Source organism: Gloeocapsa sp. DLM2.Bin57, from assembly GCA_007693955.1.
Lineage (GTDB): Bacteria > Cyanobacteriota > Cyanobacteriia > Cyanobacteriales > Gloeocapsaceae > Gloeocapsa.
In genome coordinates this window covers 1-56737 of the sequence record RECR01000078.1, presented here as the reverse complement: position 1 = coordinate 56737, position 56737 = coordinate 1, and the positions used below count along the sequence as shown (strand labels likewise).

General features: G+C 38.1%; 53 protein-coding genes, 1 tRNA gene and 3 pseudogenes. 29 read left to right on the top strand and 28 right to left on the bottom strand.

Going from position 1 to position 56737, the window contains the following annotated elements:
* Positions 1-44: 44 nt before the first annotated feature.
* Complete coding sequence (locus EA365_10210; protein ID TVQ44483.1) at positions 45-392, bottom strand: hypothetical protein; 348 nt, start codon at positions 390-392, stop codon at positions 45-47.
* A gap of 83 nt (positions 393-475) precedes the next feature.
* Between EA365_10210 and EA365_10205 the strand changes: the two genes are divergently transcribed.
* From EA365_10205 to EA365_10190, 4 genes and pseudogenes are all read left to right on the top strand, one after another.
* Positions 476-793: a DUF2605 domain-containing protein gene (locus EA365_10205; GenBank protein TVQ44482.1), complete on the top strand. Its 318-nt coding sequence runs from the start codon at positions 476-478 to the stop codon at positions 791-793.
* Between the two features lie 25 nt (positions 794-818).
* Entirely contained in the window at positions 819-1109 is a 291-nt protein-coding gene (locus tag EA365_10200; GenBank protein TVQ44481.1) for a DUF2973 domain-containing protein, read from the top strand.
* A gap of 6 nt (positions 1110-1115) precedes the next feature.
* The gene (locus EA365_10195) at positions 1116-1619 is read left to right on the top strand and encodes a DUF2062 domain-containing protein (protein ID TVQ44480.1); all 504 of its coding nucleotides are present in this window, start codon (positions 1116-1118) and stop codon (positions 1617-1619) included.
* Between the two features lie 525 nt (positions 1620-2144).
* Positions 2145-3322, top strand: a pseudogene (locus tag EA365_10190) (transposase).
* 11 nt (positions 3323-3333) lie between these two features.
* On the opposite strand, the gene EA365_10185 reads toward EA365_10190, so the two are convergent.
* Both EA365_10185 and EA365_10180 read right to left on the bottom strand, forming a co-directional pair.
* Positions 3334-5094 (bottom strand): hypothetical protein, encoded by a 1761-nt coding sequence (locus tag EA365_10185; GenBank protein ID TVQ44479.1) that lies wholly within the window; start codon positions 5092-5094, stop codon positions 3334-3336.
* Positions 5091-7367, bottom strand: coding sequence for a DUF3488 domain-containing protein (locus EA365_10180; GenBank protein ID TVQ44478.1), 2277 nt, complete (start codon positions 7365-7367; stop codon positions 5091-5093). Before EA365_10180 ends, EA365_10185 begins: the two co-directional genes overlap by 4 nt.
* Before the next feature lie 181 nt (positions 7368-7548).
* On the opposite strand from EA365_10180, the gene EA365_10175 reads away from it, so the two are divergent.
* From EA365_10175 to EA365_10150, 6 genes are all read left to right on the top strand, one after another.
* Complete coding sequence (locus EA365_10175) at positions 7549-7749, top strand: hypothetical protein (GenBank protein ID TVQ44477.1); 201 nt, start codon at positions 7549-7551, stop codon at positions 7747-7749.
* Positions 7750-7779: 30 nt separating this feature from the next.
* Entirely contained in the window at positions 7780-7980 is a 201-nt protein-coding gene (locus EA365_10170) for a hypothetical protein (protein TVQ44476.1), read from the top strand.
* A gap of 121 nt (positions 7981-8101) precedes the next feature.
* Positions 8102-8620 carry an adenine phosphoribosyltransferase gene (locus tag EA365_10165; GenBank protein ID TVQ44475.1) on the top strand — a complete coding sequence of 173 codons (519 nt, stop codon included), beginning with the start codon at positions 8102-8104 and terminating at the stop codon, positions 8618-8620.
* Positions 8616-9647, top strand: coding sequence for an ABC transporter permease (locus tag EA365_10160; protein ID TVQ44485.1), 1032 nt, complete (start codon positions 8616-8618; stop codon positions 9645-9647). Before EA365_10165 ends, EA365_10160 begins: the two co-directional genes overlap by 5 nt.
* A gap of 12 nt (positions 9648-9659) precedes the next feature.
* Complete coding sequence (locus EA365_10155; protein ID TVQ44474.1) at positions 9660-10493, top strand: metallophosphoesterase; 834 nt, start codon at positions 9660-9662, stop codon at positions 10491-10493.
* 25 nt (positions 10494-10518) lie between these two features.
* Positions 10519-11619: a histidinol-phosphate transaminase gene (locus EA365_10150; GenBank protein TVQ44473.1), complete on the top strand. Its 1101-nt coding sequence runs from the start codon at positions 10519-10521 to the stop codon at positions 11617-11619.
* A 92-nt stretch (positions 11620-11711) separates the two neighbouring features.
* On the opposite strand, the gene EA365_10145 is transcribed toward EA365_10150, so the two are convergent.
* Together EA365_10145 and EA365_10140 are read right to left on the bottom strand one after the other, a co-directional pair.
* Positions 11712-11933 carry a hypothetical protein gene (locus EA365_10145; protein ID TVQ44472.1) on the bottom strand — a complete coding sequence of 74 codons (222 nt, stop codon included), beginning with the start codon at positions 11931-11933 and terminating at the stop codon, positions 11712-11714.
* A complete protein-coding gene (locus tag EA365_10140) occupies positions 11930-13696 on the bottom strand; it encodes a peptidase S8 (protein ID TVQ44471.1) in 1767 nt (588 codons plus the stop codon). The genes EA365_10145 and EA365_10140 overlap by 4 nt, the downstream gene beginning before the upstream one ends.
* A 66-nt stretch (positions 13697-13762) precedes the next feature.
* On the opposite strand from EA365_10140, the gene EA365_10135 reads away from it, so the two are divergent.
* Positions 13763-14680 carry an acyltransferase family protein gene (locus tag EA365_10135; protein TVQ44470.1) on the top strand — a complete coding sequence of 306 codons (918 nt, stop codon included), beginning with the start codon at positions 13763-13765 and terminating at the stop codon, positions 14678-14680.
* On the opposite strand, the gene EA365_10130 is transcribed toward EA365_10135, so the two are convergent.
* The 5 genes and pseudogenes from EA365_10130 to trmD form a co-directional block, all read right to left on the bottom strand.
* Positions 14664-16469 carry an aspartate kinase gene (locus EA365_10130; protein ID TVQ44469.1) on the bottom strand — a complete coding sequence of 602 codons (1806 nt, stop codon included), beginning with the start codon at positions 16467-16469 and terminating at the stop codon, positions 14664-14666. The genes EA365_10135 and EA365_10130 overlap by 17 nt on opposite strands.
* 13 nt (positions 16470-16482) lie before the next feature.
* Positions 16483-17373, bottom strand: a pseudogene (locus EA365_10125) (tetratricopeptide repeat protein).
* Between the two features lie 29 nt (positions 17374-17402).
* Complete coding sequence (locus EA365_10120) at positions 17403-17789, bottom strand: DUF4253 domain-containing protein (protein TVQ44468.1); 387 nt, start codon at positions 17787-17789, stop codon at positions 17403-17405.
* Positions 17790-18048: 259 nt separating this feature from the next.
* Positions 18049-18306: a hypothetical protein gene (locus EA365_10115; GenBank protein TVQ44467.1), complete on the bottom strand. Its 258-nt coding sequence runs from the start codon at positions 18304-18306 to the stop codon at positions 18049-18051.
* Complete coding sequence (trmD, locus tag EA365_10110) at positions 18299-18988, bottom strand: tRNA (guanosine(37)-N1)-methyltransferase TrmD (GenBank protein ID TVQ44466.1); 690 nt, start codon at positions 18986-18988, stop codon at positions 18299-18301. The genes EA365_10115 and trmD overlap by 8 nt, the downstream gene beginning before the upstream one ends.
* Before the next feature lie 93 nt (positions 18989-19081).
* Between trmD and EA365_10105 the strand changes: the two genes are divergently transcribed.
* Positions 19082-19153: transfer RNA gene (locus EA365_10105), tRNA-Asn, on the top strand.
* Positions 19154-19156: 3 nt separating this feature from the next.
* On the opposite strand, the gene dndE is transcribed toward EA365_10105, so the two are convergent.
* The 3 genes from dndE to EA365_10090 are packed head-to-tail and all read right to left on the bottom strand — an operon-like array spanning position 19157 to position 21004.
* Positions 19157-19540, bottom strand: coding sequence for a DNA sulfur modification protein DndE (dndE, locus tag EA365_10100; GenBank protein TVQ44465.1), 384 nt, complete (start codon positions 19538-19540; stop codon positions 19157-19159).
* Between the two features lie 8 nt (positions 19541-19548).
* Positions 19549-20502, bottom strand: coding sequence for an aldo/keto reductase (locus EA365_10095; protein ID TVQ44464.1), 954 nt, complete (start codon positions 20500-20502; stop codon positions 19549-19551).
* 4 nt (positions 20503-20506) lie between these two features.
* A complete protein-coding gene (locus EA365_10090; GenBank protein ID TVQ44463.1) occupies positions 20507-21004 on the bottom strand; it encodes a DUF427 domain-containing protein in 498 nt (165 codons plus the stop codon).
* 59 nt (positions 21005-21063) lie between these two features.
* On the opposite strand from EA365_10090, the gene EA365_10085 reads away from it, so the two are divergent.
* Entirely contained in the window at positions 21064-22863 is a 1800-nt protein-coding gene (locus EA365_10085) for an ABC transporter ATP-binding protein (protein TVQ44462.1), read from the top strand.
* Here EA365_10085 and EA365_10080 read toward each other — a convergent pair.
* From EA365_10080 to bioD, 10 genes are all read right to left on the bottom strand, one after another.
* Positions 22860-23657 carry a DUF4388 domain-containing protein gene (locus EA365_10080; protein ID TVQ44461.1) on the bottom strand — a complete coding sequence of 266 codons (798 nt, stop codon included), beginning with the start codon at positions 23655-23657 and terminating at the stop codon, positions 22860-22862. The two genes, EA365_10085 and EA365_10080, sit on opposite strands and share 4 nt — an antisense overlap.
* 10 nt (positions 23658-23667) lie before the next feature.
* Positions 23668-24207, bottom strand: coding sequence for a GTPase (locus tag EA365_10075; protein TVQ44460.1), 540 nt, complete (start codon positions 24205-24207; stop codon positions 23668-23670).
* Positions 24208-24287: 80 nt separating this feature from the next.
* On the bottom strand, positions 24288-24659 hold the full coding sequence (locus EA365_10070) for a diacylglyceryl transferase (GenBank protein ID TVQ44459.1): 372 nt from the start codon (positions 24657-24659) through the stop codon (positions 24288-24290).
* 32 nt (positions 24660-24691) lie between these two features.
* Complete coding sequence (locus EA365_10065; GenBank protein ID TVQ44458.1) at positions 24692-25243, bottom strand: hypothetical protein; 552 nt, start codon at positions 25241-25243, stop codon at positions 24692-24694.
* 237 nt (positions 25244-25480) lie between these two features.
* On the bottom strand, positions 25481-27145 hold the full coding sequence (locus EA365_10060) for an AarF/ABC1/UbiB kinase family protein (protein ID TVQ44457.1): 1665 nt from the start codon (positions 27143-27145) through the stop codon (positions 25481-25483).
* A gap of 198 nt (positions 27146-27343) precedes the next feature.
* On the bottom strand, positions 27344-29227 hold the full coding sequence (locus EA365_10055) for a sensor histidine kinase (GenBank protein ID TVQ44456.1): 1884 nt from the start codon (positions 29225-29227) through the stop codon (positions 27344-27346).
* A 24-nt stretch (positions 29228-29251) separates the two neighbouring features.
* On the bottom strand, positions 29252-31747 hold the full coding sequence (locus EA365_10050; GenBank protein TVQ44455.1) for an EAL domain-containing protein: 2496 nt from the start codon (positions 31745-31747) through the stop codon (positions 29252-29254).
* A 128-nt stretch (positions 31748-31875) separates the two neighbouring features.
* Entirely contained in the window at positions 31876-33564 is a 1689-nt protein-coding gene (gene ilvD, locus EA365_10045) for a dihydroxy-acid dehydratase (protein TVQ44454.1), read from the bottom strand.
* Between the two features lie 42 nt (positions 33565-33606).
* Positions 33607-34182, bottom strand: coding sequence for a DUF4126 domain-containing protein (locus EA365_10040; GenBank protein TVQ44453.1), 576 nt, complete (start codon positions 34180-34182; stop codon positions 33607-33609).
* A 41-nt stretch (positions 34183-34223) separates the two neighbouring features.
* Positions 34224-34883: an ATP-dependent dethiobiotin synthetase BioD gene (gene bioD, locus EA365_10035; protein TVQ44452.1), complete on the bottom strand. Its 660-nt coding sequence runs from the start codon at positions 34881-34883 to the stop codon at positions 34224-34226.
* A 171-nt stretch (positions 34884-35054) separates the two neighbouring features.
* Between bioD and EA365_10030 the strand changes: the two genes are divergently transcribed.
* Entirely contained in the window at positions 35055-36014 is a 960-nt protein-coding gene (locus tag EA365_10030) for a ribose-phosphate pyrophosphokinase (GenBank protein TVQ44484.1), read from the top strand.
* A 136-nt stretch (positions 36015-36150) separates the two neighbouring features.
* On the opposite strand, the pseudogene EA365_10025 reads toward EA365_10030, so the two are convergent.
* Positions 36151-36607, bottom strand: a pseudogene (locus tag EA365_10025) (DNA-3-methyladenine glycosylase 2 family protein).
* 5 nt (positions 36608-36612) lie between these two features.
* Between EA365_10025 and cobO the strand changes: the two are divergent.
* A complete protein-coding gene (cobO, locus tag EA365_10020; GenBank protein ID TVQ44451.1) occupies positions 36613-37206 on the top strand; it encodes a cob(I)yrinic acid a,c-diamide adenosyltransferase in 594 nt (197 codons plus the stop codon).
* A gap of 7 nt (positions 37207-37213) precedes the next feature.
* Here the strand turns inward: cobO and EA365_10015 are convergent, their stop codons facing one another.
* Positions 37214-38764 (bottom strand): DUF3352 domain-containing protein, encoded by a 1551-nt coding sequence (locus EA365_10015; protein TVQ44450.1) that lies wholly within the window; start codon positions 38762-38764, stop codon positions 37214-37216.
* Between the two features lie 75 nt (positions 38765-38839).
* Entirely contained in the window at positions 38840-39265 is a 426-nt protein-coding gene (locus EA365_10010) for a YeeE/YedE family protein (protein TVQ44449.1), read from the bottom strand.
* A gap of 49 nt (positions 39266-39314) precedes the next feature.
* Between EA365_10010 and EA365_10005 the strand changes: the two genes are divergently transcribed.
* Complete coding sequence (locus EA365_10005) at positions 39315-40070, top strand: hypothetical protein (protein TVQ44448.1); 756 nt, start codon at positions 39315-39317, stop codon at positions 40068-40070.
* Between the two features lie 78 nt (positions 40071-40148).
* Positions 40149-40916 carry a PspA/IM30 family protein gene (locus tag EA365_10000; protein TVQ44447.1) on the top strand — a complete coding sequence of 256 codons (768 nt, stop codon included), beginning with the start codon at positions 40149-40151 and terminating at the stop codon, positions 40914-40916.
* Between the two features lie 9 nt (positions 40917-40925).
* Here EA365_10000 and EA365_09995 read toward each other — a convergent pair whose 3' ends face one another.
* A complete protein-coding gene (locus tag EA365_09995; protein TVQ44446.1) occupies positions 40926-41702 on the bottom strand; it encodes a carbohydrate ABC transporter permease in 777 nt (258 codons plus the stop codon).
* Between the two features lie 164 nt (positions 41703-41866).
* Here EA365_09995 and EA365_09990 point away from each other — a divergent pair, with 164 nt between their 5' ends.
* From EA365_09990 to folE, 5 genes are all read left to right on the top strand, one after another.
* Positions 41867-42562 carry an aldehyde oxygenase (deformylating) gene (locus tag EA365_09990; protein TVQ44445.1) on the top strand — a complete coding sequence of 232 codons (696 nt, stop codon included), beginning with the start codon at positions 41867-41869 and terminating at the stop codon, positions 42560-42562.
* Between the two features lie 72 nt (positions 42563-42634).
* Positions 42635-43651, top strand: a complete 1017-nt coding sequence (locus EA365_09985) for a long-chain acyl-[acyl-carrier-protein] reductase (protein TVQ44444.1) — start codon at positions 42635-42637, stop codon at positions 43649-43651.
* A gap of 9 nt (positions 43652-43660) precedes the next feature.
* The gene (gene accA, locus EA365_09980) at positions 43661-44635 is read left to right on the top strand and encodes an acetyl-CoA carboxylase carboxyl transferase subunit alpha (protein ID TVQ44443.1); all 975 of its coding nucleotides are present in this window, start codon (positions 43661-43663) and stop codon (positions 44633-44635) included.
* Between the two features lie 193 nt (positions 44636-44828).
* A complete protein-coding gene (locus tag EA365_09975) occupies positions 44829-45557 on the top strand; it encodes an SDR family oxidoreductase (GenBank protein TVQ44442.1) in 729 nt (242 codons plus the stop codon).
* A gap of 38 nt (positions 45558-45595) precedes the next feature.
* Positions 45596-46300: a GTP cyclohydrolase I FolE gene (folE, locus tag EA365_09970; protein TVQ44441.1), complete on the top strand. Its 705-nt coding sequence runs from the start codon at positions 45596-45598 to the stop codon at positions 46298-46300.
* Positions 46301-46391: 91 nt separating this feature from the next.
* Here folE and EA365_09965 read toward each other — a convergent pair whose 3' ends face one another.
* On the bottom strand, positions 46392-47600 hold the full coding sequence (locus EA365_09965; GenBank protein ID TVQ44440.1) for a glutathione S-transferase family protein: 1209 nt from the start codon (positions 47598-47600) through the stop codon (positions 46392-46394).
* 38 nt (positions 47601-47638) lie between these two features.
* On the opposite strand from EA365_09965, the gene EA365_09960 reads away from it, so the two are divergent.
* The 7 genes from EA365_09960 to EA365_09930 all read left to right on the top strand — a co-directional run bounded on the left by EA365_09960 (position 47639) and on the right by EA365_09930 (position 56655).
* Entirely contained in the window at positions 47639-49075 is a 1437-nt protein-coding gene (locus EA365_09960) for an ankyrin repeat domain-containing protein (GenBank protein TVQ44439.1), read from the top strand.
* 2 nt (positions 49076-49077) lie between these two features.
* Positions 49078-51660, top strand: a complete 2583-nt coding sequence (locus tag EA365_09955; GenBank protein TVQ44438.1) for a TIGR03960 family B12-binding radical SAM protein — start codon at positions 49078-49080, stop codon at positions 51658-51660.
* Between the two features lie 175 nt (positions 51661-51835).
* A complete protein-coding gene (locus tag EA365_09950; GenBank protein ID TVQ44437.1) occupies positions 51836-52711 on the top strand; it encodes an NAD-dependent epimerase/dehydratase family protein in 876 nt (291 codons plus the stop codon).
* Positions 52708-53736, top strand: coding sequence for an SDR family oxidoreductase (locus EA365_09945; protein ID TVQ44436.1), 1029 nt, complete (start codon positions 52708-52710; stop codon positions 53734-53736). The genes EA365_09950 and EA365_09945 overlap by 4 nt, the downstream gene beginning before the upstream one ends.
* Positions 53737-53802: 66 nt before the next feature.
* Positions 53803-54834, top strand: coding sequence for a dehydrogenase (locus EA365_09940; protein TVQ44435.1), 1032 nt, complete (start codon positions 53803-53805; stop codon positions 54832-54834).
* Positions 54831-55415 carry an SIS domain-containing protein gene (locus EA365_09935; GenBank protein ID TVQ44434.1) on the top strand — a complete coding sequence of 195 codons (585 nt, stop codon included), beginning with the start codon at positions 54831-54833 and terminating at the stop codon, positions 55413-55415. The genes EA365_09940 and EA365_09935 overlap by 4 nt, the downstream gene beginning before the upstream one ends.
* Complete coding sequence (locus tag EA365_09930) at positions 55405-56655, top strand: HAD-IIIA family hydrolase (GenBank protein ID TVQ44433.1); 1251 nt, start codon at positions 55405-55407, stop codon at positions 56653-56655. The genes EA365_09935 and EA365_09930 overlap by 11 nt, the downstream gene beginning before the upstream one ends.
* Positions 56656-56737 lie beyond the last annotated feature (82 nt).

Genomic DNA, 56737 nt, shown 5'->3' with positions numbered 1-56737 from the left:
ATCTCACGCTTATTTGAGAAAATAAAGCTTGAGGCTTCTCGCGGTTAAGCTAAAGTACTTATTATGCCAAAATTGGCGGGATTGAAGATATGTTTCTGGTTAAAGCGTAACAAAAATTTACTACTAATCCCTAGGCATCCGGCGATCGCCATGGTTGTATAATGATTAGCACGTAATAGTAAAATTAGGCTTAAACTAGTAATTAAGGCACTACGCCAATTGAGTTTTTCTGATTTAGTCACCCACGCACAAATAACTTGTGTACTTAGAGTACTTACCACTAATACTGCGATTAAATCTAGCTTCAGACTCCAATCTCTGGTGATTACTCCTAACAGCAAAAAGGTAGTCAGTAAAATAATTTGAGGATTACGAGGGTCGTGAGTCAACATTTATTAAGATATTATGAATTTATGTAAAGTTTTGTAAAAGGCGCTAAGATAAAGATAAAGATAGTAAACTATTTTAAATAAAGATGTCTTCTTCCCAACCCACTGAAAACAAATTGCTTAAGGAAATTTTAGAACCACTCTTGGAAGATTTCCAGTACTGGTTTTCTCGATCGCGTTCTTTTTTAGAAACCGAACAAATTACCTTTTTATCAGCCCGAGAACAAGCAGAACTACTAGAAAGAGTTAAACAAAGTCAACAAGAGGTTAGTACCGCACAAATGTTACTAAAAGCCACTAATGCTCAGGTAGGTATTGAAGCATCAATGTTAGTACCATGGCATCAGTTAGTTACAGAATGTTGGCAAGTAGCCATGAAATGGCGTTCTTTAAAAAATCAGTAAAATTAAACCAACGGAGAATAGACAAATGTTGCATATTTTATATATTATGGCTTTTACCGTCATTGCTTTTCTCGCTATTAGCAATTTAATCCGCAGTTTGATTAATGTTAGCTATGACTCTACCCGTAAATACCCTCGGGCTAAAACTAAAGAAACAGTAGTGAGTCATCCTGAGTTAATCGATGATCAAGGAAGAGTAATCAAAGAACCCTTGTTAGTTATGCGTTCAGTATCTGTAGAAGATGCAAGACAAAAACTAGATGCTCTCTATGATTCTTCTCCAGGTCAACCTAATCAAGAACAAACCGAAGAATAAGACTCAATGTATAACAAAACCAGAAAACAATCCAGGGTTTTTAACTCTAGACAGAAACGACTTAAATGTTTACGTACCTTCCGTTATTACTATTTACGCTTGCTTCGTCTTGAAGGTAATCCTAAAGTAATTGCTCGTGGGTTTGCTTGTGGAGTATTTGCTGGTTGTTTTCCTTGGTTTGGTTTTCAGACGATTGTCGGGATTGTTTTAGCTTTTCTACTACGTGGAAATAAGCTAGCTGCGGCTTTGGGAACATGGGTTAGCAATCCCCTAACCTATGGCCCCCTTTTCTTCTTTAATTTTAAAATAGGTCAATTTATCCAAGGACGTTATTCTCTTGGTGGTCCTGAATTTCAGTTAACCGATGATTGGTCTAAATTAATCGATTTAGGCTCAGATATTCTGCTCAGTCTTTCTATTGGTAGTTTTACTGTGGGTTTAGTTGCTTCTATTGCTACTTACTTTATTACTTTGAATATTTTAACTCGCAGACAAGAAAAATTCCAATAATTTAACCCACCTTTTGTCCTTAAAGGTGGGCTTATGAATGTTGTACAAACAATATGATACTTGACTCCTAGATTGACTTTAACTTACTAAGGTTTACATTGAACACACAATAACTCAACGATACATTTAACAAACCACTCAGCCGATTCAGGCGTTGATTGTGTTTCTACCCTTGCTCCTTCCTGGTCAGCTCAGATAGAGAGCACCATTACATTACTCAGGCTTGGATTGTTATTGTGTTGGTTAACAGCAGTTGGCACTTGCTTTAACCTTCTAACTTAGTAGGAAGCTTTGTTTCTCACTTCCTTTGTGCCTACTTTTAATATAACAGAGACCAGAGTTATGGCGACACTTTCGTAACAAAAGTTAACAATTTTTCGGTTCTGGCAAATCATAAAGGTGAGGTAAGGCGCACTCTTGCAAAAGAAAAAGAAGAAGGTGTCAAGGAAAAAGTTTAAAATCATTAATTAATCGAACATGATGTGACATACTCCTACAGCGTAATCTTTGATTCGGTGTAGGAGTATGTCACCTATCAACGGAGCAATTCGGACACTGCAATTTGTCCGAAACAAAACACTACGCTATTGGATAGATAATAAGGATAATGGTAAAGCAGCTTTATTCCGCTACTCAACAGCATTAAGAAAAGAGTTCGAGTTTGTCGAACAGCTTAACTCTACAGCTTGTCAGGTAGCAGTAGAAAGGGTACTCATCGCCGTAAATAAGTTCTTTGATAACTGCAAAAACAAAGTTAAAGGTAAAAAGGGATATCCTAAATTCCAAAAGAACAATCGCTCTGTTGAGTATAAACAGTCTGGTTGGAAGCTATCAGAAGATAGGAAGCGTATAACATTCACCGATAAAAAAGGTATTGGTACTCTTAAATTAATATGCTCACCTGATTTAAACTATTATCAACCAGAGCAAATAAAACGAGTCCGTATCGTAAAAAGAAGTGATGGTTATTATATTCAATTCTGCCTTAAATTAGACCCTAGGGATACAGTAAAACAACTTGAACCTACTAAAAAGACTATTGGTCTAGATGTTGGTTTAAAGTACTTTTATGCTGATGCTAATGGGGATATAGTAGAAAATCCTAGATTCTCTCGTCAAGCTGAGAGGAAGCTCAACAGACTAAATAGAAAGAAATCAAAAAAATATCGTAAAGGAAAACCACAATCCCAAAACTACTTAAAAGCTAGAAATAGATATGCTCGTAAACATTTAAGAGTAAATAGACAGCGAGAAGAGTTTGCTAAGAGAGTAGCGCTCCGTGTTGTTCAGTCTAACGACTTGATAGCCTATGAAGACTTAAAAGTGAAGAACATGTTTAAATCTAAACTAGCCAAAAGTATAAATGATGTTGCTTGGACAACCTTCAGACATTGGTTAGAATATTTTGCTTATAAATATGGAAAAGCCGTAATAGCTGTACCTCCTTATAACACTAGTCAAAACTGTTCTAATTGTGGGAAAAAGGTTCAAAAGTCTCTATCCACTAGAACCCATAAATGTCCACATTGTAGCTATATAGCAGATAGAGATGTCAACGCAGCAATCAACATTTTCAAGAAGGGATTAAGTACCGGCGCAGGGAATCTTTAAATCAAGCTTGGGGAGTAGAAACCTCTACTTTGATTGAAGCAATTCTGTCAGAGCAAGTATCTACAATGAACCAAGAATCACCGCACTTTTAGGGTGGTGAGCGTCAAAGTTTTTCATCACTATAAAAACGATATAAATATGGACTATCAAGAAAGGTATATTGATCTAAAACATGATGAATGATACCTTTTTCCACTAAAATTTGTCCGAGGGCGATCGCTTCGTTGCGGTTACAGTGATAATTTTTAACCAACCAATCCACCCCTTGAGATCCTTTAAAAGAATAGGGGTAGATATTCATCTTTTCCTGATGTTCTTTAATTAGTAATCCTCCTGAGTTACGCATAGCTTGGGCTATGGTTTTGATCTCTTCGAGAGTAATTGTTTCTAACCAGGAGTTAACCGCTATTGGGGTATCAGTTAATTCTACCTGAGCATCTTCATCTATGTCTAGATGAGAAGCCTTAAAACCTTGCTGTATTAACCAAGCTTTAAACCATTGTTCGATTTGAAGGGATTTGAGATAAATATCTTGTTGGTATTTAGTTAATTCAATCTGATAACGACGTAAACTCGCTTCAATGCGAAAACGCAACTCACTTTTTATTTGTAATTGTTTCTCTTTAGCTTCAATCCAGAGTAATAACTGAAATTGTAAAGACTCTGCTTCTAATTTCTCAAAAAAAACCACAGGACGCGGTGAATTTAAAACATCGGGATGATTTTTAACCGCTTCTAGTAACGCAGATTTTAATTTCTTAATATCTGTACCATAACTAACAGCAATAGGAATAGTTAATCTCAGAGGTGTATTTTCTCTTTTTGTCCAATTGGTAAAAGTTTCGGAGATAAATCTTTGATTAGGTATAATTACTTGGGTTTGCTCTGAAGTAGCTATTTCAGTATTGGTTAAACCAATAGCTACCACTGTACCAATTAAATCATCTATTTGGATTAAATCTCCCACTTGAAAAGGTTGTTCAAGATTAATAATCAAACTACTAGAATATTGATTAGCTATGACTAAAACTAGTAACCCCAACCCTAAGATAATTAAACCCAATTCTAGTCCCCAAAATTGGGCTATAATCGCCCAACCAATTAGATGAGTACTTAACTCCAATAAAATACCCAAAGATTTGATTAACTTAGGTTGATAGACTTTAAGAATCTGATGTAACAGTAAACTATAGATATACAAAGTAGCTAATAATAACAGTATTTCCCACAGAGAAAACCCTGATATGGTTGTACGTTGTAAAAACTGTAACAATTGATAACGCCAACTACGTAATTGGGGAAATAAACTACTGCTATAGATAAGTATAACCGTCCATAAACTCCCTAAAGCTAAATAGATCCAACAATGATATTTTGGGGAAATAAGCATAAAAACCTTTAACAATCCTAAACTCAATAACAGAGTCAGGATGATTAATCCGCTAGTCCAAGTTAGTTGACGCCAGATTTCTTTACTACTACGCTGGGCGATCGCTTTTTCGAGAGAGATTTGTAGGCGATCGCCCCACAATTTAGCTTGACTAACAGCGTCTATCTCGTTAACCACGTCTTCAGGAGTAACGATTAATAAATTCTGGTTAGTTGGTATAATTTGCAGAATAGCTTGATTTTCTAGAGGAATAACCCGAAAATTAGGGGGTTTTTTTTCCTTTATAGTCTCTTGAATCAGTTGATTAGCAATTTTTGCTCTTACTAAAGCTTGATCCCCACCTCTAAGGTTAAAGATTACTTCTCCATCCACTACTACAGAAGCTAACTCTGTGGTTTGATTAGCTAACTTCAAACTTCCCCCAATCACTAGGAGAGAAAGTACTAAACAAAACAGAGTCAGAAATCTTTTCATTTGATGGTTTTGAGTAGCTTAAATTGCTGATGAAGATAAGCTAAATCTTGAGTATAGCCTCCATAAAGCCATTGTACATAAGCTAGAGAAATTTCTTCAACAATTTTAGCCATTTGGGGTTTTTGGGATTCTTTAGCTATTTTGACGTATTCTAGGGCTGTTTGAGCCGGATGTTTAGGATAACCTCTCTCTTGTAGTAAATTGAGCATTTGTCGGTATAATCTCTCCATAGGTGCTAGTTTAGCTAGATAACGACGTTTACGCCAATTGCGCCATTGATCTATACCTAACCACGCGATGAAACTCAATAAAATCAAAGACAATACCCCAACTAAAAACCCAATGATAGTACTAGAAAACCAACCCCAAATCCAGGTAAAGAATTTATAGAGTCCACCGAAAACAGCTTCAAAGAAGTTTTTGATAAAAGCGGTAACAGGAGAAGGTAACCAACCCGCTACCCAATCCCAGATATCTCGTAAAACCCCAAAAGTGTTATCCTCTTCAAAGGATGGAGGGACAATTTCATGACCAGGAATAGGATCGAAGGTAAACCAACCATATTGTGGAAAATAAACCTCTGTCATAGCTTGAGCATCAGTATTATATACTAGAAAATAACCAGTAAAAGGGTTAAAATTGCCTGGTGCAAAACCTACAGTTAACCGCGCGGGTATATCTAAAGAACGTAACATCATGGTTAAAACTGTAGCGAAATGGTCGGGATATCCTCCCTCATAACGGAATAAAAAGGATTCAACTAAATCTTCTCCTTCCTCAAAAAAGGGTAAATCAGGTTGAATACTATATTCTTGTTTTAAGCTTTGGGCTAAATATAAAGCTATTTCATAGGGTGAAGTCAGAGGATTGGGTGATTTAGCTAATAAAGCTTCGGCTTTTTCTCTGACTCTTGGTTTAATCTCTGGTGGTATTTGTAGATAATATTTGCTTATTTGTGGTGGATACTCTTGGGAAGTTTCTCTGAGTACAGTACGATTGCGATAAGGAACTTCAGAAATGACTGTATAGGTTAAACCCTTCATCAGATAAAAAGGCGATCGTAATCCTCCCTCACTATCCATAGCGATTTCTCGGGTAGGGAAAAATAAATGAAGGGGATAAGACAAAGCCGGAATAATATTAGGTAAATCCGATACTATACTGTAAGTCTGTACAATTGACTTGGTATCACCTAAACTGGTATTAATGGGTAGGGAAAAACGATAAGACCAATGAGGACGTGTAATATTAACTGTGTTGTCTTCTCGGGATATTTCCCACCCTTGTCCATTATACTGGTCAAATGCTAGCATTCTCCAAAAACCCCGCGCTTGTGAGCGAATACGCATCAACAATTTAGGTGTCATATTCCCGCGAAGATTTTGATTCATCCTATTACTAAATCCGTAATAAAATTCTACATCTACCTCTCCTGGACCTCTTTCTGGTGATTGACTACTACCTAGTCCATTTCTACCTAGTCCATTTGTGTCTAATCCTGGATTAATTACTACAGAGTTTTCTAACTCAAATTGTCTGTTTTGGAAACCTTCAGGACTATCTACAGGAAAAGTACGCAACTGATAACCTGAAAATCGAGGCATTATAGCGAAGATAATTAAGCCTAACGTGCAGATAGTTAGGGTTAAGTAGCCAAATTTGCGATAATCTTTGCCTTTTAAGGGTAGTTTAGCTTGTTTAGATTTACTATTACCTGTTTTTTCTGGTTTAATCCCTAAGCGAGAATGGTAGTCTAAACTCAGGGTGGGTAAAGCAATCACTAGGAAGATAAATAATAGTGGTGCAAAACTCAAGGTTTGAGAGACAGTACCGGCTACTCCTAATAAAATTAACCCAATCACCATAGAATAACCTAAATCTTTCCGTCTAGGTAAGTCAAAACTATGTAATACTTGTAACTGAATTAAGAGTTCGGCTAGGACTAGTCTAGTATCGTTTAAACTTTCTACGAGATTACCGAAAAAGAGGAACAAAACTAGAATCATCCCCACAGCTAGAAGAAACTTAACCATGATATTGCGTTTACGACGCTGACGCCAACTCCAGATAGCCCCAATAATACTTAAAGGAATTGCCCAGATACTCATCTGTCTTCCTGAAGCGACATCAGTGGCGATGATTCCTACAATTACTAAGGTTTGGACTAAAATCCGTAGGGTTATGGATTCTTCTGTTTTGGGTTGGGGAAGACTTTCTAGTCTCTCCCACAGTTGTTTAAATGCGGGAATTTTTTTGATTGTACTGCTAGTCATGATTGCTAAAGATAGGAATCTCTGATCTCAGTATGCCCAAAACTCCTTACTGACTAACACTACTTTTTGGGGAACAATGTCAAGCAATTAAAACATTAAGTTTTGTTTTCTGTATCAATTTTTACAGTTTTTTATGATATATATAGTAGTAGAGATAAAAAACAATACGGAGAAAAAAATCATGTCCACCGAAAATCAAGCCAGAGTTTTAATGATGCGTCACCATCACAATATCAAAAACCGTCAACAATCTATGCTCAATCGTGCAGCTAGTGAGATTGGTTTAGATTTAGAAGGAAACGATTACTGGAGCAATATCCAAGGTAAACCTAATTCTAGTTTCCGTCAAAGTTACGATCGCTCTCATGCTTCTTTAAGCTAATCAAACCACAAATTTAAGGAGAAACAAATCATGTCTAGTGAAAATAAAGCCAGAATCTTAATGATGCGTCACCATCACAATATCAAAAACCGTCAACAATCTATGCTCAATCGTGCAGCTAGTGAGATTGGTTTAGATTTAGAAGGAAACGATTACTGGAGCAATATCCAAGGTAAACCTAATTCTAGTTTCCGTCAAAGTTACGATCGCTCTCATGCTTCTTTAAGCTAATTACAATTAAATAATATATAATTAAAAGAAAAATGTGCATCAAAAATATGCCCCTCTCAATCAGAGAAGGGTATCATTTTTTTGGTCTAAAATAGTGACTAAAAAACAAACTAGTTAAAGAATGAACCTAAAATCCTTAATCAGAGATATTCCTGACTTCCCCAAACCAGGGATAGTCTTCCGTGATATAACTACCTTACTCAATAATGCTGATGCTTTGCGCTATACCATTGATGCTTTAGCCGAAAAAGTCCAATCTTTAGGGCAAAATCCTGATTATGTCGTAGGTATGGAATCAAGAGGATTTCTCTTTGGTCCTGCCTTAGCTTATCATCTTAATGCCGGTTTTGTTCCCGTACGTAAACCAGGAAAGTTACCAGCAGCAGTACATAAAATTGAATATGATTTAGAATATGGTAGCGATAAGTTAGAGATTCACCAAGACGCGATCGCCCCTGCTCAAAAAGTTTTGATTGTTGATGATTTAATAGCTACAGGAGGAACAGCTAAAGCTACAGCAGATTTACTACAACACCTAGGTTGTGAATTGTTAGGCTTTAGTTTTATCATTGAGTTAACGGATTTACAAGGGCGTAATAAATTACCCAATGTTCCCGTAATGACTCTGGTTGAATATTAACGTGACTCTGACTCGCACTACTCACTCAATCTTAACTAACGAAAACTTCCTTTATGTAGTACAAAGACTATTACAAGGATTGTTGAGCTTATTTTTAGCCTCAATTCTTTGTTTTAGCATTATTCAACTAGCACCAGGTAATTATCTAGATGTTCTAGTAGAACAAAATTTACAAATTTCACCTGAAACTCTAGAAAGATTTAAAGTTCAATTTGGCTTAGATAAATCCCCTGTAGAACAATATTTCTATTGGTTATGGCGAGTAGTGACGCGATTTGACTTTGGTGAGAGTTTCGTTTACTTTAGACCTGTATCAGAACTAATTAGAGAAAGGTTGCAAGCTACCCTATTATTAGCAGTAGCTTCAATTTTTGTTACCTGGGCGATCGCTATTCCTTTAGGTATCGTGAGTGCGGTTAAACAAAACACGATCATTGATAAACTACTCAGAGTGATTAGTTATCTCGGTCAAGGATTTCCTAGCTTTATTACCGCTTTACTATTATTATTCGTAGCCCAAATTACCTCCCCTTTATTACCCGTAGGAGGAATGACTAGTATTAATCATGACCAATTAACCCCCATAGGTAAAATTGTTGACCTACTTTGGCATATGTTTTTACCTACTTTAGCCTTGAGTTTAACTAGTTTTGCGGGATTACAACGTCTGACTCGGGGACAATTACTAGATGTTTTGCGACAAGATTATATCCAAACAGCCCGCGCTAAAGGTTTACCAGAAAATAAAGTAATCTATGTTCACGCTTTGCGCAACGCTATTAACCCGTTGATTACCCTGTTAGGTTTTGAATTTGCTAGTTTGCTAAGTGGTTCTTTTATCGCTGAGTATTTCTTTAATTGGCCCGGGACCGGACGCTTAATTTTACAAGCGGTGCAAGCTAAAGATTGGTATCTGGTGATGGCTAGTTTAATGATGGGTGCAACTATGTTGATTATTGGCAACCTCTTAGCGGATTTGTTGTTAAAATTTGTAGATCCTCGTATTCGTCTAGATAACCTACAATAATTTTAGGAGTCAATCGTGGTGTGGAGTGAAGCATTAAAGATAGAAAGATTAACTCTGGCGATCGCTAATTTACCTGTTTCCCTCTCAGGAATTAAATTAGTACAACTATCAGACTTTCACTATGACGGGTTACGTCTCTCTGAGTCAGAATTATCAGAAGTTATCTATTTAACCAATCAAGAAAAACCAGATATCATCTTCTTAACAGGAGATTATGTCACCGACGATCCTACTCCTATTCATGATTTAGCTGCAAGACTGAAAACCCTAGATAGTAAATGGGGAATTTACGCGTCTTTGGGTAATCATGATATCCACTATAGGGAATCTTCGGAGATGATCACCCAAGCATTAACCAAGATAGGAATTAGGGTACTTTGGAATGAAATTGCTTACCCCTTTGGTGATAACTTCCCCATTGTCGGTTTAGCTGATTATTGGTCAACAGAATTTAACCCAGCTAAAGTATTAACACAATTAGATCATAATGTTCCTCGTTTAGTACTCTCACACAATCCTGATACAGCAGAAATACTTAAACCTTGGCGAGTTGACCTACAATTATCTGGTCATACACATGGTGGACAAATAGTATTACCAGGCTTAGGACCAGCACCTTTAGTGATTCAAAAATTGCAAAGCAAAACCCCAAGTTATGTACATCCCTGGATACCCTTCTTACAAGAATGTAAAAATGTGCTCAAAAATTGGCAATGGGCTCAAGGATGGCATCAAATCCAGCGTAATCAATTATACGTGAATAGAGGTTTAGGTACTTACTTTCCAGGGAGGTTATTTTGTCCACCAGAATTGACGGTAATTACCTTAATCAGTCAAAATGAATAAGTACAGTTTACAAATCAAGTAAAATATGGTGGGCTTCATTCGTGCCGATTTGGCTACCTTTAGCAGTTATACTCCCCATCCTGGAGGAATTTCCTCTCAACCAGTAGATAGATTAGATACCAATGAAAGTGCCTATGATTTACCACCAGAATTGATAGCTAAACTGTCTTGGTTATATCAGCAACAAATAGAAAATAATCGTTATCCCGATGGGAGTCATCATCAGTTAAAACAGGCGATCGCCGATTACGTCAATGAATCAGCCTCACCCCTGTTAAGAGAGATTACACCTGCTCAGATTTCTTTAGGTAATGGCTCTGATGAATTAATTCGCTCCTTGTTAATCGCTACCTGTGTAGGAGGAGCAGGGGGAATTTTAGTGGCTAATCCTACCTTCTCTATGTATGAGATTATCGCTAAAACTTTAGCTATTCCTGTCACCACCATTCCTAGACAAGATGATTTTACTCTCAATCTCGGTGCAGCCCAACAAGCTTTAGAGACTCATTCAACTCCACCCATTCGCGTTATATTTCTGGTTCATCCTAACTCTCCTACGGGTAACCTGGTAACTCCTGCTGAGATAGATTGGTTAGAAAGTTTACCTCCAGAGGTTTTGCTGGTTATTGATGAGGCTTATTTTGAGTATAGTCAAACCAGTTTAGTAACTAAAATCAACCAGTATCCTAATTGGGTGATTTTGCGCACCTTTTCTAAAGCTTTTCGTTTAGCTGCTCATCGCCTTGGTTATGCGATCGCCTCACCTGAATTTACCAGTATTTTAGAAAAAGTTCGTTTACCCTATAATCTACCCACCTTTTCTCAAACCGCAGCTAATCTTGCTCTCAACCACCGTCAAGAGTTATTAGGGACTATTCCCGAAACTATCAGAGAAAGAGAGAGATTAGCCCAAAATCTGGCAGAATACCCCCATTTTCACATTTTCCCAAGTGCCGCTAATTTTATTTATTTGCGTGCACCCCAACTAGATTTACAACAATTTAGTCAAGATCTCAAAAGCAAGGGTACTCTTATCCGTCATACACAAGGTGGCTTAAGGATTACTATTGGTACTCCCGCAGAAAATAATCGAACTTTAGAAAATTTTGCCCAATTATTAAGGTAGGGAAAGGAGTTTGGAGTTAGGTTTAAGGGGTTATTATTCCTATATATCATACTCGGAAGTCTCCCGTCTCCCTTCTCCCTTGTCAAGTAGCGCTAGAGAACTAGAAAAGATTTTACCTCTAAGACAGGACCAATCATGGCTATAGTCATGATATCCTCTCTGATTACTCCTTCTATCTCTACTTTTAATCCTGATTGACGTAAAGGAGTGGGAGGATCTTTAAGTTCATAGGTTTGTTGATTAGGGGTAATTACAGCCCAAGTTCCTACCCCTAAATCTTGATACATTACTGTTCCAGTTACTTTGATAGTCATAAGGTTTGTTGTTCTCCTTGACTAGCGAGATAAGCTAAGCCAAAACAGAGTAAAGCGTTAACTCCTAGGAAAATAGAAGCGATCGCACCTGAACCAAGTAACCAGAGATGGGGGGAGCTGAAAGCCATTACACCTAAAGCTACGGTCATACCTAGACTAGAGCCAATAGCAAACAATTTACCTGAGGGATTACCTGATAATAAGCCAATCAATAAAAAGGGAATCAAAACACTAGCAAAGAGGGGATTTAACTCAGGTGTACCCTGAATCGCATTCCCCAACTCAGCTAGAGAACTACCCATGACTCGAAATGGCCATTGAGGTAAATCAAAGATATAGAAACCTCTTAACAAGAATAAACCAGAACTACCAAAAATCAAGCCATTACTGAGAGACCAACTCCAACCAAAGGGAAAATAGTAACGCAATAGCCAAGCTAAAAGATAAGAACCTAGCATCATCGCGATTTTAGGTAGTAAAGCAACTGCGCCACCATCAATCCAAAAACGAGGATTGAGATAGCCATTATCTCTTACCCAACGGAAGAAGTCACGGAAATTCAATTGTCCTCGTAAGGCTAATCTTACCGCTGCTCCTGCGTCTAATTGTCCTGCACCATATTCATTGAGAGGATCAGGGTCAATTTTGCGAGCAGATTGTTTTAAGATACTGAGTATTTCGCCGGGATCTTCAATTCCTACACTTTTGAGCATTGCTGCTACCCCTGCGACGTGAGGTGCTGCCATACTTGTACCTTGATAACCTATAAACACAGATTTACCTGTCTGAGGATCTATGGTATTTTGCAGGATTTTATCTTCTTTTCCTCCTCCTGGTGCTGCTATATCTACTCCTGCACCAAAGTTAGAGTATTCGGCTTTATTACCAGCGGCGTCTAAAGCAGAAACACCAATGACTTTAGGATAACGCGCGGGATAAGAAGAGGCATTTTGATTAGCATTACCTGCGGCAGCGATTATGACCACTCCTTTGTCATAAGCATAGTTAATCGCTTCTTCCATCAGTTTACTTTCACCACCGCCACCTAAACTCATGTTAATGACTTGTGCGCCGTTATCAGCAGCGAAGCGAATACCTTCAGCGATGTCAGCCACTGTCCCACCACCTATACCAAGTACTTTAATGGGCATGATTTTGGCTTGGTAGGCTATTCCTGCTACTCCATAGTTATTATTGGTGGATTGGGCGATCGTTCCTGCTACGTGTGTACCATGTCCTACGTCATCAGTAGCTCGTGTATGATTATTAATAAAGTCATAACCTGTTACAAATTCGGTTTGTTGGAGATCTGGTACTCTGGTTACTCCTGTATCGATGACAGCGACTACGACTCCTTCTCCTTTGGTTTCATCCCAAGCTTGTTCAACGTTGATGCTACGCAAATTCCACTGTTTACTATAATCGGGGTCGTTTGGCACTTCTAAAGTATGATAAACATAATTAGGCTCGATATATTCGGTAAGTTGTTTCAGGGGAGAGTTACGCAAGGCTTTAATTAATTGTTTATCCCCTGGAAGAATGTAAATATTATCTTCGATGCTAAAAACACTGTTGAGATTAATCTCTTGGTTATATCTGGTTGAGAGAAGTTGAATTTTGTCTCTAATTTCGGTTTTGGGCAAATCTTCACGGAAATTGAGTACAATAGAGTCAAATTCTCCCTGTTTAGCTAGTCCGGGAAAGTTAGCTAGAGCAAATCCTAAGCCAACTAAAAACAATACTAGGATTAGTAGTTTACGCATAGACACCTACTTTAATTGCTATTTTCGAGTCTAATTACTAGCATAGCTTAGTCTCTAATTTTAGTTATGGATATTAAAGCGATTCAAGAACTAAGTAAGGTTATTAGCACCTGTGCTAATTTATATCTCAAAGCTAGTTTAGCTACCCCTAATACCCTTACGGGTTGGTCTCTAGATGAGCGCGATCCTCGGGTGATTGCCGAATTATTACGCTTATACGGTTGGTTTTATCGTTATTACTTTCGGGTTAAAACTGATGGTTGGGAAAACATACCTAAAGATCAACAAGTATTATTGATTGGCTCTCATAATGGTGGGTTAGCTGCTCCTGATATGTCGATGATGATTTATGATTGGTTTCGACGTTTTGGGACAGAAAAACTCACCTATGGTCTCATGGATGCTCGTGTCTGGAAGTTTTTACCTGGATCTGCTCGTCTGGCTACTCAAGTTGGCGCAATTCAAGCTCATCCCCGTATGGCGATCGCTGCTTTAAATCGTGGTGCTAGTTTGTTAATTTATCCTGGTGGTATTCGAGATGTTTTTCGTCCTTATGCTTTAAGAAATTCTATTTATTTTGCTGGTAATCGTGCTTTTATCAAATTAGCTTTACGATATGAGTTGCCTATTATTCCCTTTATCTGTTATGGTGCTCATGCCACTTTATTGGTGTTAGGTGATATTTACCCTCAACTGCAGCAATTAGAGCAATGGGGATTACTGAATTTAACTAATCTAGATTTAGAAGTTTTTCCTATTTATTTGGGTTTACCTTGGGGGATTGGTATTGGTCCATTACCGAATATTCCTTTACCCATACAGTTACATACTAGGGTTTGTCCACCGATTGTGTTTGCTAAATATGGTGAACAAGCTGCTCGTGATCAGCAATATGTTAATCAATGTTATGATTTGGTTTGTCAACTGATGCAACAACAGCTTGATCAGTTAGTTAGAGAGGAGAAAACTAAGCGGGAATATTAATTCTAGTTTCTCCTCCTAAACCAAAAGCGCTATGGGTTACTCGTAAGGCTTTTTCAGCGTCTTGTTTAGGCACTACACAACTAACTTTTATCTCTGAGGTAGCGATCATCTCGATATTAATATTAGCTTGAGCTAAAGCTGTAAAAAATTTAGCTGCTACTCCAGGATTTCCAATCATGCCTGAACCAACTATACTGACTTTAGCTATTTCTCTATCAATTGCTAAGGGTGGACAACCCATCTGGTTAATAAATTCAGCTAAAATTTGACTAGCTAATTCTAGGTCATCTTCAGCGATGGTAAAGGCTATATCTCGGGTTCGTTTTGATTCTTTAAAGTCATCCCGTTGAGATTGAATAATCATATAGACGCTAATATTGTTTTGAGCCAGAAGGTTAAAAAGATTAGCCGCCATTCCTGGTTGATCGGGAATTTGACGAATAGCTAAACGAACTTGTTTCAGGTCTAAAGCCACGCCTCGTACTATAGTATTAGGAGAAGTTGCCAACTCAGGTGTTTTCACTTGGGAAGATTCTACCTCAAAAGCTTGACATAAACTGGCGATCGCCTTATCTAGTTCTGCTGCTGCGATAACACAACTCATTTTTACTTCTGAGGTGGAGATCAGTTTAATATTAATACCTTGACTAGCTAGGGTTTGGAACATTTTGGCTGCTATTCCGGGACGTCCAATAATTCCTGCTCCTGTAATGGCTACTTTAGCGATTTTTTCTTCTACGACTACTTCTGCTTCTTGGTTATTTTCTGGTGCACTGCGTAGGATAGGGGTGATTCCTTTAGCTACTGCTTCTGCTTGCTCACTCATTTTTGCCGCCACGGTAAAAGCGATATCATTAGTTTGTTCGGCGTGGATAGATTGAATGATTAAATCTACGTCTAATCCTTGTCTAGCGATTTCCCCAAAGAGACTAGCTGCTATTCCAGGTTTATCTGGTATCTGTAATATAGCTATCTGGACTTGATCTCGGTCGAATTCTACCGCGTTGACTGAGCGATTGAGTTCTAGGTTTTGTAGAGATACCGAGTGAGGTAAGGGTGAGATTACTTTTGTACCTGGATCATCGGTCCAACTAGATCTTACTACTAGGGGTACTCCATAGTTACGAGCTATTTCTACTGCTCTGGGGTGGAGTACTTTTGCACCTAGACTAGCCAATTCTAGCATTTCATCGCTGGTGATTTCTCTGAGTAATTGTGCTTCTGGTACGATACGAGGATCGGTGGTGAGTATTCCTGGTACATCTGTATATATTTCGCATAAGTCGGCTTGTAGTGATGCTGCTAAAGCTACTGCTGAGGTGTCTGATCCTCCTCTTCCTAGGGTGGTTATTTCTAAATCGTTGCTTTGACTGATTCCTTGAAATCCTGCTACGACTACTACTTCTCCTTGATTGAGATGACGTTGTATTCTTTCTCTTCTAATTTCGAGAATACGAGCTTTACTATGTTCTCCTTCTGTCACTATCCCTACTTGTGCTCCTGTGAGGGATATTGCTGGTTGTCCCTGACTCTGTAGTGCCATACTTAATAGGGCTATAGAGACTTGTTCTCCTGTGGATAAGAGCATATCCATTTCTCGGCGACAGGGATTATCTGAGATTTCTCTGGCTAGACTAACTAACCCGTCGGTGGTTTTGCCCATCGCGGACACTACTACTACAACTTGATTGCCTTGATTGACGGTTTTTTGTACTCTTTCGGCTACTTTTTTGATGCGTTCTATAGAGCCTACTGATGTACCACCGTATTTTTGCACAATTAGCGCCATTGACTCTTGTTTTTTACTCCTGTGGTGTTGATGTTTGTTGTAAACGACTGATTAAAGCTTGCATAGTTGGGTCTTCTAGGAAAACGATGGTATCTTTGATTAAGATATCTCCCCAGAGATTTTTTCTTAGGTAGTCTAAGTCTGCATAGCTGCTGTCTAGGGATAGAGCTTGTTTGCCTAAGTCTAAGCCTTCTGCTTGTTTTCCTTGGGTATATTGCGCTACAGCGATCGCTAACATTGGTTCTGCTTGTTGATCGTCTAATTCTAAGGTTTCTTCCCAGAGTCTGATCGCTGTTTCTACCTCTCCTTGTTCGTATTTTACTAAGCCAATATTATTGATCGAGGGCCAAAAGTCTGGCTCTACTTCTAGGGATCGTTCATAACTTTTAATAGCTTGTTCAAATTCTCTTAACATTAAATGGGAGTTACCTAGTTCAAATAACCCCTGGATAGAATTTGGCTCTAATACTAAACCTGCTTCTAGATTTTTAACTGCTTGTCGATAATCCCCTTTTTGAAAATAAGCACTGCCGACAGCTAATAAGATACTTCCTTCTTGTGGTGCTAATTTTTGGGCTGTTTCTAAGGCGTTTATCCCTTTTTCGACTTCTCCTGCTTCTATATATATAGTTCCCAAGACTAACCAGGGTTCAAACCTTTCTGGTGCTAATTGTGTGGCTAATTCTGCTCTGGGGAGAGCTAATTCTGGTCTGCCAAAACGCAATAATTCGATAACATCTTGTGTTAATCTTATTCCTAAGTCTTCGGCTTGTTCGGGGTTGACTTCGGGATTATAGGGTATTAAAGCTTGTCCTAGGACTGGAGATACAGTCATAGTTATACTGGTACAAGCTATTAGTGATAATATCCAATTAAATTTAGGCACTTTTATCGATTAAACTATTAATGTTTATTTTACCATTCTAAGGTTTCTCATGCAAAAACCAACGTTTTAGCCCTAATCAAGCTAGAATCGTGTTCTCTGAGGCTAACTCCAGGTAGTAAAACTGTACAAGGAGCGATCGCTATTTGTACCCAAGCTAAAGTAAAAGCTTCATCTAGATTAGAGGGAGATTCAGTTAATGATAGTTGCAACATTGTGCCATAATGACAAACTAACTGTGCTTGATATTGTTCAGGCCATTTTTGTAACAATTTCATGACTATTGGTGTTCCTACTGTACCTGCTCCGTACCAATGTAGATACCCTAGGGATTCCCAACTATTGGGGGTAGGTAAGAGGAGTAAATCTAACGGATCTGGGTTATTTTCTTCAAACCAATTGAGATAAGTTGTGTTAATAGTTGTGCTTTTTTTAATTCAAAAAAGTTGTTTAATTCCCATTGTTCTAACCACTTTTCTAATTCTAGTTCTGATTGAATAATCTTAGCTTTAATTAGTTTGTTTATTTCTGCTTTTTCTGGACTAATTCCCTTAGTTTATCTGATTAATTCTAGGGAATAATCCAGACCATTTTCTAAATAATCGTCAAATAATATTTGACTTTGTTGTTCTAAAAAAGCTTCTAAATCTACCTCTGTTAGTTGTTTAATAATTGCTTCTGGGCTAGTAATGACTATTAATCCGCAGATTCTTCTTGATAATAAAAACGAGAGAAATAGTCTTCATCAGACCAACTTAGGGTAATAAGAGGATAAGGTTGAGTTTGGGGAAGAAAAGAACGTAAAAGTTCCCAAGCTGGTAAACTTTCTGCTTGAGTAATATTAATAGCTAAAGCAACTTGTGAAGATTCGGAAATAATTAGAGATCTGATGACTCTATTTTCGAGAAAACTTCCGGCGAGGAAACTAGAGATATCTTGAGGATGATTAAGCATTTTCTTGATAATTTTTCCATAAATCAGGACGTCTCGAGCGAGTTCTTTCCATTTGTTGTTCTTTTCTCCAGTTAGCGATCGCTTGATGATTACCTGATCGTAAAACTGCGGGAACTTCCCAACCTCGGAAGACAGCGGGACGTGTATATTGGGGATAATCTAATAAACCTTCTTCAAAACTTTCTGTCTTGAGAGATGCTTCTTTACCTACTGTTCCTGGTAACAATCTGACTACCCCATTAATTAAAGCTAAAGCGGGTATTTCTCCACAAGTGAGTACAAAATCCCCCAAGGATACCTCTAAGTCTAATAAATTACTGACTCTTTCATCAACTCCCTCATAATGACCACAAATGATAATCAATTGCTGATAATTATTAGCTAAATCTTTGAGTAATGGTTGATTAAGGGGTTGACCCATGGGACTCATTAAGATAACCTGTTTTTTACCGATAATTTCTACAGATTCTACTGCAGCAAAAATCGGCTCAGGTTTAAGTAACATTCCTACTCCTCCTCCGTAGGGTTCATCATCTACGCGATGATGTTTATCGGTGGTAAAGTCTCTCGGATTAATCAGCTTCACTGTGGCGATCGCTTGAGCTAAGGCTTTTCCTAATAATCCAGAATGCAAGGGTGAGGTAAAAAAATCAGGAAACAGGGTGATAATATCTAGTTCCATAGAGGCGAAATCCTTCTTACAAAAAAAATTGGCAAAACTCTTGCTAAATTTCTGTGTTTGTGGTTATAATAGTTAAGGTTGAGAAAGCAACGTTCCTCAGTAGCTCAGCGGTAGAGCGGTCGACTGTTAATCGATTGGTCGCAGGTTCGAATCCTGCCTGGGGAGTTATTATGAATCCATAACAGTTATTAGCCCTTCGATACTTTTGAGGTTAATATCCCCTGCTAAGTAACCAATACCCCGATGGAGGTGGAGGCGAAATTGTTGAGCGAGGGTATCTGAGTCTATACCCAAACCATCCTGATAACAACGTTGTTTTAAAGCGATAATTAAAGCGTCTGATAAGTCACCTGCAAATACTCGCCAAGTTAATTCTACGTTGCTATCAGCAGGAAGTGGTACAGGGGAGGGGATAGTCTCCTCCGCTAAAGAGCGACAAAATCCCCATCTACATAAGATATTCCATTGCTCTATTTTAGTATATCTTTTGAGTTTAACTAATTGGTCTCTAGCTGTTTGTGATAATCTGATTCTTTCTACTGGTGGTTGCATAGTTATATTTATGTCCAAGCGCGGAAAAAGTTACTATCTTCCCAAGCGTGAGCTGTTTTTTGCTCTATTTCTCCCATTTGAGCTTGAGTTAGGGGTTGATAATTTCTAGCTACTTCTAGATTAGCTTGCAATTGTTTAACGTTTTCTACTGCAATGATACAGCAATGAACCCCTCTTAGGGATAATGAGTATCCCATAGCTTCACTCATTCCCTTGAGTAATCCTGGTTTGAATAAACGACCATAAGCGGGTACTTTCATAGCGATTACCCCCACATTTTGAGTTTGAGCTAAAGGAAGAACACCTGTACTAAAGGGGCGGGGATGATGGATATCGGCTGCGTTGAGGGTAATTAAGGTAGTATCAAAAGGATAAAGTCTTAAAGCTTCGGCAATGACTGCGGGTTCGTGATGTCCTGTTATTCCCGAAAAACGCACGATTTTTTGGTCTATAGCTTCTTCTAAGGCTTTGATTGCGCCATTTTGCCCAAAAATTTGCTCTAATTCCTGATTAAAGGAGACGTGGTGTAATTGCCATAAATCGAGATAATCGGTGTTGAGACGTTGTAGCGATCGCTCTAAATTGCGCCATGCTCCTTCTCTATCCCTTGCTCCCGTTTTACTAGCGAGAAAGACTTGTTGACGATAAGATGGTAAAACCTGACCTAAATAATCTTCTGATGGCCCATAACTAGCTGCTGTATCAAAATAACGGATACCTCCTTCTAAAGCTGCTTCAATAATTTTTCTAGCTTCTGTTTCTTTATTAGCTTGAGATAAGGGTGTTCTTCCTGCTCCTCCGAGTCCAAAAATGGGGACAGATACTCCTGTTTTCCCCAGGATTCTTTCAGGAATAGGGGTGATGGGTTGATTATCTGATTTAAGCTGAGTTTTCCAAGCGATCGTACCTGCTAGAGTTAGTCCTGCTAGTAAAAAGTTGCGTCTTGATGTTTGATTAAGCATAATGTTAATATCCCCAAGTACCTGGACCTCCTTTGAATGGTCCAACAATATTTTTAGTGATCCAGCCTCCATAGAAACCTCCTGGTTGAGGTGTGACTTTTTCTCCATCAACGTAACAAGCGTCCATAAGACTAGGATAAAAAGCGATATAGTCTTTGATTGCGGTAAATGCTGGAGTTGGATTAGGATAATACCAAGCACAGTTTGGTATCTGTTGATCTGGAAAAACGATACTATAGTATTGGGCTGTTCCTTTCCATTCGCAAAAAGATTGACCTGGAGATGAGACTAAATATTGCATTTGAATATCTTCAGGTGGAAGATAATAAACGGGAGGGTGACTAGTTTCTAGTACCCGCTGACTTTTTTGGGTATCTGCTATAATGATTTGATGGCAAATTATCTGAATTTTTTGTTCAGATGCTTCTAAACGTGGTGGTCGTGGATAATCCCAGACTGATTCTTGTCCTGGTTCTGGTTTAATTGGTTTTGGTCTAAGCATTTAATAATAATTAAAATTTGTTATATTATAACTAATCAAAGTTAAGAAAAGCAATGGTTATGGCTTCCTTTCGAGACTTGTTAACATATTATCAAAATTATCGCTATACTGCTTTATTGAGTATAGGTGCTTCTAGTGTTTTTGAGATTATTGATTTGGGAACTTATTATGCCATTGGACAAATTCTTAATGTTTTATCTAACGAAGTGGTTGATACACCTATTAATGCTTTAGGAAAACAAGTCAGTGTCTTTGTGAACGGTGATTTAAGGTTAGCTAATTTAGTTGTTTTATCGGGGCTAATTTTTGTCATTAGTGTGGTAAGAGCACCGATTCAACCCTGGATTAGTTCTTGGTTTCATTGGAAAATTGCTCTAGATACACGCAGGGATTATTCAGAAAAAGCAGTAGAGAAAGTGTTAACTTTACCTTTAAGTTTTTATGAAGAAAATAACCCTGGCAGAATAGCAGGAAGGTTAGCCAAAGGATTATCTAATCATACTTGGACTTATCCTGAAATAGCCGGACAATTTATACCGAAATTGATTAGAGTTATAGCAATTTTTCTGATTATTTTACTCATACAATGGCAAATAGCGATCGCTTTTTTACTTTCTTTTGTTTTTATTCTTTATTTTAATATGATTCATTTAAATACTCTGATTAAACAAGAAGAGTTGTTAGATAATCATATAGAAAATACCGAGAGTAGAACTTCAGAAATTATCGCTAATATTAAAACTGTCAAAGCTTTTGCGACAGAAGCAAGAGAATTAAAACGTCAAAAAGAACGTCTGACGAGAGAGTTAAAATTTGTTGTCTATAATATCCATTTGGGCTATGTAAAATTGGGTACTGTACACAGAACAATGGTACAATCTTGTATCTTTGTAATTTTCCTATTTACTCTTATTCCTACAGCCCAAGGTAAAATATCTCTAGGTCATTTTGTGACTACCTTTACTATCTCTTTAATGGCTTATTCTGAATTAGATCCTTTAACTCAATTAGCGGAAGTTTTTGCGCGTCGTTACGCTTCAATGGTACGTTTTCATAAGTTTATGAAACTTCCCCCAGGTACAGATAGTGGTAATCTAGTCATTCCTGAAGGTAGAGAGTCATCTTATCGCTTTACGGGTAAAATTGAGTTCAGTAAGGTTGGTTTTGGTTATGATGCTAATCGCTTAGTACTCACAGATGTTAATCTATTGATTGAACCCTGTCAAACCATCGCTTTAGTAGGTAGATCTGGTTCGGGAAAATCAACCCTGATTAAGCTACTATTTAGATATTTTGAACCTCTGATGGGTAAAATTCTCATTGATGGTCAAGATATTCGTACCCTAGATATCACCGGTTATCGTAAACGCTTGGCGATCGTTCATCAAGAGGTAGATGTTTTTAACGGGACTTTGTTGGATAATTTGACTTATGGTAATCCTGGGGCGAATTTTGCTGAAGTTAAAAAAGCTTGTGCGATCGCTCGCGTGGAGGAATTTATCCCTGATTTACCCGAAGGTTATCAAACCATTGTAGGTGAAAAAGGGATGCGTCTTTCAGGGGGACAACGACAAAGATTAGGTATCGCGCGCGCGTTAATTGTTAATCCTGATGTGTTAATCTTCGATGAAGCAACTTCTAGTTTAGATTATGAGTCAGAAAGGTTGATCCAATTAGCGATGCGCTCAATTTTAGGAACTCGAACCACCTTAATTATCGCCCACCGTCTCAGTACTATTCGTGAAGCTGATAAAATTGTTGTCCTCGATGGTGGACGTATTGTGGAGGTGGGAACTCATGAACAGTTGCTACAACAAGATGGTTTATATTCTCTCTTACACAGTCACCAGAGTTTTTAAACGTGATCGAGAAAATGAACCAAGTTTTCTAAGAAAGATTGACTTAAACTACTAGAGATATCATCTGTAGCCAGATTATTATTTTCATTGGTCAATTCTACCATGGGTATTTCTTCGGCTAAACCAATGACGATTAAGCCAAAAGCCGCTTTTTGTATGGTTTCTAGAGGTAAATCTAGCTGTTTAGCGATAGAATTAAGGGGGGTCACACCATCGGTAAATTCCCACACTTGAGACTCTATTTGATTAAGACGGAATTTGCTTTGTCCTTCTAAAATACTAATCAGAGAAGAAGTACCAATAGGTAATTTTTCTTGTAAAGCAGACCAATCCTTGAGAGTGCGTAAACCTGCTAGGGTAATTTCTGTCGCGGGTGCGCTTAAACCTGTCATTTCTGATCGGGGTATTTCCGCGTCAGAATCAAATTCAAACCAAGCATTTTGCCAAGTAAACAAGGTACAGACACTGCGCATTACTTGGATCGCAAACAGCATCTTCAGTTGTTCTGAGTCTAAGAAATTGTGAGCTTTAAGAGTTAACCCTAGGGGATTATTGTCATTGATTATTTCTTCTTCGGGAACGGTTTTTAACATTTTGCGATCGCGCATTAACGAAAGCAAGCTATCACCAGTCAGACTTTTTGCTGCGGCGACTACGCGACCTTGATGACACCAGATATAATAGGGAGAATTGGTTTGAGGTTTAAGAGTGAGTAAACCTGTTTTCAATCCTTGATCTAAAAACCGAAACAATTCAGCTAGGGAAAATTCTGATAAATAGCCAGTAATAGTCATAATTTCCTCCCTAGACGGCGCAATTTTGTAACAATTGTTTAACCAGTACGATGACTGCTTGAGCTACTGAGCCTTTTTTAGTAGCGTTAACCATCACTATCTGAGGTCGAGTCGCTTCGTCGGTAAATCCTAAAGCTAAGGCAATATTATCAGCCGGCCAAGCTCCGGGACAATCTAAATGAGTTAAGCCAATCACCATGGGTATTTCTGCTCTTTGGTTCATAAAATTGATGATGCGTCTAGCGTTAAGAAATTGACCTGGTTGATTAGCAGGGATAAGTAACATATAGGCGTGAGCTTTACGTATCAATATATCCCACATAAAATCAAAACGAGATTGTCCTGGCGTTCCATAGAGATGTAACGCCATATTGGGACTAAATTGTAAACGACCAAAATCAAAAGCAACAGTAGTTTTAGCTTTTAATTCCATGGTTTCGTCTGTAGCTCGGCGATCGGTATCTACAGGGGTAATTTCACTGATAGAACGAATAAAAGTCGATTTACCTGCGCCAACAGGTCCGGTAATGACGAGGCGCATAATTTCCATAACTATTAACTCCAATAAATTAAGCTATTCCTGAGAGTGAAATTAAACAGTTATTCTAATTACACTCTCTTAATCTTGATTTAACTTAAAATTAGCTTCAACTCGCTAAGGGATCGTTTGATTTCCAGCATTAGAACACCTTGTTTAGCTGCTTTACTAGCAAGAACGAGGAAAACCGCATCTTCACCACAACTAGTTAAAATACCGTAACCTTCATCTCCTTCTACATAAATTCGGTCAATTCCACCTCTATTGAGTTCGCTACCGATACGTTCACCTAGAGAAAGCATAGCAGCTGACATAGCTGAAACCCTCTCTTCATCCATCCCACTTGGTAAACTAGAGGCTAGACTGAGACCGTCTGGTGTAACTACTGCTGCTCCTTGAACATCGCTAGTACTAGACACGAAGTTTTGAAGAATACTGGTTAGTTTTTGAGTGTTAATTGCCATAATCGTTCCTTTTTACTGAGTTACAAATTTGATTACATTGAGCCTGCACCAGTGGTGATCAGTCGTTTAAACAGTCCTTCTGACCATCCCGTCTCTCGCAAGACTGCTTGTGATGCAACCTCTATATAGGCTTGTTCAATGAAGGCTAGGTCAATCATGCAGATTTTGCTCAATGATTCTTGTAAACCATTATCTTTACCTTCTGTTTTAAGTTTTTTACCTAATGCTCGTACCACTGTTGCCATAGCTGGCACGACGTGCTGAGGACCAATCCCTATACGTACGTGAATTAAGCCAATTCTCCAGCGACGCTCTGCATAAGCATTACCCCAGTCATCTATTCCTGTAAACATTTCGCCAAACCACTCTATAAATGTGTCCCGCAGACGGTGAATACGACCTTCTGTTTCGTTGAGAATAGCATTCATTTCAGCATCACGACCTAAATATGCGTAGAAATGATCAGACATTTCTGTTGCTATGGATTTTCCCCAATCTGCGTTAGCTTTTAACACGCCTTTATCCTCAGCACTGAAGACCATTCTAGCCTCCATTTTGTGCATAAATTCTTGTGGATCTAACATATTTTTGATGCCCAATGATAAAATTTCAGACTGGATGTATTTATTTGACCTAATTTATTTTTAACATCTTATTTTCCGTTGATTACTAATTTTTCTTATTTTTTAATAAAAGCACAATTTAGTTAACATTCACTGATTTAATTGTTTTTTAAAAGATATTTTTTTCAACTAATCTTTAAGCATTTTCACTATTTTTAATTTTTCTTAGTCTCAACTTCTACGTGTTAATACTTAATGTCAGAACCTTTCTTGAATCAGTAGAGTAATAAAACAACGTAGGAAAAATAAACACCATAACCCACTTAATCCAAAAGGAATAATTGCCCAAGAACTATAGGGAGTAGATAATAAGAGAATAGCTGTGACAATGGAGAAGCCCAATAAACACACATATACCAGAGTTTTTATGCCTAAGTTAATACGTTTTAATAATAATTCGGTTTCTAAAGAACGTACTCTAACCTGTAACTCGCCACTTTCTAGCCGAGATTCTAATCTACTAATTGAATCTTGAACGCTTCCTGAATTAGAAATCCGATTTTTCCAAAAATCTTTAGCTTGTCTAACTAACATATTTAAATTGATTTCACCCCGTTGAGAAAGAGCAATATTTTGTACAAAAGGTTTACTAGCAGCTAATAAATTATATTCTGGATTTAACCCTCTAGCAATACCATCTAAAGTAGTCAGAGATTTTAAAACAAAGGTCATTTGCGCGGGTAAGCGAAAAGGTTGCTCTTCAAACATTAAGTAAATCTCTTGACTGACTTCTTCAAAAGCTTTGATATCTACTGGTTTATCTCGAAATCTTTCTAGTAAAAAAGCGACAATTCTTTTAACTGGGGCTAAATCTCCTACTGGTTTAATTAAACCCATATAGATAAGCATCTGTAGCACTTCATCTGTATCTTTACGTAGAACAGCAAAAAAAGTACCCACCATTTGCTCTTTCGCCATAGATTTAATCTCAATCATTGTCCCAAAATCATAGAAAATTATCGCTCCTTCTTCATTAACTGCCATATTACCAGGATGGGGATCTGATTGAAAAAAGCCATCTTCTAACAGTTGTTTGAGATAACTACAAATACCTAATTCAATAATTTTATTAGTATTAATACCCTTAGCTTGTAAAGTTGTTAGATCATTAATTTTTATTCCTGGTAGATATTCTAGGGTTAAAACTTTTTTGGTGGTATAATCCCAATAGATTTTAGGGACTTTTACTTGAGCATAGTTAGTAAAATTTTCGCTAAATCTTTCGGCGTTTTTACCTTCATGAATATAATCGATTTCTAGATAAAGCAGTTGGAAAAATTCTTGATATATCTCTTCTAATTCGTATTGACGTAAACTCGGTAACCAACGATTCACAAAGCGAACTAAACCGTGTATGATTTCAAAGTCTAGGTTAAATAACTCTTCTAATCCTGGTCTTTGGACTTTAACTACTACTTTCTCACCATCATGGAGAATTGCTCGGTGTACTTGTCCTAGACTAGCAGATGCTAGAGGTTGTTGTTCAAAATCTAAAAAAAGATGTTCGAGTTGATTTCCTAACTCGGTTTCAATAATGGCGATCGCTTCTAGATGACTAAAGGGAGGGACGTTATCTTGTAGTTTACCAAAAGCTTGTATATATTCAAGGGGTATTAAATCAGCGCGAGTAGATAAAGCTTGTCCAATTTTAATAAAAGTTGGACCTAGATATAATAACTGAGTGACTAGCCATTGTGCGCGTTGCTGTCTGGTTGAGCTTTTCTGGTTACCCGTTAGTTTATCCCACCACAGATAAGCCAGAAATTGAAAAGCTACCCTGAAAATGTTAAACTGACGTCTAATGACAGATGAACTTGTTGTGGATTGCCAAGACAGAAGAGGTGAATTACTCTCAGTAATCATTATTGAGATGTTTCAGGTGAGCTACTTAAGCTTAAGAAGATTGATGATTGATTTTACCATAACTGTTCCATTTATTGAGGAGACTCTCAAGTTGCACATTTTAAAATCCTTACTAAATAAGAGATAGGGGAGTGTGGGAAAAGGTACTCATGCACTCAGAGTGCCTCAACCAGTAACTTTTGTCTTCAGATACAATATCTAAGAAGAAGCTTCTTTTAGTCGAGGTAGGGTGATTTTAAATAAGGTCACGAAAACTGATTTATCTCTAGTTTTTTTACTATCAAGTACAATTGTACCATTAAGCAATTCAACGAGAGATTTAACCAAAAATAATCCTAAACCAGTTCCTTGGGAGCTACCCTGATGGAGATCTTCTCCTCGATAAAAGGGATCAAATATCTGAGGTTTTTCTGTTGGGGTAATTTCTCTCCCTAAGTTACTGACTTTAATCACGATTAGGGATTGTGAAGATGCCAAGATTGCTTGAATTTCTAAAGATACCGTACTATTCGGTACAGAAAATTTACCAGAATTGTGTAATAACTCATTTAAGATTCTTAATAAACTTTCCCGATCTGAATAAATTTGTAATTGAGGATCTAGTTGTATAGCTAAAGTTAGGTTTTTTTCTTGCCAATTCTGGGTAAAAATATGACTTGCTTGCTCTACTATCTGATTAATTGAGATTAATTCATAATGAAATTCTAGTTGTGAAGTTTTAATTTGCTCAAAAGTCAATAAGTCATTAATTAACTGCGTTTCCTTATTACATTCTCTTTCTAAGATTGTTAGATAGTGTTGATTTTTTTCGTTGTTTTTAGTTAGTTTGAGCATAGATATCGCCATTTTCATGTTGGCTAGAGGTAGTCTTAATTCATCACTTAATCTAGCGATAAATTCGTCTTTTACTTTATCTAAACGTTTTAGTTGTTCTAATTGTTGTCTAGTTTTAGTAAAGAGCTTTCCTTGCATATCTAAGCTCCATTTTAATTGCACTGTGCGCTCTTGTACTAGGGTTTCTACTTGACGTAAACTTTGACTTTGAATCATAGCCATACTTATCTGCATAGCTACTGTTTGTACTAGTCGAATATCTTCATTTTGCCAAGAGCGTGATTCTCTTTGTTGTAAGATAATAAAGCCTAAAATTACTTCTTTGGCTGTTGATTTAATTTTACTAGTTAGTAAGGGAATAATTATAGTATTCGGGAAAATATGTGTTCTAAATAAATTAGTTTCTTGTTGAATTAGTTTGGTTACATTTTCAAGAATTAAGGGGTTAGGACTATTTAACCAAGCTTTTTTTAAAAGCAGAGAACTATCAAGTATAAACATCTTGGGAATTGCTTTACGAGGATATTCTGGAGACCATTGAGCAATAATTTCTACTTCTGCTTCAGGAATTTTAACTTGTTCTGATAAAGTAAAAAAAGGGTCTAAATACTTTAATTTAACGATCATTCCTTGATCTATTTTTAAACAAGCTCCTAACCCTGTTAAACATAACCTCCATAGGGTACTCATTTGAGATGTTCTCTCTATTTCCCTATTTAAATTGATTAAAAAAGATTGATATTGAGCTTGTTTTTTTTGTTGTTGTTGTACTTGTTGATAAGCAAAAGTTAAACTCAATAATAGTCCTATTTTTCTGATTTTTTCTTGAGTTAATAAACTCCAGGAGTGGGATTGGAAAAAACCTAAAGCGATAAAACCATTGACTTGCTCTTGATAATAGGTATGAAGATAAAGTAGGGAGTTACAACCTAATTGTTGTGCTAAACTTTCTATCCCTAAATCTTCTGCTGCTTCTGAGTTAAGATGAAAGGAGATCACTTGTTTGGTTGCAGGAATATTTTTAAGGTATAAGGATATATTTGGTGTTAATAACTCTGGAGATTTTGACCAATAACCAGTTTTAATACCATAACTATTGTTACAAGTTGCAATTAAACAAGCATCGGTCAGGAAACTAGCAGCTATTTTCAGCGCTAGGTTAGATAATAACTTGTCTGGATTTAACTCAGTAGTTAGTATTTCGAGCAATTCATCTTCAAATACTTCTGATTGCGTCACGAATTCCATTTTACTTAGCTCAACTTTTAATTATCATAGCGTTAAGCTAGTGCTACCTGTGGCGAGACTTTGTAGTAATTTTGTCATATCTTCTCCATTCAAGGGTTGACTAAACCAATCTCCTTGAATTTCATCACAATTGAGTTGTCTTAGTTTTTGGACTTGTTCTTCTGTGGTTACGTTTTGTGCTACTACTTTGAGTTTAAAACCGTTACCAAGAGCGATCGCTGCGGCAATAATTGCATTTGCACTGGCTTGATCTTTCCCTGCTTCTACTAGGGAGGGAGCTAATTTCAGACGACGAAAATTAAATTTTTGTAAATAGTCTAGCTGAGATGTTCCTGCGCCAAAATTATCTAGAGATATACCCACTCCTAAATGCACTAACTCTGGGATTTTTTGTTTAGCTAAATCTTCGTTTTCGCTAAGACATTGACTACTGATTTCTAGTTCCAAAAAATAATGATCTAATTTACTCTTGTCGAGAATATTAGCTATTTTATCGACAAAGTTAGGAGCTTGTAACTGTCGAGATAATAAATCAATACTAATAGGAATAGCTGTCATTGCTTGAGCTTGCCAAATTTGATTTTGTTGACAAATCTTTTCTAGCAACCATTCACTAATAGGTATAATGAAATCTGTTTGCTCTGCTAGGTGTATAAATTTTGTTGGGGAAATTAACCCCAATTCAGGATGTTGCCAGTACAAACTTGCTTCTAACCCTGTTAAGGTTTGGTCATTAATTTGGATAATAGGTTGATAATATACCTCTAATTCTTCTTTTTCTAGAGCTACTTGTAATAACTTTTCTAGTTTTAATAAAGTAGGAGTTTTCTGGTTAATTTTTGTACTGTAAAAGCTATAACTATTGGGTTTTTGTTTTTTAGTTTGTTCTAGGGCTACTGCTGCATTTTTGAGCAAGGTTGAGGGTTCTTCTGCATCAATTGGATAAATCGTTATCCCTAGATTCACTTCTACAGAATTAGAGTTTTTTTCTGCTGCTAATTGTAAAATTTTCTGCAATCTTTGGGCTATTTTAGCTATATCTTTTACTTGAAAAACTCTAGGTAAGAGAATACTAAACTCTTGACTATCCCACCGAGCTACAGTATCTCCTGCTCGTAAACATCCTCTAATCAGTTTACCCGTTTGTTTGATAATTTGTTCTTGTTGTTCTTGCTGTTGGGGGGTATTAATTTCGGTTTGATTATCAATTTCTACAAACATCACTGAGATTAAGTCGTGATGTCTTTTCGCGTTAGCTATAGCTGTAGATAGATATTCCTGAAACATCGTTCTACTAGGTAATCCCGTCAGGGGATCATATATGGGGTTATATTGATTATTCAATTCTGGTGTATGGGAGAGATTATCGGAATTGATCACAAAACATAAAATAGCTTTTTCTTGGTATTTAAGACTATTGATTTTTACGTTTACATTGATTAATGAACCATTTTTATGACGGTGTAGAGATTTTCCGATTAATTGGGTTACTAATTGAGCGTTATTGTCTAGTCCTTTTTCGATTACATCTTGATCTAAAGCGACGATATTTGCTAAATTTAAGTCAATCATTTCTTTTTGGCTGTAGCCTAATAAATTACTATAGCTTTCGTTGACTTGGACTATTTTTTGAGTTAAGGAGTCTATAATCAAGATACCTTCTCTAATTTGTTCCATCACTATGTGATAGAATTCTTCAGTTTCTTTGAGTGCTAGTTCGCTTTGTTTGCGTTTTGTATAATCAAAAATATAGCTTCTGATTAGTTGTGCATCTGCTAAATAATGAACGTATTGTTCAAAAACTTCGTTACCTATTTTTACTTCTCTGACAAAGAATCCTCCAGGTCTGCTATTTTTTTGATTAATTAAACCTGTGAGAATAGGGTGTTCTGTTTCGTTTTGGTGAATCGTTTTAAATTTTAAACTAGCTGCATCATTAATATAAGTTATCTTTCCTTCCCAATTTATTTCTATGATTGGATTAGGACTTAATTCGGGAAAAGATGCTAATCTGACTAACTCTTCTTGGTTTAGTTTTTCTAATTCTGGTTCATTAAAAGATATAGTTTGTTTAGCTGCTTCGATAATTTCTGTTTTACTTTTACTATCTTCAATAAAGGTTTTTTCGTTTATTTCTTCTTCGACTAATAGGTTAAAATCTGTACTGGTATTAGCTGCGATAACATGATAAATCGCTTTAGCTCTGCCTGCGAATCTAACTATATCTCCGTGTTTTAATTCATGAGATAAACAGGGTTTTCTGTTGACTATTATACCATTTGTACTTCTTTTACCTTGTAAATCTCCATCGATGATGCGATAGAGAAACTGATTAGTCTTATAATCAATTATGCGTAAAAGGGTAGCATGATAGCGAGAGACTTGATTGTCATAGAGGACAATATCATTTTTAGTATCACGTCCAATAGAATAAGTACTATCTTCTAGAGTAACGATACGTCGAGCTTTGCGATCTTCTATAACTAGAATATGGCGAACTTGATCGGAGTTATTAGCCATGGGAGTGACCTGTAAATTTTACTCATATTTGGTTTTGAGACTAACCCTGTATTGAACAGAGTTAGTTAATTAATACCGGGAAAAGAACTTTTTTACCTTTTTAGCACAACTATTAATATTGTACCTTTTTAGGGTGATAAATTAAGATCGGTAACAGCACCTAAACTACTAGATGAAACTAGTTTAGCGTATTTAGCGAGTACTCCTCTTTGGTAACGAGGTTGGGGAGGTTGCCAATTTTTTCTTCTGGTATCTAATTCAGTATCACTGATATTGAGTTGCAATAGATTTGTGTCTGCATCGATAGTGATGCTATCTCCTTCTTTGACTAAGGCGATCGCTCCTCCTACTGCTGCTTCTGGAGCTACGTGACCTACTACAAAACCATAAGTACCACCAGAGAAGCGACCATCGGTGATTAAGCCAACGGAATCACCTAAACCCGCGCCGATAATTGCAGAGGTGGGGGCGAGCATTTCTCGCATTCCAGGTCCACCTTTTGGACCTTCATAACGGATAACTAAGATATCTCCTGGTTTGATTTTACCTGCTAAAATAGCCGCTAAACAATCTTCTTCTGATTCAAAAACCCTGGCAGGTCCTGTGATTTGACGTTTTTTTATACCCGTTATTTTGGCTACTGCACCTTCTGTAGCGAGGTTACCTTTGAGGATAGCCAAATGTCCTTGATTATAGAGAGGGTTTGACCACTGATGAATTACTTCTTGGTCTGTAGAAGGTTCAGAGGGTACATCGGCTAAGACTTCAGCGATGGTTTGACCTGTGATAGTTAAAGCGTCCCCGTGAAGTAAGTCCTGTTCTAGGAGCATTTTCATGACCTGGGGGATACCACCTGCTTGATGTAGATTAACGGTTAGGTATTGACCAGAGGGTTTAAGGTCACAAAATACGGGAACACGACGACGAATGGTTTCAAAATCGTCTATAGTTAGTTTAACACCAATGGTATTGGCGATCGCCAATAAATGGAGAACGGAGTTAGTCGAACCCCCAACCGCCATAATTACCGAAATAGCGTTTTCAAAGGCTTTACGAGTGAGGATGTCTCTAGGGAGGATTTGTTTACGTATCGCTTCTACTAGCACAAAGGCTGATTTAGCGGTACTATCGGCTTTTTCCTCGTCTTCAGCTGCCATAGTAGAGGAGTAGGGTAAACTCATTCCCATGGCTTCAAAAGCTGAGGACATGGTGTTAGCTGTGTACATACCTCCACAAGAACCTTTCCCCGGACAAGCGTTACGTTCTATTTCTAGTAATTCTGCTTCGTCGATTTTCCCTGCGCTATATTCTCCTACTGCTTCAAAGGCGCTAACGATGTTAATGTCTTTACCGTTATAGTGTCCTGGTTTGATTGTGCCACCATAGACAAAGATAGAGGGAATATTCATTCTAGCCATAGCGATTAGTGCACCTGGCATATTTTTATCACAACCACCAATAGCTAGTACGCCATCGAGACTTTGTCCATTACAGACGGTTTCGATGGAATCGGCGATCACGTCTCGGGATACTAGAGAGTATTTCATTCCTTCTGTACCCATAGCGATACCATCACTAATGGTAATTGTCCCAAAGATTTGAGGCATTGCACCTGCTTTTTTTAGGGCTGCTTCTGCTGTTAAGGTTAAGTCGTTTAAGCCTACGTTGCAGGGGGTAATGGTACTGTAACCATTGGCTAATCCCACTATGGGTTTATTAAAGTCTTCATCTCCAAATCCCACTGCTCTCAACATGGAACGATTCGGCGATCGCTGTTGTCCTTGAGTAACTATTTTACTTCTGCGGTTATCTGTCATTGCTTTTTTTGTTCAATACCTTATTACCAGCATACCCTATCTTTAATTAGCCTCATCTTCTACAGGACGACTTTCTATATACCACTGCCGCCATTCCCCTGCACTACGTATGGCTATCCACAATAGCAACATAGCGATTAATCCTCCTTGTTCTGGTGCTCTCAAAGCAAATAAGACCATTAAAATCGAGAGAATATCTTCAAAGATAATTACTGCTATGGGTAGTCCTCTTAAGCGAAAAAACCAACCAACCTCTACTAATTTTATCGCTAGTGCTAAGGCTGCTCCTGTGATTGATAATACTATTAAAACTTCCTTACTAGTGGCAATACTATAATTTTTAATCACCACCACAGGTAATAAAGCGCCGATGATTGGAGTAAATAGTAATTGGACTATCTGTAACAAACGTTGTCCTCTGAATTTTTTGGATAAAATTAGTTCACACAAAGACCAAACAACTAGAATGGATAACAATACTTGCGGATGAAAATAATTAAGTATAGGAATGTCTGACCAAAGTTCTTGGGTTCTAATTAAGCCGACAATCAGCAATGGTAGAGCTATTCTCATTCCTACCGCTGCTGATATCGACAGTGAAGCTAATACTTCTATCATAACAGATTAAAGTTTCTTATTTAAATTTTCTGTATCAGCTTTTATGTTAACGTATCGGCAAATTGTGCTAATACCTTCAAATCTTCAGAATCATTGACATAGGGGATGACTCCTAAAACCCGAGTCTGGGTTAAAGATTCTATTAAAGCAATTGGTGCTAAATTTTCTATTTGTGTCACAGCATCGGGAGTAACACAACTGAGTACTATACCTTGAAGTTGAATTTTACTATAACGAGCAAACATGACATTAGCTACGGTTTGGGCGATCGCTCCTAATTGCACGGGAACGACTAAAATAGTAGGTAACCGCCAATCTCTAGCTAAATCAGCAACGGTTAACTCATGGGTAATCGGTGTTCCTAAACCGCCGATACCCTCTACTACCACTAAGTCTTTAGTTTCTACTAATTTAGATAAACTTTGCCAAACTAAGGCTAAATCAATTTCTTTTCCTTCTAAGTCAGCAGCTAGAGGAGGAGCAATAGGAGTGCTAAACTCTAAAGGGGTAACTATCTCTACTTGGGAATAGTCACTAAATAACTTTTGATAAAGTTGGCGATCGCCATAACCTGTTTGCATTAACTTCATTAAACCTATAGTTGCTTTAGGGTAATTTTGCAACCATGAAGCAACCAGAGAAATAGTTAAAACAGTTTTACCAACATTAGTATCTGTTCCTGTAATGAGTAGTTTGGTCATTAATTTAGTTTTTTTATGAATAATCCTTAGTTAATTTTACCGAGAAACAACTATTAAACAAAGAAAAAATTCACAACCGATTTGTAAAAACTGAGATAATAATAGAAAAGGTGTCAAGAAAGAGGTTTAAAATTTGCTGTGACCTATTCCCCTACTCTCTCCCTTGAGCTTATGTCCCCTATTCCTTCAGAGACTAATCGTTTGCGTCTATTTTCTGGCTCGGCTAATTTAACCTTAGCCCAAGAAGTAGCTCGCTATCTAGGTATGGATATCGGACCAATGCTCCGCAAATGTTTTGCTGATGGAGAACTATATATTCAAATCCAAGAATCAATCAGAGGTTGTGATGTTTATCTGATTCAACCCTGTTGTTACCCCGTCAATGATAATTTGATGGAACTGTTAATTATGATTGATGCTTGTCGAAGAGCATCAGCAAGACAAATTACCGCGGTTATCCCCTATTATTGTTACGCTAGAGCTGACCGCAAAACCGCAGGGAGAGAGTCAATTACCGCTAAATTAGTGGCTAATTTAATCACTCAAGCGGGGGCACATCGTGTTTTAGCTATGGATTTACACTCGGCTCAAATCCAAGGTTATTTTGATATCCCCTTTGACCACGTCTATGGTTCTCCAGTTATACTCGACTATATAGCTAGTAAGAATCTCTCTGATCTAGTCGTCGTTTCTCCTGACGTCGGAGGAGTAGCTAGAGCTAGAGCTTTCGCCAAGAAACTTGATGACGCTCCCCTAGCAATTATTGATAAACGTCGTCAAAGTCATAACGTCGCTGAAGTTCTTAATGTAATTGGTGATGTTAAAGGTAAAACAGCTATACTAGTAGATGATATGATTGATACCGCAGGGACAATCGTTGAAGGTGCTAGATTACTACAAAAAGAAGGCGCTGAAAGGGTTTATGCCTGTGCTACTCATGCTGTTTTTTCTAATCCGGCAGTAGAAAGACTCTCTAGTGGTGTCCTCGAAGAAGTAATTGTTACTAATACTATTCCTGTACCTGAATCTAAACAGTTTAAACAATTAACCCTTCTTTCGGTGGCTAATCTCATTGGTGAAGCGATCTGGCGTATTCATGAAGATAGCTCGGTAAGTAGTATGTTTCGTTAGTTAGGTGGAACGGTGGAACGGTGGAACGGTGGAACGGTGTTAGACTTTCCCCTGTTCACCACGCCCTACACCCCTATCCCCTCCTGCCTTTTACCTAATATTGCACAACTACAGGATCTAAGCTACGCCAAAGATACTATGTTACTACAGTACGATAGGGTCGCCAAGTTTGACTGATTTGTTTAATTTCCTCTAAACTGAGTTTCTCTTGCTCGCTATAGTGTAATTGGATAGCATTAATTAAGCCAATATCCCCTAAAGGGAGTTAGCAACTTCTCTTCTAAAGCAATCGCCATATTAGACAAATAAGCTATCTTTTGACGGGATAACCCACAAGCGCGTAATTGTGACTCTGTTAGTTGTAAGTAAGCATCAGCAGAAATAGAGGGTAAAAGTGCAGCAAATCCCGACCAAATCGCGTCAGCAGATTTAACCGAGATTTGTTGACCAACGATCGCCCTAGCTAAAGTGTAAAAAGCATTATGATAGTTTTGTAAGTTTTCACTAGGATAACTCTGTATTAGCCTACCCATAATTCTATCTTGAGAACCTAAATAGGCGATCGCTTGTTGCCAATAAATCGGAGAACTAATCATTTATGACAGAATATCAACAAAAAATGCAGAGACGTAAAGAAGTACAAGCACAACGTCTCGCTACTCGTAATCAAGAAAAAGGTCTAATTATCGTTCATACAGGTAACGGGAAAGGAAAAACTACCGCAGCTTTAGGAATGGTAGTCAGATCCCTAGGTCATGGTTATCGCGTCGCTATTATTCAGTTTATCAAAGGAGCTTGGGAACCGGCTGAAAAAGCCGTTTTAAGTCAATGGGAATCACAATTAGAATTCTACGCTATGGGAGAAGGGTTTACCTGGGAAACTCAAGATCGCGATCGAGATATCCTTAAGGCTACTGAAGCTTGGCAAAAAGCACAAGCATTTATGAATAATCCTGAATATAAATTAGTCCTTCTCGATGAGATTAATATCGCTCTGAAATTGGGTTATCTTCCCCTAGAAGAGGTAATTACAACCCTCGCTAATAAACCTGAAGACTCCCACGTTATTTTAACTGGTAGAGGTGCTCCTCAAGATTTAATCGCGATCGCTGATTTAGTTACGGAGATGAAGTTGATTAAACACCCCTTTCATGAACAAGGAGTTAAAGCACAACCTGGTATTGAATTTTAGCTTAAATCTAATTATGGGGATTCATATAGATAATGATATCAGTAATGCTAGAATTATCCCGACTCATAGTATTAACTCCCGCTATGCTATCAATAGATTCGAGAACTACTAAAGCTTCTTGAGGTAGGATCATAGCATAAATACCAAAATTATTCTTAAATATGTCTAACAATTGATTCATGTCTAGATAGAAATATTGGGAATATTTTTGAGGTAAATATCGATTAATTTTTTTAAAACTTTCCTGTTGAACTAAAGATTGATTACTTGTGGTTAAAGCTTCCCAAGGAGTGACAATAGTTACTCCTAATGTCTGTTTATTTAACCAACCTTGGGATAACAATAATTCTGAGTCTTGATACCATTCCGTAATCGTTTCTCTCCTAATTTGTCTATCTTGAACAGTGATAAAATTTTCACTAGCTAGTTGGGATAATTGAGCAAAAGTATTGCTAGCAGTTTGAGGATCACTGGTTTTAAATAAGACTAAACCACCAATCCCAAAACTAACTGTACTTTGATCACTATTAATTAGGGCGATCGCGTATTCTTGATTCATCCAACCAAAGACATCTTGATCCACATTTAAAGAAACTGTCGCAAAACCCTGACGAACTTCTCTGACAAATTCCTCTAATTCTGGTATGTTTTCGGAATGGGTAACTAAATCACTCCAGGTTTGCTTTAAGTTATGACCACTAATCAATAACCAGGTATTTTCAGGTAAAGAAGCTAAAAATTTTCTATCTGCTGAAGATAGTTGAGAAGTAACCAAACTTGGATCTAGTTTAACTATAGTTTGCATATGTAAACCATCTGCAACTAATCCTACTCCTGAAGCAAAACCTCTAATTTGTCCTAAATATTCTCGGTATTCTGGCTCTAGATCACTAGGATTATCGACATAAGATTCTATTAACAAATTTTTGAGCTTTAACTCTTGTCTTAAAGCTTTTATTCCCGGTCTATCCTGATAAGAAGAATTAGATAATTGCGCATTAATCGCTAATTCAATTGTTCCCTTTTCTTCTGCTATCACCAGATAATTGTTTAAAATAGCATAATAAAAAATGTTCCCTTGGGTAGCGATTTGATTAATGTCAACGTTGCGATAATCAGTAGTGACAATAGTGTATTTTTGACCAAGGTTTTTTTGATATTGGAAAGCTTTGATTTTATCTTTAATTCCTGCTACGACCAATAAACGACTATCATCAACCCAAGCTAAAGAAATACCCTCTACCCAAGGTAAGATATCTTGTTCGATTGTATTTAGATTCTCTTGAGGTAAATTTTGAGCAATTATACTTAAACTACTGCCAATAACTTTTTGTGCTTCTGGTGAAACCAAATCCGAGAGTTTTGACCATTGTTTCTGATTAGTCGTAACATGAGTAACCGCCAAAGTATTATAAGGAATAACACTACTCGCTTGATGAAAATTAAACTGTTGCCAAGGTAAATTACCTCTAAGATATAAATAAGCTCCACCAGCACCAGCTATTAACAAACCTGCTACTACGGTTAAACAGCCACAACCTTTATTTTGACTAGCCATAAAATTTCCCTAGGGGTTTAATCTAATTTCCTATAGCTACTACATTACCTTAAACAAGATTTTGGGAAAATTTGGCTATCTATTTACATTTCTTGACAAATAAACTTGACAACCCAAAGAACCAAGAATAAATGAAATCAAAAACAGTATAGGGTTAAGAATACCAAGTACTAAAGCAGTTAAAGCAGGACCTGGACAATACCCCGATATACCCCAACCTATACCAAAGATAGCAGCACCTAGAATCAAGGGTAAATCAACATCTTTTTTAGTAGGTAACTCAAATCTAGAGGCAAATAAAGGGTAAGAACTACGTAAAATCAAGCGAAAACTAATTAAAGTTACACCAACAGCCCCACCTAGGACAAATAATAAAGTAGGGTCCCAATTCCCCGTAACGTCAAGAAAACCCAAAACGCGATCGCGATCGACCATTTGGGATAATCCTAAACCAAAACCAAATAATATTCCTGAGATTAACGTTGCTATTGTTTGTTTCATAGTTATCTTAAGATAAAATTTAACTAATATTTTGAGGTTCAACAAGAAAGTGGACAATTCTTCTCAAGCTAAAAGTATCGAATTGTTACAAACAACAATCAACCAACTGCAAACAATCTTAGAAGAAATCAAAACTAACCCACCAGAAAACTTACCTAAATTGCAAGATTTAGAAAGTTTGTACAATTCTAGTCAAAATTTAGCACAAGGAATCTCTTTAACATCATCAACCCAACCTCAGCAGAAATCTTGGTTACCTTTATTACTAGGAGGGATTACCGCGATCGCCATTATCGCTATTAGTATTTGGATACTTAAACTCAATAGTCCTGTCATAGTAACAGAGATAACAGACACAACGGAAATTACCGAAACAATCGAACCAACCGACACAACCGACACAACCGAAATAGTAGAAACTCCCCTTCCGAAAATAATCACCCCCATTAAACCCGAACCCGTAATTATCCCAACTCAACCTTCACCCCAATTAGAAATTATCCCCGAACAAGGTTTAATCGCAGCCATTCAAACAGAAGTTGGCGAGATTACTGACAAATTTACCGAAAATCTCATAAACTTAGTAGAAGCGGATTTTCTCAAAAGTCTGTTGATTATCCAAGTAACCGAAGATTGGTATCAACTCACCCCTATTCAACAACAAGAAATGGCTAACCAGATTTTAAGTCGTTCTCAAGTGTTAAACTTTCGTAAACTAGAAATACGAGACAATCAAGGGGTTACTTTAGCTCGCAACCCAGTAGTAGGGAAAAATATGGTAATGATACAGCGGCAAGATTTGTGATATAATCAAGAAGAGATCGTTATTATTGTTTAAATACACGGAAAAATACCTTCAAGCAAATATGAGGATGGATTAGTCATGGGATTATTAGATCGCGTCAGCAGAGTATTTCGCTCCAACTTAAATGACTTAGTCAGTAAAGCAGAAGATCCAGAAAAAGTACTAGAGCAAGCAGTGATTGATATGCAGCAAGACTTAGTCAAACTACGTCAAGCAGTAGCACAAGCGATCGCGGGAGAAAAACGCACAGAAGCCCAATATAAACAAAATATTAGCGAAGCCGAGAAATGGCAACAGCGCGCCCAACTAGCCTTACAAAAAGGAGAAGAAAGTCTCGCTCGTGAAGCTCTAACCAGAAAAAAAACTTACTCAGAAACAGCCAACGTCTTAAAACAACAACTAGAGGTACAAAGTAAACAAGTAGAAGAATTACGACGTAACCTCCTAGGTTTAGAAAGTAAAATTTCTGAAGCTAAAACCAAAAAAGATATGCTCAAAGCCAGAGCAAGTGCCGCTAAAGCTAACCAACAACTACAGGGTACTCTATCTAGTATAGATACCAACTCAGCTATGGCAGCTTTTGAGCGCATGGAAGAAAAAGTTATGATTGAGGAAGCTAAATCTCAAGCTATTGGAGAGATAGCAGGTGGAGGTTTAGACGATCAATTCCGAGAGCTAGAAGCAGGTAGTGGAGTAGAAGACGAATTAGCAGCGATGAAAGCAGCTCTCAATAGTGCACCCGCTCCCCAAGCTTTACCATCTTCTTCCACTACTCAACCTCCCACTGATAGTCAAACACCCATAGACGCAGAATTAGAAGAATTACGTCGTCAGTTAAATCAATAATCAAAATAGCTAGTTTTTAAGTCCAGTATTGCCAATACCCTGTATTAACTGTCTTTGTCCGATTAAAAAGATTAACATAATTGGTAAAGTAGCAATAACTACCGCAGCCATCAGCAAAGACCAACGATTGGTAAACTGTTCTTGGAAACTAGCTAAAGCTAATTGTACCGTAACTAAGTCAGGACTAGTGGAAAAAACCAAAGGTTTAAATAAATCATTCCACTCACCAATAAAAGTAAACAGAAAAACCGTCACCAAAGCAGGACCAGATAAAGGTAAAATAACTCTGGTTAGTACTTGCCAACGATTAGCCCCATCTAAACTAGCAGCTTGTTCTAATTCAACAGGAATACTAGCAAAATGCTGCCGCATCAATAAAATACTGAAACCATTAGCAGCAGTAGGTAAAATCAACGCAGCGTAACTATCTAGCAAATGTACCCACTTAAGCACTAAGAAAATAGGAATAACCAAAATTTGTAAAGGAATAACCAAAGTAGTTAGGATTAACAAGGCGATCGCCCTTTTACCAACAAAATTAAATCTCGCTAACGCATATCCGGCTAAAGCTGAAGTAAGCAACTGTAAAAAAGTCACCCCTATTGCTACAATAGTAGAATTAGCAAAAGCCAGTAAAAAATTACCCCTCAGCCAAGCTTCTTGATAACTATCCACCCCTGATTCAAGAGAACGCCACAAAACAACCAGTAAAGGTGATAAGATCAATAAGGCAATTAACCATAGAGTAACAAGAGTTAGTGTTTTTCTCAAAGAGTGTAAAATCATAGATCAGAACTTATACTTGTGATAGGTTATTCTTAGGTTAAGAAAATATATCTTAAAGGGTTAGACAACTTATACTATAAAAGTGGTTAAAATAATCTAGCCATTGAGCGATCGATTCAGTTTATCCTACTCAGTTAAGCAAAAACAGGAGCAAAACTTAAATTATGCAAGAGCTTACTACAGTTAAAGAGCTTGATTATCAAAGTCAGGAATATAAAGACGCTTATAGTCGCATCAACGGTATCGTGATCGAAGGAGAAAACGAAGCCTGTCAAAACTATCTTAGCTTAGGTGAGAGATTAAGCGAACATCAAGAAGAATTAATTCGTTTAGCTAAAATGGAAACTCGCCACGCTAAAGGGTTTCAATCTTGTGGCAAAAATCTAGGGGTGACTCCTGATATGGAATACGCTCAAAAATTCTTCTCTAGATTACATGATAACTTTCAAACAGCACTAAAAGAAGATAAAATCGCTACTTGTTTTGTAATTCAAGGTTTAATTATTGAAGCATTTGCCATCGCCGCTTATCATCTCTATATACCCGTAGCTGATCCCTTCGCGCGTAAAATTACCGAAAACGTAGTTAAAGACGAATATACCCATCTTAACTTTGGTGAAGCTTGGCTCAAAGCTAACTTTGACAGCGTAAAAAGCGAAATAGAAGCAGCCAACCGCCAAAATCTGCCCATAGTTTGGCAAATGCTCAACGAAGTAGAAGCAGATGCTGCGGTTTTAGCCATGGAAAAAGACGCTCTCGTCGAAGACTTCATGATTAGCTATGGCGAAGCGTTAGGCAATATTGGCTTTACCACTAGAGACATCATGCGTATGTCTTCCCACGGTTTAAAAGCAGCCTAGTTGCTAAATTGCCCCGTTTCGACAAAAAACGGGGTATTATCGATAAAAGTATTAAATTTTTTTGAGTAATAGATGTTTGGTCTTATTGGTCATCTTACCAGTTTAGAACACGCTCAATCAGTAGCTGAGCAATTAGGATATCCAGAATACGCAGAACAAGGGTTAGACTTTTGGTGCTCCGCACCCCCTGCATTGATCGAAGAATTTACGGTTAAAAGTATTACAGGTCAAACTATCCAAGGAAAATATATTGAATCCTGCTTTTTGCCAGAAATGCTAGCAAATCGGCGGTTTAAAGCAGCAATACGTAAAATTCTCAACGCCATGGCTTTAGCCCAAAAAGAAGATATAGATATTACAGCATTAGGTGGTTTCTCCTCAATCATTTTTGAAGAATTTAACCTTAAAGACAACAAACAAATACGCAACGTAGAGTTAGAATTTGAACGCTTCACCACGGGAAATACCCATACAGCCTACGTAATCTGTCGTCAAGTTGAACAAATATCCCATAAATTAGGTATTGACTTGAGTAAAGCAACCGTAGCAGTAGTAGGAGCAACAGGAGATATCGGTAGTGCAGTCTGTCGCTGGTTAGATAGTCAAACCCCAATTGCAGACTTACTCTTAGTAGCTCGTAATCAAGAAAGGTTACAAGCTTTGCAAGAAGAATTAGGGCGAGGCAAAATAATGCCCCTAGAAGCAGCTTTACCACAAGCAGATATCATAGTTTGGGTAGCAAGTATGCCCAAAGGAGTAGAAATTAAACCAGAAACCCTCAAAAAACCCTGTGTGATGATTGATGGGGGTTATCCCAAGAATCTAGATAGTAAAGTACAACACCCCGATGTAATCGTACTCAAAGGAGGAATAGTAGAACATTCCCTCGATATTGACTGGCAAATTATGGAAATAGTTAATATGGATGCTCCTGCTCGTCAGATGTTCGCCTGTTTCGCTGAAGCAATTTTATTAGAATTTGAACAATATCATACCAACTTTTCTTGGGGACGTAATCAAATTACCGTAGAAAAAATGGCAACAATCGGTGAGTTTTCTGTAAAACACGGGTTTAAACCCCTGTTATAGGAGTAGAAAATGTCCAAACAAACCAAAAGAACCTTTATTCTCGAATTTGAAAAACCTCTGTCTAAATTAGAAGCACAAATCGACGAAATTCGTCAACTAGCAGAAGAAAATAATAGCGTTAGCGTCGCCGAGCAAGTAGAATATCTCACCGAACAAATAGAAAAAATGCGGGAAGATATCTTTAGCTCCCTGACACCATCACAAAAGCTGCAAATCGCTAGACATCCACGTCGCCCAAGTACCCTAGATTATATCCAAACCATCACCGATGAATGGATAGAACTACACGGCGATCGCCGCGGCTACGACGACCCCGCTATAGTAAGTGGTATAGCACGTATAGACGGCAGACCAGTAGTTATTATTGGACATCAAAAAGGACGAGATACCAAAGATAACGTGGTGCGTAACTTCGGGATGGCTTCTCCTGGAGGTTATCGCAAAGCCATCCGTTTAATGGAACACGCCCATAGATTCGCTCTACCAATTATTACGTTCATAGATACGCCAGGAGCATGGGCAGGAGTAGAAGCAGAAAAACTTGGACAAGGAGAAGCCATCGCCTATAACCTACGGGAAATGTTTAGCTTCGATGTACCCATAATCTGCACCGTAATCGGGGAAGGAGGCTCAGGAGGAGCACTCGGAATAGGAGTAGGCGATCGCCTGTTAATGTTTGAACATTCAGTATATACAGTAGCAACACCAGAAGCCTGTGCAGCAATACTCTGGAAAGACGCAGGTAAAGCAGAACAAGCCTGTAATGCTCTGAAAATTACCTCCAAAGATCTACAAGAGCTAGGTATTATAGACGAAATTTTACCCGAACCCAAAGGCTGTGCCCACACAGATCCTATTGCAGCTGCTAACATACTCAAACAAAGTCTTAAGAAAAATCTTGAAGAACTCGACCAATTAACCCCAGTAGCTCGTAAAAAACTCCGCTACCAAAAATTTAGAAAATTAGGAGTTTTTCACGAATAAGAATAACAATGTTATAATTACTAAGGCAACATAAAAACATATTGCCAGTAAAAGGTTATCAAAAGGTTAACAGGCAAGGGATCAAAATTTCTAGCCTAAAATAGAGATAACCAAAGACCAAAAACTCGCAATCATTCTATGGTTTTAAACAGAACAATCAACAACAACATTAAGCTACTAGGAATTGTTTTAGATGAGTTTTAATCTAGAGCAACCTAGGGCAATTATTACCGGATCAAGTAGCGGAATAGGGGCAGCAACAGCCCAAGCTTTCGCCAAAGCAGGAATAGCAATGGCTCTAGTCAGTCGGTCACCAGCTAAACTAGCAAAAATAGTCCAAGAAGCCCAAGATATAGGAGTAGAGGCAAAAGCCTATAGTCTAGATTTAGCCGAAATAACCACAGTTAAAACCAAAATGAGTGCGATCGCTGACGACTTTCAACCCATTGACATCTTGGTTAATAACGCAGGCATGGGTTACACCAAACCTCTAGCAGATACCCCCCTTGAAGACTGGCAACAAGTTTTAAACCTCAATCTAACTAGCGTGTTTCAATCAACCTTAGCAGTATTACCCCTAATGCGGGCACGCTCTCAAGGGATCATCATTAACGTAGCTTCTGTAGCAGCTCATGCCTATTTCCCAGATTGGGGAGCTTATTCAGTGAGTAAAGCAGGGTTAGTATCCTTCTCCAAAATTTTAGCAGCTGAAGAAAAAGCCCACGGCATCCGTGTCATGACTATCTCTCCTGGAGCAGTCAATACCCCTATTTGGGATACAAAAACAGTGCAAGCAGACTTTAATCGCTCACTGATGTTAACCCCAGAAGTAGTCGCACAAGCGATTCTTCAAGCAGCTACATTGCCTCCAGGTGCGGTGATCGATGAAATCACCCTGATGCCCAGTGCAGGCGCTCTTTAACCATCCCACAGCAGAAATTTACTTATTGAGATTACATCATGACCATAGCTTCTTCTAACGGTTCAAACTATTCTCCTACAGCATCAGAGTTAGCTAAAAAAATCGACAGCAGACCAGATCGCACCACCGATCAAGGTAAAACTATTCTAACAGAGCCTAAATTAAACCCCTTAGAAGCTCAAGAGCAACTCGCTAATGCAGTAGAGAAAATCTTAGAAGGTGTAGGGGAAAATCCCCAGAGAGAAGGACTACTGAAAACCCCCAAACGAGTAGCCGAAGCAATGTTATTTCTTACCCAAGGCTATGACCAATCCCTAGAAACCCTTGTTAATGGAGCTATCTTTGACGAAGGTCATAACGAAATGGTCTTAGTTAGAGATATCGACTTCTTTAGTCTTTGTGAACACCATATGTTACCTTTTATGGGTAAAGCACACGTCGCCTATATCCCCAATCAAAAAGTGGTAGGCTTGAGTAAATTAGCCAGAATAGTCGAAATGTACTCTAGAAGGTTGCAAGTACAGGAACGATTAACCCGTCAAATCGCCGAAGCAATCCAAGAAGTTTTAGAACCCCAAGGTGTAGCCGTAGTAATGGAAGCTAGCCATATGTGTATGGTGATGCGCGGCGTCCAGAAACCAGGCTCTTGGACAGTAACTAGTGCGATGATTGGAGCATTTCAAGAGGACCAAAGAACTAGGGAAGAATTCCTTAATCTCATTCGTCATCAACCCAACTTCTAATCTAAAATATTTTTGGGCGCTTAAACTTAAGCGCCTTGATCTTATGATTACTAATGCAGTTGGCTTAGATTTAACGACTATCTGGTAAACCTCAAACCGTCACAAAATTAGCAGGATCTTGATCTCGTCGATGCTCAAAAGGGATAGCTACTCCTTGTTTATCTCCAACTAAAGCCGCGGTTGTTTCTAAAGCTTCTCTGAGTCGTTTAGCTGCGTAAATAGACATATCCCGAGGAACACTAATGCGATCGCGTAAATAACGTAAAGCTGTATCTGAACCTTCAGGAGGAATACAGACTTTATCTGTGATTAAATAAGTAAGGGCACAACGCAAAGCCTGCTCAGACAACTCATCGGGAGCAGGATTAACCCGAATCAAGCTCGGACGATGTTTCAGCACTCGATATAATGCCTCTTGACGAGAGGTTTCAGGCTCAGGATAAGCTACATCAGGTAACCCGAACCAAGGTCCACGATCTACTCTATTCTGATTAAGTAAAGTTTGGGCTTCATTATTTGACCAACAACCACCCATTTGGGGAGGTAAATCGTGAGCGTGTGTATGAAAGTCACTTTGTGTACCACGATAAGTACAACGAGTTTCTAAAGCGTCAAACCAAGCTCCTAGACGAGGGTTTTCTTCTCGGAGGGAATAACCTTTATAGTAGTAAAGACTAGCGTTCATGCGCTCTACATAGGGCACAAAGACAATATCTGCGGTGCTAAACTCAGGTAAAAAATATGGTCCTGGAGTTTCTGCTAAGGTTGATTCTATTATCCCTACTGTGTCAATAAATTGTTGACGGTTACGTTGTTCTTCTGCAGTGGAACGTGTAGGATAACATAACCATAAACACCAAGCCCGAAATAATAATCTTTCTAATTGACGTAGGGGTAAAACTTTAGAGTCTAACATTCCCCATTCTAGAGTACCAAAAACACGCTCTAGGGCGAGTAAAATCTGGTCACTTTCGGTGATTAATTTACCATCCAATTCTAAAGCAGGTAACATACCCGAGGGAACTTTCCGTTTATACCAAGTTTCTTTTTTCCCATAACAAAACATGGTCACTTTTTGCACGCGGTAGGGTATGCGTTTTTCTTCTAACCATAACCAAATTTTTTGACAATAGGGACACCAAGCGTGATGATCTCTATAGAGGGTTACTCGTACATCTTTTTCTGAGCCACCAAAGAGACGTAAACGCCCTTGAGAATTGGTAGGACCATTAATTGTATCTACTTGATACTTACTACAGAGAGATTCTAATTCTTGCCAAGAGAGAGGAGCAATAGTCATAGCAGTGCTAAAATAGGGTTTAAGCTTATTCTAATTATATGAAATCACCGAGAGACAACCTCTTAATCGAGGCGATTCAACAACAGGATCTACTTACTTTACAAATTCTTTTAGCTGAAGGTATTCCTGATCGTCTCCATTATTCCCTGTTATACGCAGCTAGTGGGGGAAATCCTCAAATTGTACAATTACTCCTAGATCACGGTATAGATGTTAACTATCAACATAGTCAGACCTTAGTTACCCCTCTGATGTTAGCCGCCGCTGCTAATCATTTAGCAGTAGTTAAGACTTTACTAGCTTATGGTGCTGATGTTAATCTGACTAATGATGATGGCAGTACTGCTCTGATGATCTCTTCTTATAAAGGTTATAGCGATATGGTGCAAACTTTCTTAGCCGCAGGAGCTAAAGTTAATTTAGTAGATAAACAGGGAGACACCGCTTTAATAGTAGCTATAGCTAATCAACAATTAGCAATAATTAAACTCTTATTAATCCAAGGTGCTAATCCTTATTTAGGTAAAAATGCTCTGACAGTAGCTATTAATACTGGTAATTTAGCTATTATTGATATTTTACTCGATGAAGGTATAGATGTTAATTATTATTCTTCCGAAGAATTATCACCTTTGTTACAAGCTTTAAATCAAGAAAATCTGCTTTTAATTGAACGGTTACTTAAAAAAGGTGCAGCAGTTAATGAGCGAGATATTCAGGGAGAAACTCCCCTAACTTTAGCTATAGATACTGGTAATCAGGAGTTGCTTAGTTTATTATTAGAAAATAAGGCTAATCCTAATTTAACTACCCCTGAAGGAATGACACCCCTAATGATTGCTGCTACTAATGGTGAGCTAGAAATAGTTAGACTTTTATTAGCACAAGAAATAGATATTAATCAGCAAAATCAAGAAGGAGAAACCGCTCTTCATTTAGCAACAATTGAAGGTTATCAAGACCTAGTTAAATTATTATTAGAAACTGGAATAAATAGTAAAATTAAGAATAATTTGGGAGATAAAGCTCTTGATTTAGCTATTCTTCAAGATTATCAAGAAATAATTAATTTATTATTAGAATATGAGGAAGATGTAGATTTAGCTCTAAAAATAGCGATCGCCTCTAATCAAGTAAAGATAGTAGCTGATTTAATCAATAAAGGGGCAAATATTAATATTGTTGATCACGAGGGTAAAAATTTGTTAATGTGGGCAGTAGAGCAGAATAATCCCGAATTAATCAATTTATTATTAGCAAAAGGTATAGATATTAATCAACAAGATCAAATCGGTGCAACCGCAATTATGCGCGCAGTGGTAAGACGTTCTGTGGATGGGGTTAAAATATTATTAGCACAACCAGATATAAATCTGCAACTACGCAACCTAGGGGGATACACAGCACTGATGTTGGCTGAATTCTATCGGTATCCCGAAATGGTTGCGATGATCACACAATACAGTAAGGAATAAATATGACTATCGCCTTGGAGCAACTTTTAACCCCAGATATTAACAAACCCGCGCGCTATTTGGGTAATGAATTAGGCGCTAAACATAAACCTTGGTCAAACTCTCAAGTACGCTGGGTGTTAACTTATCCAGAAATCTACGAGTTGGGAGCATCTAATCTAGGTCATATCATTCTTTATAATATCCTTAATGAGCAAACAGGACAACTCTGCGATCGCACCTATCTACCTGCTTTAGATTTTGCCCAAAAACTTAAAGATACTAATACCCCTCTATTCGCCCTAGAATCTCGTCGCCCTTTGACAGATTTTGATATACTAGGCTTTAGTCTTAGCTATGAGTTAGGAGCAACTAATATCTTAGAAATGCTCTCTCTAGCTAAGATACCCCTAACCTGGAAAGAAAGAAATTCAACTAATTATCCCTTAATCTTTGCAGGTGGACAAACCGCTACCTCTAACCCGGAACCCTACGCGGATTTCTTTGATTTTATCGTCTTAGGAGATGGTGAAGAAGTCTTACCAGAAATAGGGGAAGTAATCGCTACAGAAAAAGCTAAACAAAGTAACAGAGAAGAATTATTACTATCCCTAGCCCAAGTTAAGGGAGTATATGTACCCCAATTCTACGCAATGTCTGAAGATGGTTCGGTATATCCCCTACGTTCAGATGTACCAGCTAAAATATTACGTAGAGTAGCACAACCAGACCCAGAATACGCCATTGGTTTAGTCCCCTATATCGAAACAATCCACGATCGCCTAGTAGTAGAGATAAGAAGGGGTTGTACTCGCGGTTGCAGGTTCTGTCAACCAGGTATGTTAACACGTCCTGCGCGAGATGTCGAACCCGAAAAAGTGATTAACGCGATTGAAAAGGGAATGCGCGCTACGGGATATAATGAATTTTCTTTATTATCCTTGAGTTGTTCAGATTATCTTTCTCTCCCCGCGGTGGGAATGGAAATCAAAAACCGTCTCAAAGACGAGAACATCTCTCTGTCTCTACCTAGTCAACGAGTCGATCGCTTTGATGAAAATATTGCTAATATTATCGGTGGAACGCGTCAATCTGGTTTAACTTTTGCACCAGAAGCGGGAACACAAAGAATGCGGGATGTGATTAATAAGGGTTTAACTAACGCAGAGTTACTCCAAGGAATTAAAACCGCGGTTGAACAAGGTTGGGAAAAAATTAAACTCTATTTTATGATTGGGTTACCAGGAGAAACAGATTTAGACGTTTTAGGAATCGCCGAAACTGTCTCCTGGTTACAACAAGAGTGCAAAATCAAGGGTAAACGTAAAGTACAATTTAACCTGACTATCTCTAATTTTACCCCAAAACCCCATACCCCTTTTCAATGGCATTCCGTCTCGACATCTGAATTTAAACGTAAACAAGAATTACTCAAACAAGCTTTTAAAGGTATCTCGGGAGTTAAAGCTAATTATACCGATGTGCGCATCTCGGCGATGGAAGATTTTGTTGGGAGAGGAGATAGAAGGTTAGCCCCTGTGATTAAACGAGCTTGGGAATTGGGCGCGGGTATGGATGCTTGGTGGGAAAACCTCGAAAAAGCCTATGGCGCGTGGGAATTGGCGATCGCCGAAGGTGGGTTAACCTGGAAATATCGCCAAGTAGAAGAAGGGGAATGGAATATCATGGAAACCCAAGGAGACGCAGCATTAGACGCGCCTTTACCTTGGGATCATTTAGATACAGGTATAGATAAAAAATGGCTCAAAGATGACCTGAAAAAGGCTTTAGAAGCAGCCACTGTACCTGATTGCGCCTTCGATCGCTGTTCTCTCTGTGGTGTTTGTGGTACAGATTTTGGTCATAATATTGTGATTACACCTCCTCCTATCCCTGAGTTTGGGGGACATTTTCAACCAGATACGAAGCGTGTTCAACGTTTACGGGTATGGTTTGCTAAAACTGGTGAAATGGCTTTAATCAGTCATCTAGATTTAATGCGTCTGTTTGATCGTGTTATCCGTCGTGGGAGTCTTCCTATCTCTTTTTCGGGTGGTTATCATCCTTCTCCTCGCATCTCCATCGCCCACGCTTTGGCTTTGGGGGCTACTAGTAGTGGGGAAATTGTTGATTTTGAGTTAAAAAGCTTTATCTCACCTGAAGAGTTTCATAACAGCTTAACAACCCATTTACCCCCAGAATTACCAGTTTATCGCGTCGAAGAGGTGGAGTTAAAATCTCCTGCGGCTAATGTCTTATTAGTAGCTGCTGAATATTTAGTTACGGTAACTACTTCTAATTCTGTTACTCCTAGTCAGTGGGAAAATTGGTTACAAGCAATCAAAGATAGTTCCGAGATTCTCTGGGAAAAACGCACCAAATCGGGTAAACAGGTTACCGTCAATCTACGCGATCGCCTATTTGAACTAAGTTTAACAGAATCTACCCCTGAATCAGTTACCCTTCGTTATCGTGGTAGTTGTCATCATGATGGTACTATCCTAACTCCCCAACACCTAATCTATATGTTAAACCGAGTGAGTAACCAAGAGTTTTCTCTCTTACATATTCATCGTGTAAATTTAGAGTTAGGGAATAGGGAATAGGTTAAACTCTCCAGAAACACTTTAAAATCTTTACTAAGCAAGAGATAGGGGAGTGTGGTTCGTGTTCAGAAATTTTTGGGGTCTTTTTTGTCAAGTACAATTTATCCCAAATTAGATGAGCTTACCCTGCAGAATATTCTAAACTAGGTTAGCTCAAAAAAGAACCTTTCACGCTATGTTATTAAAACCTGTACTCGTGGGAATTGGGGGAGGAATCATCTCCCGAATCGCTGACTCTTTTCGACAAAAAAATATTGACTTTGAGGGGATATCTTCACGTAAACAAGATAAATACTGGTTATTAGATTTAACCAACCCCTCAGAGTTTGATTATGATTTAATTACTGATGATCATTTAATTGTCTTAGCCGCGGCTATATCGTCTCCAGATAAATGTCAAAAAGAATATACTTTAGCTAGACAGGTTAACGTAGAGGGGACAGTAGAATTCGCCCAACGCTGTTTAGATAGAGGAGCTCGCGTTTTATTCTTTTCCTCTGATACGGTATATGGTCCTAGTCAACCTGGAGAAGCACCATTTATCGAAGATGTTACTCTACAACCTTTAGGGGAATACGCTCAAATGAAAGCAGAAGCAGAAGCGCTATTATTACCCCTAGGCGAGGTAAAAGTAATCAGACTATCTTATGTCTTTTGGCGGGATGATAAATTTACTAAATATTTAACTCAATGTGCTCTTACTAATCAAGCAGCCGAAATATTTGATCCCTTTGATAGATGTATCGTTTATATAGAAGACGTTAAAGCGGCAGTAGAAAGGTACTGTGATGCTTGGTCAGATATCTATGATAAAGTTATCAATGTTGGTAGCTCGATACCAGTTTCTCGTTGGCAATTTGCCACAATGTTCAAAAATCTGGTATATCCTAATCTAATGTTAACTAAAGTTGAACCAAAAGAAGACTTCTTCCGAGCTAGACCTCGTTTAATCTCCATGGATACACAGCGTCTAACTCGTTTATTGGGAAGACAACCAACAACAGTTGAACAAGCGATCGCCAGAGAATTTAGTGGAGAAGATCAAGTATGACCGCAAAAAGAGCCTTAATAACTGGTATCACCGGGATGGTTGGTTCTCATTTAGCTGATTTCTTATTAGAAAATACTGATTGGGAAATATATGGAACTTGCAGATGGCGTAGTCCTCTCGATAATATTGAGCACTTATTACCTAAAGTAAACGCTAAAGAAAGAATCCAATTATTATACGGTGATCTCAAAGACGAAATCTCCTTACGTAAAATAGTCGGGATTTCCCAACCTGATTATGTTTTTCATTTAGCTGCGCAAAGTTATCCCCAAACCTCTTTTACCTCACCCATAGACACTATGGATGTCAATATTTTGGGAACTGCGCGCTTATTAGAATGTCTCAAAGACTATCAAGAAGCTAGTGGTAACATACCAGTCATACATGTTTGTGCATCTTCTGAAGTGTTTGGACGCGTTCCTAAAGAGAAAGTCCCCATTAAGGAAGAGACAACATTTCACCCCGCATCCCCCTACGCTATCTCTAAAGCGGGAACTGATTTAGTGGGTCGTTATTACGCTGAAGCTTATAACATGATCGTCATGACCACCAGAATGTTTACCCACACAGGGCCAAGACGGGGTGATGTTTTTGCTGAGTCAACCTTTGCTAAACAGATAGCGATGATTGAAGCAGGTCGAATACCTCCTGTAGTTAAAGTTGGTAATTTAGACTCTATGCGTACTTGGGCTGATGTGCGGGATGCTGTCAAAGCTTATTATATGTTGGTTACCGTAGATCCACAGGGTGGAGAATGTTATAACATTGGCGGTGATTACTCATGTAGTGTAAAAGATATGTTAGATTATCTCCTCAAAGCTTCTACGAGAAAAGATATCAAAATAGAAGTAGATCCAGCCAGATTAAGACCCATTGACGCTGATTTACAGATACCTGACACGAGTAAATTTAAAAATCACACAGGTTGGAAACCAGAGATTAGCTTTGAACAAACCATGAAAGATTTACTCGATTATTGGCGTACTAAAGTAAATCAAGGTCGAGAATTTCTCAATAATCGCTAAAAAACCAGGGATTCAGCCTAAATTAGGTTGAATCATGCTTAATTATCCTAAATAGGAGTAAATTTTATGTATTTTCGAGCTAGAGCCCCCCTGAGATTAGGATTAGGTGGCGGTGGAACAGATGTTAGCCCCTATTCTGAGAAGTTTGGCGGTGCTATTTTAAACGCTACGATTAGTTTATACGCTTACGCCTCGATTCAACCTAGAGATGATGATAAGATTGTTTTTCATTCTCTAGATAGGGGAGAACGAGTAGAATTAACTAGTAGTAAGGTTTTACCTTTAGATGGGGAATTAACCTTATTAAAAGGTGTCTATAATCGAATTGTTAAGGATTATATTGATAAACCCCTAGCTTTTGAACTGACTACCTATGTAGATGCTCCTGCAGGCTCAGGTTTAGGCTCTTCTTCTACCCTAGTAGTAGCTATTTTAGCAGCTTTTAGTGAATGGCTCAAATTACCTCTAGGTGAATATGATATGGCTCATTTAGCCTATGAAATCGAGAGAGTAGATTTAGCTATGGCGGGTGGAAAACAAGATCAGTATGCGGCTACTTTTGGTGGCTTTAATTTTATCGAGTTTTTCGCTGAAGATCGTGTCATCGTTAACCCCTTAAGAGTTAAAAAAAGTATTGTTAATGAGTTAGAACTTAGTTTAGTACTTTACTTTTCTGGTATTAGTCGTTATTCTTCTGATATTATTTCTGCTCAAAGTGCTGTAATTAAGTCAGAAAATCAAGCCTCTCTAGAAGCAATGCACCAATTAAAAGAGCAAGCTTTTGCTATGAAAGAATCATTATTAAAAGGTGATTTAGAATCTATAGGTAAAATCCTCGATTTTGGCTGGAATTATAAAAAACAAACCTCTAGTAAAGTCTCTAATCCTCTGATTGATGAAATTTATCAAGCTGCTCGTGATGCGGGTAGTAGTGGAGGAAAAGTATCAGGAGCTGGTGGTGGTGGTTTTATGATGTTATTCTGTCCTGGTAATACTAGATATGCGGTAATCGAAACCCTACAAAGGTTTGGTGGTGAGTTCCGACGTTTTCAGTTTGTCGAAGATGGTGTTTTAAGCTGGAGAAGCAATTTACGATGAAAGAACAAATTAAAGAGGCGATTACGACTTCAATCTATATTAAAAAAAGTATTCTTGAAGATGAAGAATTAATTTCTCGTCTGCAAGAATGTGCAGAATCTACGGTAGCTGCTCTCAAACAAGGTAATAAAGTACTATTTTGTGGTAATGGTGGGAGTGCTGCTGATGCACAACATCTCTCGGCTGAATTAGCGGGACGTTTTTATAAGGATCGTGCTCCCCTTCCTGCTGAAGCTCTCCATTGTAATACTTCTTATTTAACTGCTGTAGCTAACGATTATGCCTATGAGGAAATATATAGTCGTCTTATTCGGGGAGTAGGACGTCAGGGAGATGTTGTCATAGGTTTATCCACTTCGGGAAATTCTCGCAACGTGGTTTTAGCTTTAGAAACTGCTAAATCTCTAGGTATGACCACCGTAGCTCTCACGGGTGAAGGTGGAGGTAAACTAAAAGCTTACGCGGATTATTTGTTTACTGTACCTTCTCGGGATACAGCGCGCATTCAAGAGGTACATATTCTGCTCGGTCATATCTATTGTCAACTAATCGAGGGGCAATTATTTCCCGATGGAGAATAACCTAGTAGTATATATATTAGCAGGAGGTTTGGGAACTCGTCTAGCTCATCTAGCGGGAGATAACCCCAAACCAATGGTACAAATTGGTAATTTACCTTTTTTGGAATGGCAAATCTTATTTTTAAGTCGTCAAGGTTTGCGGGATTTTGTCTTTTTAGTTGGTCATCGTCGTCAGGTCATTATTGATTACTTTGGCGATGGTTCTCACTGGGGGGTTAAGATTCGCTATGCTATTGAAGAGACTTTATTAGGTACTGGGGGAGCTTTTTTACAGGCTTTACAACAATATCCTAGTGAGTGGTTTTTGTTATTGAATGGGGATACTTATTTTGATTTTCCCTATAGTATCTTGATTGAACAAGCCCAAAAACAACCAGATAGTCTCTGGCTAGGCTTAAAGTTACGTACAGATTTAGCTAGATATGGTACTGTTGAAGTAGATAATCATTGGTGTATCCAAGCTTTTACAGAAAAAGGCGTAACTAAACAAGAGGGTTATATTAATGGTGGTGTTTACGCAGGAAATTCTCGTTTATTTAGTGGAGAAACTGTCCGTCGTTGTTCCCTAGAAGAGGATTTGTTCCCTCAATTATTAGCTAAACAATCCCTCTATGGGTTACCTTTTGGTAATAAGTTTATTGATATTGGTATCCCTGATGATTTCTTCTATGCTGGAGAACATCTACCAGAGTGGTTTAAACGTCCTAAACAACCCGCACTTTTTCTCGATCGCGATGGTATTTTGATTGAAGATACTGGTTATGTTGGTAAGGTTGCCGAGGTATCGATTTTGACCGATTGTTTACCAACTTTACTAGCTGCGCAAACTGCGGGATATCAACTGATTATTGTTACTAATCAAGCGGGAATAGCCAAGGGAAAATATTCAGAAACCGATATGCACTATACCCATGATTATTTGCGCCAATGGTTCGCTGATCATGGGGTTAAATTCACAGATATCTATTTTTGTCCCTATCACCCTGAAGCTGTTATACCCGAATATCAACGCTCTAGTCTGTTTCGTAAACCATCTCCAGGGATGATTTTAACCTCCGCTGATCAACATTACATTGACCTTGCTAATTCTCTAATGATAGGTGATAAAGACTCTGATGTTATTGGATTACCCTATTTAACTTCTTGGTTAATTCAGGGGAATTATCCGATAACTCGGAGCGATCGCCTTAGCAATTGGCGATCTTTAACTAGGTTTTTCCAGTCTATTCATCAGGATTAATCCCTAAAGCTCTGAGTTTTTCGGGTGACATACTCCTACACCGAATCAAAGATTATGGTGTAGGCTTCTTGTCTTTCACCTT

Bases quoted from the DNA above. Each gene is read 5' to 3' on its own strand.
- EA365_10210 (TVQ44483.1), bottom strand. From the start codon at position 392: ATGTTGACTCACGACCCTCGTAATCCTCAAATTATTTTACTGACTACC.
- EA365_10205 (TVQ44482.1), top strand. From the start codon at position 476: ATGTCTTCTTCCCAACCCACTGAAAACAAATTGCTTAAGGAAATTTTA.
- EA365_10200 (TVQ44481.1), top strand. From the start codon at position 819: ATGTTGCATATTTTATATATTATGGCTTTTACCGTCATTGCTTTTCTC.
- EA365_10195 (TVQ44480.1), top strand. From the start codon at position 1,116: ATGTATAACAAAACCAGAAAACAATCCAGGGTTTTTAACTCTAGACAG.
- EA365_10185 (TVQ44479.1), bottom strand. From the start codon at position 5,094: ATGAAAAGATTTCTGACTCTGTTTTGTTTAGTACTTTCTCTCCTAGTG.
- EA365_10180 (TVQ44478.1), bottom strand. From the start codon at position 7,367: ATGACTAGCAGTACAATCAAAAAAATTCCCGCATTTAAACAACTGTGG.
- EA365_10175 (TVQ44477.1), top strand. From the start codon at position 7,549: ATGTCCACCGAAAATCAAGCCAGAGTTTTAATGATGCGTCACCATCAC.
- EA365_10170 (TVQ44476.1), top strand. From the start codon at position 7,780: ATGTCTAGTGAAAATAAAGCCAGAATCTTAATGATGCGTCACCATCAC.
- EA365_10165 (TVQ44475.1), top strand. From the start codon at position 8,102: ATGAACCTAAAATCCTTAATCAGAGATATTCCTGACTTCCCCAAACCA.
- EA365_10150 (TVQ44473.1), top strand. From the start codon at position 10,519: ATGGTGGGCTTCATTCGTGCCGATTTGGCTACCTTTAGCAGTTATACT.
- EA365_10145 (TVQ44472.1), bottom strand. From the start codon at position 11,933: ATGACTATCAAAGTAACTGGAACAGTAATGTATCAAGATTTAGGGGTA.
- EA365_10140 (TVQ44471.1), bottom strand. From the start codon at position 13,696: ATGCGTAAACTACTAATCCTAGTATTGTTTTTAGTTGGCTTAGGATTT.
- EA365_10135 (TVQ44470.1), top strand. From the start codon at position 13,763: ATGGATATTAAAGCGATTCAAGAACTAAGTAAGGTTATTAGCACCTGT.
- EA365_10130 (TVQ44469.1), bottom strand. From the start codon at position 16,469: ATGGCGCTAATTGTGCAAAAATACGGTGGTACATCAGTAGGCTCTATA.
- EA365_10115 (TVQ44467.1), bottom strand. From the start codon at position 18,306: ATGCTTAATCATCCTCAAGATATCTCTAGTTTCCTCGCCGGAAGTTTT.
- trmD (TVQ44466.1), bottom strand. From the start codon at position 18,988: ATGGAACTAGATATTATCACCCTGTTTCCTGATTTTTTTACCTCACCC.
- dndE (TVQ44465.1), bottom strand. From the start codon at position 19,540: ATGCAACCACCAGTAGAAAGAATCAGATTATCACAAACAGCTAGAGAC.
- EA365_10095 (TVQ44464.1), bottom strand. From the start codon at position 20,502: ATGCTTAATCAAACATCAAGACGCAACTTTTTACTAGCAGGACTAACT.
- EA365_10090 (TVQ44463.1), bottom strand. From the start codon at position 21,004: ATGCTTAGACCAAAACCAATTAAACCAGAACCAGGACAAGAATCAGTC.
- EA365_10085 (TVQ44462.1), top strand. From the start codon at position 21,064: ATGGCTTCCTTTCGAGACTTGTTAACATATTATCAAAATTATCGCTAT.
- EA365_10080 (TVQ44461.1), bottom strand. From the start codon at position 23,657: ATGACTATTACTGGCTATTTATCAGAATTTTCCCTAGCTGAATTGTTT.
- EA365_10075 (TVQ44460.1), bottom strand. From the start codon at position 24,207: ATGGAAATTATGCGCCTCGTCATTACCGGACCTGTTGGCGCAGGTAAA.
- EA365_10070 (TVQ44459.1), bottom strand. From the start codon at position 24,659: ATGGCAATTAACACTCAAAAACTAACCAGTATTCTTCAAAACTTCGTG.
- EA365_10065 (TVQ44458.1), bottom strand. From the start codon at position 25,243: ATGTTAGATCCACAAGAATTTATGCACAAAATGGAGGCTAGAATGGTC.
- EA365_10060 (TVQ44457.1), bottom strand. From the start codon at position 27,145: ATGATTACTGAGAGTAATTCACCTCTTCTGTCTTGGCAATCCACAACA.
- EA365_10055 (TVQ44456.1), bottom strand. From the start codon at position 29,227: ATGGAATTCGTGACGCAATCAGAAGTATTTGAAGATGAATTGCTCGAA.
- EA365_10050 (TVQ44455.1), bottom strand. From the start codon at position 31,747: ATGGCTAATAACTCCGATCAAGTTCGCCATATTCTAGTTATAGAAGAT.
- ilvD (TVQ44454.1), bottom strand. From the start codon at position 33,564: ATGACAGATAACCGCAGAAGTAAAATAGTTACTCAAGGACAACAGCGA.
- EA365_10040 (TVQ44453.1), bottom strand. From the start codon at position 34,182: ATGATAGAAGTATTAGCTTCACTGTCGATATCAGCAGCGGTAGGAATG.
- bioD (TVQ44452.1), bottom strand. From the start codon at position 34,883: ATGACCAAACTACTCATTACAGGAACAGATACTAATGTTGGTAAAACT.
- EA365_10030 (TVQ44484.1), top strand. From the start codon at position 35,055: ATGTCCCCTATTCCTTCAGAGACTAATCGTTTGCGTCTATTTTCTGGC.
- cobO (TVQ44451.1), top strand. From the start codon at position 36,613: ATGACAGAATATCAACAAAAAATGCAGAGACGTAAAGAAGTACAAGCA.
- EA365_10015 (TVQ44450.1), bottom strand. From the start codon at position 38,764: ATGGCTAGTCAAAATAAAGGTTGTGGCTGTTTAACCGTAGTAGCAGGT.
- EA365_10010 (TVQ44449.1), bottom strand. From the start codon at position 39,265: ATGAAACAAACAATAGCAACGTTAATCTCAGGAATATTATTTGGTTTT.
- EA365_10000 (TVQ44447.1), top strand. From the start codon at position 40,149: ATGGGATTATTAGATCGCGTCAGCAGAGTATTTCGCTCCAACTTAAAT.
- EA365_09995 (TVQ44446.1), bottom strand. From the start codon at position 41,702: ATGATTTTACACTCTTTGAGAAAAACACTAACTCTTGTTACTCTATGG.
- EA365_09990 (TVQ44445.1), top strand. From the start codon at position 41,867: ATGCAAGAGCTTACTACAGTTAAAGAGCTTGATTATCAAAGTCAGGAA.
- EA365_09985 (TVQ44444.1), top strand. From the start codon at position 42,635: ATGTTTGGTCTTATTGGTCATCTTACCAGTTTAGAACACGCTCAATCA.
- accA (TVQ44443.1), top strand. From the start codon at position 43,661: ATGTCCAAACAAACCAAAAGAACCTTTATTCTCGAATTTGAAAAACCT.
- EA365_09975 (TVQ44442.1), top strand. From the start codon at position 44,829: ATGAGTTTTAATCTAGAGCAACCTAGGGCAATTATTACCGGATCAAGT.
- folE (TVQ44441.1), top strand. From the start codon at position 45,596: ATGACCATAGCTTCTTCTAACGGTTCAAACTATTCTCCTACAGCATCA.
- EA365_09965 (TVQ44440.1), bottom strand. From the start codon at position 47,600: ATGACTATTGCTCCTCTCTCTTGGCAAGAATTAGAATCTCTCTGTAGT.
- EA365_09960 (TVQ44439.1), top strand. From the start codon at position 47,639: ATGAAATCACCGAGAGACAACCTCTTAATCGAGGCGATTCAACAACAG.
- EA365_09955 (TVQ44438.1), top strand. From the start codon at position 49,078: ATGACTATCGCCTTGGAGCAACTTTTAACCCCAGATATTAACAAACCC.
- EA365_09950 (TVQ44437.1), top strand. From the start codon at position 51,836: ATGTTATTAAAACCTGTACTCGTGGGAATTGGGGGAGGAATCATCTCC.
- EA365_09945 (TVQ44436.1), top strand. From the start codon at position 52,708: ATGACCGCAAAAAGAGCCTTAATAACTGGTATCACCGGGATGGTTGGT.
- EA365_09940 (TVQ44435.1), top strand. From the start codon at position 53,803: ATGTATTTTCGAGCTAGAGCCCCCCTGAGATTAGGATTAGGTGGCGGT.
- EA365_09935 (TVQ44434.1), top strand. From the start codon at position 54,831: ATGAAAGAACAAATTAAAGAGGCGATTACGACTTCAATCTATATTAAA.
- EA365_09930 (TVQ44433.1), top strand. From the start codon at position 55,405: ATGGAGAATAACCTAGTAGTATATATATTAGCAGGAGGTTTGGGAACT.